Raw genomic sequence first — 47,841 nt, forward strand, 5'->3', positions numbered from 1 at the left:
AACCATGCCAGCCGCAGCGAAGACTATCCCGATGACGCGCATCTGCTGGATCTGGCGATGAGCTGGCTGCCGGATCAGGCGGCGCAGCGGCAGGTGCTGGTGGAGACCCCTCAGGCGCTCTATGGTTTTCCGCAGTTCACCTGAGGAGGAGCAGAGACACCATGGCAGAGCAAACGGCGCGGATCCTGTGCTACGGCGACAGTCTCACATGGGGGCATGACCCCGCCAATGGCGGATTGCGGCACCCGATTGCGGATCTCTGGCCCTCGGTGCTGGCGGCGCAGATCCCCGAGGCGGCGGTGCTGGCCGATGGGGTGAACGGGCGCAGCACCTCGTTTGACGATCACGCCGCGCCCTGCGACCGCAACGCCACCCGCACGCTGCCGGTGGCGCTGGCGGCGCATATGCCGCTTGATCTGGTGGTGATCATGCTGGGCACCAATGACCTCAAGCCCAAACATGGCGCGGTGGCGAGCGGCGCGCAGGCCGGGATGCGGCGGCTCATTCAACTGGTGCGGGGCTTTCCGTTCAAGCCTGCCTCGGCGATGCCGCAGGTGCTGATCGTCGCGCCGCCCTATTGCATTTCGCCCTCGCGCGGGGAGCTCGACAGTCCGATCCGGGTGGAGCAGTCGCATCTCTTCGGCAGCCTCTACGCCGATCTGGCGGAAGAGGAAGGCGTGGCCTTCTTCGATGCAGGGCGGGTGGCGCAGCCCTCGCCGCTCGACGGGGTGCATCTGGATGCGGCCAACACGCGGGCGATCGGCGCGGCACTGGCAGAGCCGGTGCGCGCGCTTCTGGGTCTCTGATTATTCAGCCGGCGCGCGGGCCGACAGCCTCTGCGCCGCCGCCATCATCAGCGGGCCTACGCCCTTGGCATCATCCTCGACGATATCCTCGGTCAGATAATAGCCCTGCGAGCCGTCGCGCATCTTGCCGTCGAAACCGCCAAGGCCCGCCACATGGCAAATGCGGGTGAGGCGGGTGACCCCGCCGCGAGTTTCGAGCCGCGTGCGGAGGAGCGCGTCATAGGCGTGCTCGCCCGCATCGAACCACTCGCCAAGCCCAAGCTCGGTGGCGCGCATCAGCGCATAGGCGAACATCGCCGAGGCAGAGCTTTCCTCGTAGTTCCCCTCAAGCCCCGGCGCGTCGAGCACCTGCGGCCAGAGCCCCGAGCGGCGCTGCTCCATCGCCACCGCCTGCAACAGCTCGACCGTCTTGCGGCTCGGCGCGCTCGCGGGCACCAGCGCACAGATATCGACCATGGCCATCGCCAGCCAGCCCACCGCGCGCGCCCAGACCGAGGCTGATTTGCCGGTTTCGGGATCGGCCCAGCCCTGAACCTTGGCGGCATCATAGCCGTGCACATAAAGCCCGGCGGGCCCGCGCGTCAGCTCGAGCGCGCGGCTCAATTGGGCCAGCGCATCCTGCACCAAGTCGGGACGGTCGCTGCGCAGCCCATATTCGATCTGGAACGGCAGCCCCATATAGAGCCCGTCGAGCCAGACCTGATCGGGGTAGCGCTGCTTGTGCCAGTAGTTGCCTGCCTTGGTCCGCGGATGCTGCGAAAGCTGTTCGGCCAGCAGGTCGGCGGCCTTCATGTAGCGCGGATCGCCGGTCTCGTCGGCGAGGTGAAACAGGCAGCGCCCGGCAAGGATGTGGTCGATGTTGAACTCGTCGATGCGGTAGCCCGCAAGGCTGCCATCCGGGGCGATCTGCGCGTCGGTCAGGCGCTTGAGATGCGCAAACCAGCGCGCCTCGCCGGTGGCCTGATGCAGCAGGGCCAGTCCGCGATAGATGCAGCCATCCTCGTAGCACCAGCTGCCGTCCTTGTAGTGTCGGTAGCGGCTGGCGAAGGCGTCGAAATACTCCAGGGCGGTGGGACAGGTCATGGCAGGGCGGGGCTCCGGTTTAGGACGTCTTCGGTGCTGAGCGGGGCGGGATCGGCGGCAAGGTCGCCGCTGATCTTTGCGTGTTCGGCCAGCACGCCAGCGTGGCGCAGCGGGCGGATGCCATCGGCCATCAGCGGCGGCTCGGGGCGGGCGGCGGCATCATGCGACAGCAGCGTGATGCGTGAGAGGCGGATCGGGCCGATGGGCGCTTCGGGCAGGCCAAGGAACGCGCCGACCGCATGGGCGAGGTTGCGGATCTCCACTTCCTCGGCGGTGATCTCGCCCACATGCGGCGTCAGATGGGTCACGGTGGCGGGCGCGCGGGACTGCACCCAATCGGCGTGGCCATCGTGGTCGCAGTAGTAATGCGCATTGGCCGAAAAGGCGGTGAGCACCCCGTCCATGGTGACATTGCGCATGGCGATACGCTCGATCCGCCCGCCGCGCCCGCGACGCGTCTTGAGGCGCAAGCCGCGGTCCGTGCCGACCATCTCGCAATCGCAGACGGTCACGTCACTCACATCGCCGGACATCTCCGAGCCGATGACGCAGCCGCCGTGGCCGCGCTCCATCAGGCAGTGCTGCACGGTGACGCGGCGGGTGGGGCGCAGGTGGCCCTCCTCGCCCGCATCGCCACGCTTGCCCGCCTTGATCGCGATACAATCGTCGCCGACCGAGAAATGCGTGCCGAGAATGGTGACATCCTCGCACATGTCTGGATCGAAACCGTCGGTGTTGGGGCTGTCGTGCGGGGCCTGAATGCTCAGGCAGGCGGCAAAGAGATCGCGGCAGCCCTGCGGGTGGATCGTCCAGCTTGGCGCGTTGCGGATGGTGAAGCCGATGAGGCGGGTGGCCTCGGCGTCGATCAGATGCAGCCCGCGCGGGCGACGGGCGCCATCGCGGCGCTCTTTGGCCCATGTCCACCAATCGCCCCTGTCGCCGCCGCCGTCGAGCGTGCCGAAGCCTTCGATCGTCAGATTGCGCGTGGCGATGGCATGCAGCGGGGCGCGGAAACAGGGCTCGGGCAGCCCTTCCCACGAGCCGAGCATGGACCCGTCGGGCCTATGCGCGGGCAGGATCGGCCAGCCGCTGCGGTCCGAAGGCGCGGCGAGCGTAGCCCCTGTCGAGAGGTGCAGGATCATGTCCGAGCGCAGCTCAATGGGGCCGCAGAGCCAGCGGCCAGCAGGCACGATCAGCGTGCCGCCCTTGGGCAGTGCGGCGATGGCGCGTGCGAAGGCGGCGGCGTTCTGCGCGGCGGCCTCGGGCGTGTCCGGCAGGCGGTTACGGGCACCGAATTCGGTAACATCCAGTGCGCCGGGGCAGGGCGGGGTGGTGAAGCTCAGGATCTCGCCGTCGCAGTCGAACGTATAGGCGGTGCCCGGCTGCAGCGGGCCCAGCGGCAGCACCACGGTGGCGGCATTGCCTTCCGCGACAGTCTGGCCATCCAGCCGCAGCCGCCAAGGGCGCGCCGGGCTTAGCGTGTAGCGGGCGGGAGGCGGCGCAAGGCACAGCACGGCCATGCGCGGGGTCACCGCGGCGCATCGGATCAGGGACATGGGTCGGGCTTTCGTCTTGGGTCGGAGCGGGCGGCCCCGAGTGATGGGCCGCCCACAGGGAGGAATTTTGGGAGGAATCTTGGTCTTAGTCGAACTGGCTCAGCACGTCGTTGGCCCCCTCGATGATGTATTCGGCGGCTTCCTCGGCGCTGACCATGCCGTAGGAGAACTCTTCGAGCGTATCGACGAAGGTGGCGCGCAGTTCGGGATGCTCGTTGAACGGCGAGACCGCGGGACCTTCGGAGGCCATCATGATCTCATGCGCCTTGAGCAGCTCGGGCTGGATCTCGCCGGCGCCTTCGAGCCGCTCGAGCGCCACCTGCGAGGCGGGCAGGCCGCGGGTCACCCCAAGCGCGTCGATGCCCTCGGGCTCGTTGACGAGACAGTTGAGGATCTCGGCCGCGGCTTCGGGATTGTCCGAGTTCTTCGACACCGCCAGCAGCATCGAGGGCTTGCGATAGACGCCTTGGGTCTTGGCGCCTTCGAAGGTGATCATCGGCACGGCGGTCAATTCCTCGCCCTCGTTCAGCGGGTCGGAGAATTTGAAGTAGGTGCTGTCCCATTCATAAGAGCCAGCGATCTTGCCCTGTGCCCAAGCCTGTTTCTCGTAGAGCTTCACGTTGCCCTCGGCGGCCTCGTCCTGACGCGACTGAATGGCGCCAGTGTCGACCATGCGCTGATAGAAGGTGATGCCCTCGACCAGTTCCTCGGGCGTCCACGCGACGCGGTTGGTTTCCGGATCGACGAGGTCTTTGCCAGTCTTTTGCGTGACGGCGAGCGAGACCAGCAGTTGCGCGCTTTCGGCGACGGCGTTGAACAGGCGATAGTCCTCGCCCTCCTTGTCGCGCAGGGCCTCGGCGGCGCCGAAGAATTCTTCCCATGTGGTCGGCGGGGTGATGCCCGCCTCGGCCAGCGTGGTGGTGTTGAAGAAGAACACGCGGCCCGTGGTCGAGACCGGAATGCCCTGCACGTGGCCCTTGACGGTGACGCCATCAAGATCGGCCTGCGGGTATTGCGACAGGTCCACCCCTTCGAGCGTGGCAAGATCAGCAAAGCCGGTGCCATCGCGCGAGAAGAGCGGCAGCCACGGCCAGTTCACTTGGATCAGGTCGGCCTCGGTGCCGCCCGCCATCTGCGTGGTGAGCTTTTCCAGATAGCCCGAGAAGCCGGTGAACTCGGGCGCGATGGTGTGGCCGTATTTCTCGCCACAGACCTTCAGCGCCTCTTGGGTGGCGACGTGGCGGGACTCGCCGCCCCACCAGCTCATCCGCAGGTCAGCCGCGTGTGCCGACGACAGTGCACAAGGCACCAGTGCGCTGGCGAGCAGCGCCTTTTTGATCGTTGATTTCATTTTGAAAACTCCTCCTCCTAGTTTTCGGTTCAGCCCGCGAGGGGCAGGGAAACATTCGCGCCGCTGGCGCGGTCGAAAATATGGGCGTGGCCAAGGTCGGGCGTCAGGCGGATGCGTTCGTCGGACCGGTCGAGCGCGTCATATTCGGCGGCTCCGGCGACGGTGGTGATCTCCTTGCCCTCGAGCATGGCGTGCAGATAGACCTCGTGCCCCATGAACTCCGCCGAGCGCAGGCGCGCGGTCAGCCCGTTGCCTGCCGAGAGCTTCATATGCTGCGGGCGGATGCCGAGCGCCGCCTCCTGCGGTTTGCTTTGCATCCGGTTCAGCACCGCCTCGTCGAGCGAGATCACCTGCCCGCCAAGGCGGAAGTCGGTGCCCTCGATCTCGCCGTCGATCACGTTCATCTCGGGCGAGCCGATGAAGCCCGCGACGAAAAGATTGGCGGGGCGGTCATACAGCTCCTTGGGGGTGGCGACTTGCATGATGTGGCCGTCCTTCATCACGCAGATGCGGTCGCCCATGGTCATCGCCTCGGTCTGGTCGTGGGTGACATAGACCACCGTGGAGGGGCGGCCTTCGGCCTTCAGGCGCTTGTGCAGGTCGGTGATCCGCACCCGCATCGAGGCGCGCAGCTTGGCGTCGAGGTTCGACAGAGGCTCGTCGAAGAGGAACACCTCGGGCTTTTTGATCAACGCCCGGCCAAGCGCCACGCGCTGCGCCTGACCACCCGACAGTTGCTTCGGCAACCGGTCGAGCAGCGGCTCGATCTCGAGGATGCGGGCGACCTCCTGCACGGCGGCCTCGCGCTCGGCTTTCGGCACATGCGCCAGGCGCAGGCCGAAGGCGAGGTTGGAGCGCACCTTCATATGCGGGTAAAGCGCGTAGTTCTGGAACACCATGGCGATGCGGCGCTTGCCGGGGGGCAGGGCGTTGACGATCCGGTCGCCGATGCGGATCTCGCCGCTGGTCACTTCCTCCAGCCCCGCGATCATCCGCAGCGTGGTGGATTTGGCGCAGCCCGAGGGGCCGACCAGCACCATGAACTCGCCTTCTTCCACATCGAGGTCGATCCCATGCACCGCCTTGAAGGCTCCGCCATAGACCTTTTCGAGCTTGTTGAGTTGCAGACGTGCCATTGGATTATCCTTTCACCCCACCGGCAGAGATGCCTTCGATGAAGTATTTCTGAGCCATGAAGAACACGATGAGCGCGGGCGTGATGGTGAGCACGGACATCGCGAGGATGCGGTTCCATTCGAACGCTTCGGTCGTGTCGATCGAGAGTTTCAGCGCAAGGCTGACCGGGTATTTGTCGACCGAGCTGATGTAGATGAGCGGGCCGAGGAAGTCGTTCATCGTCCACATGAACTGGAACAGGCACACCGAGATCAGGGCCGGGGCCAGCATCGGCACCACGATGAACACCAGCGTCTGCCAGCTGTTCGCGCCGTCGACACGGGCCGCCTCTTCCATGTCGCCGGGGATGGCGCGCAGGAACTGCACCAGCATGAAGACAAAGAAGGCGTCACCGGCAAAGGCAGAGGGCACCCAGAGCGGCAGGAAGCTGTCGAGCCAGCCGAGATCGCGGAACAGCAGGTACTGCGGGATGCGGGTCACCACGTTGGGCAGCAGCAGGATCGCGATGACCGAGCCAAAGAGCAGCTTCTTCAGCGGGAAGTCAAAGCGGGCGAAGCCATAGGCCACCATGGTGCAGCTGATCGCCGTGCCGATCACCTTGGGCAGAATGATCAGGAAGGAGTTCAGGAAGAACCGCCCGAAGGTGTAGGGGGTCGAGGTCTCCCAGCCCTTCACATAGCCCTCGGTGGTGGGTTCTTGCGGGATGAAGCCGGGGTTGGCGAAGATCTCGGCGTTGGTCTTGAAGGACGCGCCCACCAGCCAGATCAGCGGGTAGAGCATCATCAGCCCGACGCCGAAGAGGATGATGTAGCGCACCGCTGCCGAGATCTTGGCGTTGCGGATCTGCCGGGCGTTGGCGGCGCGGGCCTCTGCAAGGCCGTCGGCACCGGCAGAGAGGACATCGGAGGCGTGTGAGATATCGGTCATGTTCAGCTCCGCTTGTCGCCGGCGTAGTAGACCCACTTCTTCGAGGACCAGAAGGCCGCGAGGGTGAGCACCATGATGATCACGAAGAGCACCCAGGCGATGGCCGAGGCATAGCCCATGTCAAAGCGGCGGAAGGCCTCGTCGTAGATATACATCGGCAAGAGGTATGTGGACTTCAGCGGGCCACCTTGGGTGATGATGTAGGGGCCGTTGAACTCTTGGAACGCCTGGACCATCTGCATGATCAGGTTGAAGAAAATCACCGGGGTGATCAGCGGGATGGTGATGAAGATGAAGCAATGCGCCTTGCTGGCCCCGTCGATCTCGGCGGCCTCGTAGAGCGATTTGTCGATCGACTGCAGCGCGGCAAGGAAGATCACCATGGCCGAGCCGAACTGCCAGCAGCGCAGCAGGGTGATGGTGAAAAGCGCGTTCTGGGGATCGCCGAACCAGTTCACCGCCTCGAAGCCGAGGCCGGTCAGCATCATGTTCACTAGCCCTTCGGAGGCGAAGATGTAGCGCCAGAGCACCGCGATGGCGATCGACCCGCCAAGGATCGAGGGCACGTAGAAGGCGGTGCGGAAGAAGTTGATGAACTTCAGCTTGTAGTTGAGGATGTAGGCGATGAAGAGCGCGAAGGCGAGCTTCAGCGGCACCGTGGTGAACACATAGATCAGCGTCACCGTCAGCGAGCGGCGGAATGTCCGGTCTTTGGTGAAGAGATCGATGTAATTCTCCAGTCCCGTCCATCTTGGCGCCGACATGAGGTTGTAGTCGGTGAAGCTGAGATAGAGCGATGCCCCGAAGGGGATCATCGTGAAGACCAGAAGTCCGATGATGTAGGGCGAAAGGTAGCCAAGCCCCAGAGCGCGCTTGCGCGTCATGAGCGGCCTCCTTTGCCGCGGCCCAACGAAACGGCGGCCGACTTCGGCGAAATAAGCATGTGTCCTCCCAAACTGCGCGGAAATCGCCGGTCCCGTAGCGTCAGCTGGCCCTCTCCTCAGGGCTGGCGGGTGACAGGCGGTCCTCCACAGTTGTATGATGAATTACTGGCAGAAGGCGAGGCCGGATTGAATTCACCAGGATGGCGAAAAAGATGGACGAAATCGGAGGTTCAATTCTCGACCGCGTGCCGCCGACGGCGCTGACCCTGACGCTCACCCGCTCGGCGATCCGCATGCAGCATTCGTCGCTGTGGCGGATCGAGAAGGAAAACCCGGTCGAGGATCTGGTGATCGCGCTGGAGGGGCGGGGGGATTACCTCGTAGGCGGCGCGCGGGTCACGCTGGAGCCGGGCGAGGCGATGCTGCTGCGGCGGGGCGAGGGGTTCACCGGCTGGAACGAGGGAGAGGGGCTCTACACCGGGCTGGCGCAGCATTTCACCCTTGGCATCTACGGCGACACCGATCTTGTCGCGCAGATGGATCTGCGGCGGAAGGTACGTCTGTCGCGCTGGGACGAACTGGCGCCGCTTATCCGCAGTTACCGCGAAAGCGCGCCGCCCAATTCGGTGACGCTGATGCAGCATCATCTCTTCATGGTGTTCCTGATCGCCTTCATCGACGACGCCTTCCTTGGCTGGCGCCACGGCGGGGCGGTGCCGCTGGACGGGGCGGCGGCGATTGATCTGGCGGTGATGAAAGCGGCGGCGCAGATCTCGACCGCGCCGCTCGATCCCGAAGTGGCGGCGCAGGCGGTGAAGGACGCGCCCTATAATGCCGATTATTTCCACCGCGCCTTTCGCGACCGTCTGGGCCGCACGCCGCGCCAGTATCAGGAGTACTGCCGGATGGAGCGGGCGATGTCGCTGCTCGAACGCGGCATGAGCCCCTCGCAGGTGGCGGGCGAGATCGGCTACGGCGATCCCTATTACTTCAGCCGGGCGTTCAAGCGGCAGATGGGCATCAGCCCGCGCGGCCACCAGCAGCGGGTGAAGCGCGCGCAGGACGGGCAGGTGATGGGCATGGATGAGGCTGATCAGGCGCGGGCGTTGGAGCAGGGGTAGGCAGAGAAGGGGGGTAGGGAGAGAGGAGCCGGGCGAGAGGCGGCCCGTGGGTTGGCGCTGCAGCGTATGTGGTCTGCTCTTTATCGTGGCCAAGTACGGACGACCTCCGAACATCGTGCGCCAGTGACAAAGCGCCAGCCCGCCGGAACGGGCCGGCGCTCGCCCGGCGGCTTCGCCTTGGTTCCGGGCGGGCTGGCGCTGAGATCAATTTGACTTCAGAGAAAATCGTCCCGGCGCGGGGTGAAGCAGTCGATCAGCCGCCCGGCCTCATGGCACTCGCAGCCGTGCTTGGCGCCCGATGGGATGACGAAACTGTCGCCCGGCTTCACCTCAAAGCTCTCGTCGCCGAGAAAGAAGGTGAAGCGCCCGCTCTCGCAATAGGTGGATTGCACGTGCGGATGGTGATGCAGCGCGCCCTGCGCGCCTTTCTCGAAGCGGAAGGAGACGACCATCAGTTCGGGGCTGTCGGCCAGCACTTGCCGGGCGACGCCGGTATCGGGGAAAACGACGGGAAATGTGCTCATGTTGAGGTCCTTGGGTTCGGGACTCACTGCCCGGTCTTGCGCAGCAGGTTGCGATAGCGCGACTGCGCGCCCTTGAGGTGAAGCCGCATGGCAAGCCGCGCCGCATCCTCGTTGCCGTCGAGAATGGCGCTCACGATGGCCTCATGCTCGGCGTCGATCGCCTTGAGATAGGTGGCGGTTGCGGCGTCGCTGCTGTCGCTGAGCGCATGGCGCGGGATCACGCTGGCCCCGATCATCGACAGGAAATCGCGAAACCGCGGATTATTGGTCGCGTCGGCGATGGCGAGGTGAAGCTCGAAATCTGCCAGCGAGGTCGGCTCTGCGGCGGTGGCCTTGGCGCGCAAGGCCGAGAGCGCCTGCAGGATCTGCTCTTCTTGAGCGGGCGAGCGGCGCAGGGCGGCAAGCCCGGCGGCTTCGACCTCGACCGCGGTGCGCAGCTCGAGCATCTCGATCATCGAAGAGATGCGCACGAAGTCGATGTTCTGAAACGGCAATTCCATCTCGGGCCGCGCGTCGAGCACGAAGACCCCGGCGCCCTGACGCGGCTCGACCAGCCCGTCGTAACGCAGCGAGGCGACGGCCTCGCGCACAACGGTGCGGCTGACGTCGAATTCCTCGGTCAGTTTCGCCTCGCTCGGCAGGCGGCTGCCGGGGGCATATTGTCCGGACTCGATCTGCGCGCGTAGCTGGTCGCGCACCTGTTCCACGAGCGTCTTGCCGCTGCCGCGCGAGGGGCGGGCCGTTTTGACTTTCTGCTCGGTCACGTCGCTGTCTTTCCGGTTGTCTTTGAGGTTCTACATATATGACAGGTTTCTGCGGGCCTGTCCACGGCGGGGCGTCAAAGACGGCGAGGGCGCTGCGTCCGTTTTGGTGTCTGCTGCCGCGCACGCCGCAATATGTGCTGTATCTGCGCCAATTTGGCGCATCCTGGCGTGTGGGCTTCGCCCGCAAACGTGCGACGGATGAGCGGAGATCAGATGTATCCGCTGTCTTGTATGATAACATCTTGAAGGCGAGGCGCAGACGTGCTTCCTTGCGCGCGAGGGGCGCCAGCGGGCCATGCAGCCTGCCGCGCCGGGAGTCCTTTTGGGAGAAAGCCAATGCTGACCGTCGAAACCCGCCACGCCGTCCACCCGACCCAAGCCCGCGACATGTGGACCGAGGAACTGCGCGAGCATTTCCTTGCGCAGGGCATGTTCCGGGAGGGCGAGATCCGTCTCGTCTACACCCACTACGACCGTTTCGTCATGGGCGGTGCGGTGCCCGGCAGCGGCACGCTGACGCTGGACGTGGTAGAGGAAACCAAGACGCCGAACTTCCTCGATCGCCGCGAGATGGGCATCGTCAACATTGGCGAGGCGGGCACCGTCGAGGCGGGCGGGCAGACCTACGAGATGGGCCGCGGCGATGTGCTGTATCTCGGCATGGGCACGGGCGCGGTCAGCTTTTCGGGGGCGGGGCGGTTCTACATCACCTCCTGCCCGGCGCATAAGACCTATCCGTCCAAGCTGATCACCCTCGCCGATTGCGTCGAGGTGACCATGGGCGCGCCGGAAACTTCGAACAAGCGCACCATCAAGCAGTTCATCCATCCGCAGGTGATGGAAAGCTGCCAGTTGATCCTTGGCTATACCTCGCTGGAGGAGGGCTCGGTCTGGAACACCATTCCCAGCCACATCCACGACCGCCGCATGGAGGCCTATCTCTATTGGGGCATGGACGAGGAAAGCCGCGTGCTGCACCTCATGGGCGAGCCCGACGAGACGCGACACCTGTTCATCGCCAATGAAGAAGGCGTGGTGAGCCCAAGCTGGTCGATCCACTCGGGTGCGGGCATCGGCAAATATACCTTCATCTGGGCCATGGCGGGCGACAACGTCGATTACACCGATATGGACTTCATCCAGCCCAAGGACCTGCGCTGATGGCCGGGCTGTTTTCGCTGGAGGGCAAGCGCGCGCTGGTGACCGGCGCCAACACCGGCATCGGTCAGGCCATCGCGGTGGCGCTGGCCGGGCAGGGCGCGTCGGTGGCCTGCGTCGGACGGCGGGCCTGCGACGAGACCGTCACGCTCATCGAGGCGGCGGGCGGCACGGCGGAGGCACTGCTGCTCGACTTCGCCGACCCGATGGCGGCGCGGGATGTGTTCGCGGATGCGGGCTATTCGCTGCTGGTCAACAACGCCGGGATCATCCGCCGCGCCGACAGCACCGATTATTCCGAAGACGACTGGGACGCGGTGGTCGACACCAATATGAAGGCGCTGTTTTTCACCTGTCAGGCTTTCGGGCGCGAGCTTATCGCCAAGGGGCAAGAGGGCGCGGTGGTCAACATCGCCTCGCTGCTGTCGTTTCAGGGTGGCATCCGGGTGCCCGCCTATACCGCGTCGAAACACGGTGTGGCCGGGATCACCAAGATCCTCGCCAACGAATGGGCGCCGCATGGGATCACCGTCAACGCCATTGCGCCGGGTTATATCGCGACGAACAACACCGCCGCGCTGCGCGCCGATCCAGAGCGGTCCGAGGCGATCCTCGCACGCATCCCCGCCGGGCGCTGGGGCGATCCCGAGGACATCGGCGGCACCGCGGCCTATCTGTGCTCGCGCGCGGCGCGCTACGTGACCGGCGCGGTGCTGAACGTGGATGGCGGCTGGCTGGCGCGCTGAACCTATGCTGCGCCTGCGGCACGGGCGGGACCGCCTCCGGCGGGCGTATTTTTAAAGAGAAGAAGCGGGGGCGGTCTGGGTGCGATCCGGGCCGGGTCGCCTTTTCGCTCTTGCGAAATGCGGTTTGGGGACCAGTTTTGTGGGACGAAACGGAAAGGTCCTTCTTATGTCCCGCATTCTTCTTATTGGCGCCACCGGCGGCGTCGGCCATCGGCTTCTTCCGCGGCTTATCGCGGCAGGGCATGAGGTCACCGCGCTGCACCGCAAGCCCGAGCAGGCCACGGAGCTTCGCGCCGCAGGCGCCACGCCGCTGCAGGGCGATCTGATGGCGATGGGCGCGGCAGAGATGACGGCGGCGGCCAAGGGGCATCATGTCATCGTATTCTCCGCCGGGGCTGCGGGCAGCGGGCTCGAGCGAACCGCCGAGATCGACGGGCAGGGGCCGTTGAAGATGATCGCCGCGGCGAAGGCGAGCGGCATCGCCCGGGTCTACCTCGTCTCCGCCATGCCCGAGGCGGGGCGCGGCAAGGATCCGAACCCGAACTTCGAATTTTACATGAAGACCAAGAAGGAGGCGGATGCCGCGCTTGTGGCCAGCGATCTCGACTGGGTGATCCTGCGTCCGGGCACGCTGCTGCACGAAGAGGAGGGCGGCGGCGTGCGGCTGTCGCCCGCGATCCCCTATGGCTCGGTCAAGCGCGGGGCTGTGGCGGCGGTGCTGGCACGGCTGATCGACACGCCGCAGATCCGGCGCGAAATCTTCGAACTGACCGATGGCGAGACGCCCGTGGCGGAGGCGGTGGCGGCGCTAGTCCGCTGAGGGCGGCGGCAGCAGGTCCATCTGCTGGCCGGTCAGCTCGGCGTTCATCATCTGCAGGGTCATATTGTCCGGAACCTGCTCCAGCGCCTCGCCAAGCAGGGCACGTCCCTGTGCTTCGTCGCCCGTGGCGAAGGCGATGCGTATCTGCATGATCCAGGCATCGCTGAGCTGCGGGTCGAGGCGCGTCGCCTCGGCAAAGGCGTTGGCGGCGGCGGGCATATTGCGCATCACCAGCGCCATGCCGCCCATCTGCAGGTGGGTTTCCGGGAAATCGAGGCGGCTGGCCATCGAGGCCTGCCATTCGGCAAAGGCGCTGCGCAGCGCCCGCTCGTAACGCCCCGGCATATGGGCGATTTGCGCATCCAGCATCGATTGTGCGGCGGCCATGCGGACCGACCGCGACGGGTCCGAGAGCGATTGCATGATGCGCGGCGCGCGTTCCATGGCGGGGGCCACGCGCTGCAGCCGCACCGCGGCGCTGCGCACCAGCGGGTCAGGGTCCTGCAGCAGCAACTCCAGCGCCGCCGCCTCGGAGGGATCGCCCGCCTGCTCCAGCAGATAGAGCGCGGTCGCTCGCACGATGCCAGCCATATCGCTGTCCTGCGACAGGCTGCGCAACTCGGGCGCGGCGCGGGCGGGATCGCGGCGGCCATGGGCGAGGATCTGGCCGTAGTGCGGGCCGCGATGAGTGCTGTCGGGGAACCACTCTTTGAGCTTGGCCGCTGCCCAATCGGGGCTTTGATCCTCGTGGCAGGTGGTGCAGGCGTCGGGCGCGCCGGTCTCGGCGCTGAGGTCCGGGCGCGGGATGCGGAAGGAATGATCTGTCCGCCAGTCGTTGCCCATATAGACGCGCTCGGTCATGTGGCAGGTCTTGCACTCCGCGCCTGCCGAGCCCTCGGGATGATGCGTGTGCTCGGGCCCGTCAAAGACCTTGAGGGGCAGCGAGGGGAACTCGGGGTTGCCCGCCGGGCTGTGGCACTGGGTGCAGACGGCGTTGCCCTCGGCGATCAACTCGGCCTCATGCGGCAGGTGGCAATTCGAGCAGCTGACCCCTTCGGCGTACATCTTCGATTGCAGGAACGAGCCGTAGACATAGACCTCGTCGAGGATCTGGCCGTCCGCCTCATAGGCGCCCTCGCGCAGCAGCGAGAGGTTGTAGCTGTCGTGATAGGGCGTGCCGGGCAGCGGGTTGCCCTCGGTGAAGGGCTCGCGGCGGGAGTGGCATGTGGCGCATTGCTCGATCATCTGCGCGGGCTGCGACATGTCGACGGTGAAGCCATAGGCCGGGGGCGGGGCCTCTCGCGTCGTCTCATAGCTCTCGGCCCAGGTGACATGCGCCGAGCCCGGGCCGTGGCAGGCCTCGCAGCCGACGCCGATCTCGACCTGCGTCGAGGCGAAGCTGCGGCTCTGCGGATCATAGCCCGCCTCGAAGCCGGTGGCGTGGCAGGCGGCGCAGCGGCTGTTCCACGTCTTGTAGGGGCCGGTCCAGTGCAGCCCATCATTGGGCGCGTAGTTCTGCTCGGGGTAGAGATGGAACCAGCCGCCTTTCTCGGTGTCCCAGACGACATCGAAACTTTGCAGGCGGCCGGGCTCTGTCTCGAGGATATATTGCTGCAGCGGCTCCACGCCGATCACCGAATGCACGTCATACTCGGTGGTCACCCCATCGCGCTCGGTGACGCTGACATGGGGGGCACCATCGGCCGTGAGGCTGAAGCGCGCCTGCATGTCGCCGAGGGTAAACTCGGTGCCGTCGAAATTGGCGGTGATGTTGTCCGGCGTCGGCGCTGTCCACGCCAGCGCGTGATGCGAGCCTTCCCATGCCGCGCCTGCCGCCTCGTGGCAGGTGATGCAGCGTTCGGACCCGAGATAGTCCTGCGCTGCGGCGGCACCGGCCAGAAGCGTGAGCAGGCACGGGGCCAGCGAGCGGAGAAGGACGGCGCGAAGGAGGGACATCATGGGCGATCCCGAAGTGAAAAATATATGACGGAAAACGACTTGGGCGGCGCAAAGCGTTTGATGTGATCCTTTCGGAGCGTGGTGGGGCCGTCAACCCTTGCGTGCGTGCTGGGCGATCTTAACAGGATCAGTCGAAGGTGAAGAGAAGCTGCCAGTCACCGCCCGCGCCGCTGCGGTCAGCAAGGCGGATCAGCAGATCGCCGCCTTCGGGCATCACCAGCGTGACGGGCGTTCCCGCGTCGCCGCGCGCGAGCAGGGTCGCCGGGCGGACGAAGGCGGCGAGGGCGATATTGCCGGGCGCGTCGAGCGTCAGGGTGACGGCCTCATCGGCGGGCGCGGTGGTGACGAGGTCGAGGATGCCGCCCGCGGCCAAGGTGCCATAAATCAGTCCGGGACGCAGATCGAGGTCGCGCAGCTCCGTCGCGGGCACCGCAGGGCTGCTGAGGGCCGCGGGGTCAGCCCCGGCGAAGGGAGCGAGATAGTCCGCCGCGACCCAGCCCGCGCGCGCGCCGTCGAGGCTCTGGATCTGGCACCAAGGCTCGGGCGCTGTGATGCAACCGAGGTTGCGCAAGAGCGCGCCGGGGTCCAACTCGGCGATCACCGAAGCCTCGGTCGAGGGGCCGCCGCGCATCCGCAGGCTGCTTTGGCTGGTGACATAGACGAGGGCGCTCTGCGGCGTCGATTGCGCCGGCGCCATCTCGGTGAGCAGCAGCAGGACCACCAGCGCGCGCGATAGGAGGGCGGGGGTCATGGCCGCGGCGCCTCCTGCGGCTGGGGTGAGCGGAGCAGGCCGCTTTGCATGATCACGAAGCCGCGCTCGGAGCGGCGGTCAGGGCTGGCGGCGATATCCGAGATCACCAGCGTCAGGCCCGGATGGGCGTAGGTCAGCAGCCGCTCGCGGGTGGCGGAGTTGAGGATCAGCCGGTCGAGGATGCTGGTCTCGGGCTGCAGCGGGCGCTCTGGGTCGGGCTGATGGGTGACGCCGAGCCAGCGCAATTTGCCCGCCTCGGCGGCGCTCAGCACCAGTACGTGCTCGCCGAGGGGGCGGTCGTCGTCGAGCAGGAAGCTTTCGGTCAGCACCTCACGCCCGTCGCGCAGCAGGGTGATGCGCCGGTCGGGCGAGGTGACAAGCGCGGTGGTGATCGGATAGGGCTCGGCCTCGTCCCATTCGTCGGGCCAGTCGGAGGGCCGCTGCCGCACATCAAGCTCGCGCACCGCGCCATCAAGCTCGGCCTGACTGAGCCGCGCCAGCACAAACCCCGGATGAATAAGCTCCCACGGGTCGCTGCTGTGGCCCGAGACGATCACCGGCGTGCCGAGATGGGTGATGCCGAAGAGCAGCTTGGAAAACGCGTAGGGCAGACGCACGCAGCCGTGCGACGCGGGATAGCCCGGCAGGTTGCCCGCGTGCAGCGCGATCCCGTCCCAAGTGAGGCGCTGCATATTGGGCATGGGGGCGTTGTTGTAGATCGACGAATGGTGGTCGACGTCTTTTTGCAAGATGGTGAACACGCCGGTGGGCGTCTCATGGCCCTCCATCCCGGTGGTGCAGGTCGAGACCGCGATGCGCACGCCGTTGCGATAGACATGCACCCTCTGCTCGGGCAGCGAAATGATCACGGCGACCGCCCCCTGCGGCGCGCGTTCGGGATGCCATGTGAACTCGCCGGGCATCATGCGCGCGATCTCCAGCGGCAGTTGGTGGGCGCGGGCGGCGGGGCTGACCGAGAGCGCGGCAAGGCAGAGCAGCCCGCGCCGGGTCAGCAAAGTGGGTGTGTCGGTGCGGATCCCGGGCTGTGGCACGGGGCGGAGGGGGCGAGAGGGCATGCGGGGCAAACAGCTATTTCCGGGCTTGGGAGGGGCGGGGCAGAAGTGCGCGCAGGGCGATCAGCAGGGCGATGTTGAGCAGCGGCGCCAGCGCCGCGAGCCAAGGCCAACTGGGCTGCGGGAAGAGGTCGATCATGCGGTTCCAAGGCAGGCCGAGCGGGATCAGAAAGACGCCGGACAGCGGGTTTCTCTCGACACCCATCAGCCCGAACTGACCGAGCAGAAACAGGGCGAGCGCCGCTGCGTAGGCCAGCAGCATTCCCCAGATCAGCCCGGTCAGCACAGCGCGCATGGCAGGCGTCCTGTCGCCCTACATCGCGCCTTCGTCGGTGGTCGACATGATCTCGCTCGTGCTGCCGTCGGAGAGCGCGAGGCACGACCATTTCGCCCGGTCCGGGCCGACGCCGATCTGCACGAGGATTCCGTCGGCGGTCAGGGAGTTGCCCATCAGGGTGACATCGGTGGTCCCGGCCATCTCGGCCACGTCGCGCAGGCAGGCCGCCTCGGCATCGGTGGCCGGGCGGGTGTTCGGCTCGGCGGGCTCCGATCCACCGCAGGCGGCGAGTGCGGCAAGCGCAGCGAGGCCGAACATGGCACGGGCGGGCGTCGCGAAAATGGTCATGGGTCTCTCCCTATCGTCTGAAAAACGGTCGTCTGAGGGTAACTGGCCCCTGCGTGGTCTCAGGTCGCGCCGCGCAGCAGGCGGACGATGAGGATCAGGATGATCGCACCGATGACACCGGCGATGATCGTCGGGATCAAACCAGCGCCGAAGGAAATGCCCAGCAGCGGGAAGATGAACCCGGCCAGCAAGGCGCCGCCAATGCCAAGAATGATGTTCATTCCCAGCCCGGAGCTGCCGCCCTTCATGATGATGCTGGCGATCCAGCCGATCACCGCACCGATGATCAGCGTGATGATCAGCCCGACCAGCGCATTGCCGCCTTCGGCCATGGCCTCACCGGTGGTTTCCTGCGCCAGCGCGGGTGAGGCCAAGAGCAGGGCGGCGGCGATACTTGGGAAATGTCTCATGAGGTGGTCTCCTCCATGGTGGTGCGCGAAGGCGCCGAGGACAGGGCGCGCGGATGCGCGAGGGAAAGGCCGCTGGCTGTGGTCAGGGCTTCGCGGCGCAGGGTTTCGGCTGCCCAAAGGCCGTTGAAACGCGGCGTCATGCGATGGATCCCCATATCGGTCACCTGCGGCGGATCGGCACGCCAACTGTCCAGAGCCATCCGTGGATGCGCGGGCGAGCCTGCCTGCGTGTGCCGCGAAGGGCCGCGTTGGCGCGCGGTTAAAACACTTGATTCGAAAAACAATTCAGCTCGGATAACGGGAGCAGCGTAGCCGAAACTCGCGGAAGTTTATCATACATTCGAAATATATCTCTAGCGCCTGTGTGGAGTCGCTGCCTCGGCTCTGTCCTGTCGCAGCCCGCTTTGGGGGGAACCTCTGCGCTGCCGCGCCGGTTGGGAAGGCAACCCAGATATGGCCAGATATTCGAAAGGACCGAGATGAGCACCGCGCAGAAAGGCAAACGCCCCCAGTCCAAGACCACGCGGGCCAAGAAGACCCAGACCACCAAGTCTCAGGCCCGCAACACCACACGCAACACCAAGAGCCGCAAATCGCAGCCGAGCGGCGAGGCCAGCAACACCAAGATGGCAGACGCGGGCGCCAATGCGCCGGTCACCACGATGCAGCGCCGCACGCAGGACTATGCGGCGCTGGCGCGGCGTGTGGACGATGAGGCGGTGGTTTTCCGTCCGCGCGACCTTTCCGGTCAGGCGCGGCGTCTGCACGTGCGCAGCACGATCATCGAGGATCATGCCGTGCGCATCGACCAGAAGGCGGCGGGCGCCGAGGAGAAGTTCAACGTGCTGGCGGACAGCTTCTTCTCGTTCTTCCGGGGCACCTCGCTCCTCTTTCATCGCGACATGGCGGGGGATGATGCGCGGATGCCGACCGTGCTGTGCCTTGGCGACGTGCATCCCGACAATTTCGGGGTCATGCCGAATGCCGACAATGTGCCGATCTTCGGTGTGAACGACTTCGACGATGTGATCTACGCGCCGTTCGTGTGGGACCTCAAACGTGGCGCTGTGGGCTTCCTGATCGCGGCGGAAGAGGAAGGCGATCTGGGGCGCAAGAAGCAGCGCAAGATCGCCAAGAAATTCCTCGAGGGCTACCGCGAGGGCATGGAGTTCTTTGCCGAGCACAACACCGAGCAGCAGAGCGAGATGCGCGAGGACAATTGCCCTGACATCATCCGCCCGCTGTTCAAGAAGGTGCGCCGCTCGCGCGAGGATTGGCTTAAGGGCCGTTACCTCGAAGAGACCGGGCTCGGATTTCGCGCCAATGACGAACTGACCCCGGTGTCGAGCCGCCGCGACGAGTTCCAGAAGCTGGTCGACAAGCTGGCCAAGCAAAATGGCATCGAGCCGGGCGGTCGGCATGGTCCGCTGAAGGTGAAGGACGTGGCGATGCGTCACGGGCAGGGCACGGCGTCGCTGGGTCTGCCGCGGTTCTACGTGCTGCTTGAGGGGCCGTCGGAGAATGCCACCGACGACATCATCATCGAATTCAAGAAGGCCCGCCGCTCGGCGCTAGAGGGGCTGGTTCCGGCGCATGACTTCAACGCTGGGGATCAGGGTGACCGTATCGCCCACGGCCAATCGGTGCATCTGGCGCAGGGCGATGTCTTCTACGGTAACGTCGAGATCGAGGGCGAAAGCTTTATGTCGCGCGAGCGCGCGCCGTTCCGCAATGACGCCGATCTCGATGATTTCTCGAAGAAGGAATGGAAGCGCTACGCCCATGCCTGCGGCTACGTGCTGGCGCAGGCGCATGCGCGCTCGGATGATCTGGGACAGCTCGACTATGACATCGAACCGGCGATCCTGCAGGCGATGGAGCCGGGGGACCTGTTCATCGACGACATGCTTTGCTTTGCCGAAGAGGCGGTCGAGCGTCTGCGCCGGGACCATGAGATGTTCCGCCGCGACCTGGAGCTTGGTGCCTTCGAGGTGACCGAGAAGCGCTACCGCTGATCTGAGAGCGGTTGTGGGGGGCGGCTGCCCCCCTGCAGAAACTGCGCCCTCAGACCATCGAGACCAGCGCCGCGCAGACCTTGCTGCGGTCGTAGCGATCGGGCTCGTCGCCGCGCAGGGGCAGGCGGTGGCACGGAATGCCGTGCCTTTGGCTGACCTCGGCGCAGGCGCTCGGGTCTTCGGCGCTGTCACACAGCACATGGGTCATCAGCCGCGTCGCGGGCGTGTCCATCCCGGCATCTGCGCGCAGCGGCGCCAGGATCGCGGCCACGCGGTCGGCGAGGCTCAGCCCGAACGCTTCCGGGTCATGTCCAAGACTGGGGACATAGACCTTGGGCACCTCGCTGGCCGCAATGGTCCGGCCCACGCCTGCGGGCAGCAGGTTGGCGATCACCGAAGAAAACAGGCTGCCGGGCGGATAGCAGATGAGATCGGCGCGGCGGATGAGCTTGCGGTTGCGTTTGGGCAGCGGCACCGAACCGGCGGGCACTTCGCTGCAATGCTCGCTCAGGAAAAGGCGCGCGATCGGCGTGTCGATGGGCGGGGCTTCCTTGCCGCTGATCTCGCGCTGGCCAAATATCTTGCGCCCGTCCACCAGTTCGACGCCAAGGTGCAGGTTGCAATCGACGACCCCGCGCACCGTGCCGCGCACATCCACCATCTTCGACATCAGAAACAGCACCGGCTCGAGCAGCCGCCCATGGCCGAGGTAGCCGCCCGCAAGGATGAGGTTGCCGATGCTGGCGTTGCGATAGTCGAAATCTTCCGGCGCGGCGGCGTGGAATGCGTTCAGGAAATCTTGGATCAGCAGCCCCATCGGCGTGGAGATGGCCTTCAACAGAGGATGCTTGCCCGCGACCAGCGCCGCCACCTCCTGCCGCAACGCCTCGGCGTCGCCGTTCTTGGGCAGGCGGTGGCTGAACAGGCGGAAAATGTCGGGCTGGCCCAGATCGCTCTCGTCGGCCAGCGCCATCAGGCGGCTGCGCAGGTCGCCGACGGCGGGCATGTCAAAGGCCTCGCGTAGCACCTGACTGCTGCCGCCGCTGTCGAACGGGGTGATGAGATGCGCCGAGTTGTAGGTGTAGCTTTTCAGCGCGCGCGAGATCTGGTTGAGCGCGCTGCCCCCGCTGAAGAACAGCAGTCGCGGCCCGAGGTGCGGCGCGCTGAGTGAGCGGGCGACGCGCAAATCGTCCGGCAGCTTGGCGCTGCGCTGTATGCTGACCCTCGTCATCGGAGGCTCGTGCTGCTCGTGCCGTTCATGGGGGTGCCCTCGCTGCCCGTGGCGTTGTCTGCCGGTCTTCTTTTGCCGCAGCCTAACCCGCGGGCGGCGCAGGAGGGAATAGCCGATCCCACAGGCGCGGCCGCGCCGCGGAAGCGCGCTCAGACAAAGATCGCTTGGGCAAATGCAAACATGCGCCGCCCGAGAGGGGCAGCGCATGTCGTGCGTTCGAGGGTGGGGCTGGCGGCTTAGGCGCCGCCGCGCTCGGCGATGGCGGCCAGCGTCGGGCGCAGCCCGTCCAGCGAATAGCCCGCCTTGGCGGTCGCCAGAAGGATGTCATCCGCCGGCTGTTTGCCAGCCTGACCCATGGCCCAGACGGTGGCGCAGCGGGTGCCCGAGCGGCAGTAGGCGAAGACCGGGCCGTCTGCGTTCTCGATCAGTTCGGCCTGCTGGGTGATCAGATCCAGCGTCAGCCCGTCATGGGTGACGGGAAGCACGGCGAACTCCATGCCTGCCGCGGTCACCGCCGCGCCGATGGTCTCGGCCTGCAGTTCGGGCGGCACCTCGCCGTCGGGGCGGTTGCAGATGACCAGTTTGAACCCTGCTTCTGCGAGGGCGGGGACATCCTCCACCGCGATCTGCGGCGAGACGGTGTAGCGGGGGGTGATGCGGTTCAGATCCATGGCTTTGGGATTATTCCGCCGCCACCGGCTTGTCGAGTCTCCTGCGCAGCATCGGCGCCGCGACCATGCCGGTGAGCATCGCTGCCACGAAAATATACAGACCCGTGCCGCCATAGCTCAGCGAGGCGATGGACGGACCCGGGCACAGGCCCGCAAGGCCCCAGCCCACACCGAACAGCAGTGAGCCGATGATCAGCTTGCGGTCGATCTGCGTGCTGGGCTTGGGCGGCAGCGGTGTGCCGAGCGCCGAGATCGTGCGCTTGCGGGCGAAGAGCCATGCCAGCGCCATGGGGATCATTGCGCCGCCCATCACGAAGGCCAGCGTCGGATCCCATGCGCCGAACACGTCGAGCCAGCTCTGCACCTTCGCGGTGTCGGTCATGCCCGAGATGAAAAGACCTGCGCCGAAGAGGCCCCCGGCGACGAGAGCAAAGAAAAGGCGGGCTGCAGAGGAATTGCCCATGTCAGATCACTCCAAGGATGTGGCGGAACAGGACCACGCCGACGCCGCCGGCGAGGATGTAGCAGCAGGTGGCGACGAAGCCGCGCACCGAGAGCCGCGACATGCCGCAGACCCCGTGGCCGGAGGTGCAGCCATTGGCCAGCCGCGTGCCGACGCCGACCAGCAGGCCCGCGGCGACCAGCACCGGAATGTTGTCGCTGATATGGGTGTCGACCGTGCCATAGAGCGGCAGCAGCAGGATCGGCAGCAGGATGACGCCGACGATGAAGCTCAGCTTTTCCCATTTCGTCGAACCGGCGGATCCGTCCACCAGCCCGCCGATGATCCCCGAGGCTCCCATGATGCGGCCGTTGACGAGCAGATAGACCGCCCCGCCGGTGCCGATCAGCAGGCCGCCGATGAGGCCCCAAATCCAATCTGGTTGCATTCGCGCGTTTCCTTGTCGTTCGACCGCCTTGGTGCGGCCCTGCACTGCACAATGTGTCGCGCCTCCGCAGGTCTGCGGAGGCACGCGCCCCGTCCATGAGCGGAAATGAGGCGTCCGGTCAGAGTTTGTTGACCGGGACTTTCAGAAAGACGTCGCCCTTTTCGTCGGCGGGCGGCATCTGCCCGGCGCGCATGTTCACCTGCAGCGACGGGATGATCAGTTTCGGCATCGCCAGCGTGGCGTCGCGGGCGTCGCGCATCTGCACGAAGTCCTCGGCCGATTTGCCGGCACCCACGTGGATGTTCAGCGCCTTTTGCTCGCCCACGGTGGTCTCCCACGCGTATTCGTCGCGACCCGGTGCCTTATAGTCGTGGCCCACAAAGATGCGGGTGTCGTCGGGCAGCGCGAGGATCTTCTGGATCGAGGCGAAGAGCGTCTCGGACGAGCCGCCGGGGAAGTCGCAGCGGGCGGTGCCGAAGTCGGGCATGAACAGCGTGTCGCCAACGAAAGCGGCATCGCCGATCACATAGGTCAGGCAGGCCGGGGTATGGCCCGGCGTGTGCAGCACGTCGCCGCGCAGCTGGCCGATGTGAAAGCTGTCGCCTTCTTCAAAGAGCTTGTCGAACTGCGAGCCGTCGCGCTGGAACTCGGTGCCTTCGTTGAACACTTTGCCGAAGGTGTCCTGCACCACGGTGATGCGCTCGCCGATGCCGATTTTGCCGCCAAGCTCGCGCTGGATGTAGGGCGCGGCGGAAAGGTGGTCGGCGTGGACATGGCTTTCGAGCAGCCATTCGACCTTATAGCCCTTTTCCTTCACGAAGGCGATGATCGCATCGGCGGAACGGGTGTCGGTGCGGCCGGAGGCGTAATCGAAATCCAGCACGCTGTCGACGACCGCACAGGCGGTGCCCGACGGGTCGCGCACGACATAAGAGATGGTGTTGGTGGCCTCGTCGAAAAAGGCGGAAACTTCAGGTGACATCATGGTCTGATCCTCCGATTTGAAATTCATATAGGCAAAGCTGAATATGTATTCAAGGATTCGTTGCGATTGACGCATATCATGGTGACGCTCACGCTTAAGGTGCATGATTCACGCACAGGCGGGGCTGCCGGACTGCCGTGGGACCATTGGCATTTGGCGGCTCTTAGGCACGCATCGCCCACGCCCGCTTTGGGCGGCCTGCCGTGATTATCGTGACGCGCAGCCGGGGTGGGCTCAGGGCTGGGTCTGGGGCTGGGACCAAGGCTGGGACATGGAGGAGAAGGCACATGACCGACACACATCGCATGGACGACAGATTGAAGCGGCGGATCGACGCGATTGACGCCGCGTTGGGCGAGGTTTCCGGGGCCGAACACGCGGCGCTGGTGGCAGAGCTTCAGCGGCTCGCTGAAGAGTTGCATGCGCGTGGCCAGCACATGCCAGCGCATCTGCGCGAGCTTTTGCGCAGCGAGGAAGACGCCGAAATCGAGGCGCGTTTCGACAATATGCCGATCTGACGGGCGGCCCTCGCCGCCCCGCGCTACCGTAAGGCGAGCCCCCCATTTCTTTGCTTGCCGTACCTGCTGGAACCCACTAGCTCGCTGTGATGCCGAGATGGCAGGAGCAACGGGCAGGGGGCGCGGCTGCGCCCGGTCGGGAAGGGCAGGCAGATGGCGGGGATGGACGGCGCGGCGACGCTTGAAGGGATCGACGAGCAGATCGAGGACGGGATCGCTTGGCTTGGTCTTTCGGGCCGGGACGGAAACCGGCTGACCGCATCTCTGTGCGCCGCGCTAGATGACGCGCTTGAACGGGCGGAGGCGGATGCCACTGTGGCCTGCATCGTGCTGCACGGGGCGGATGGCTGCTTTTCCAAGGGCGAGCCGCCGTCCGAGCTGGAGGAGCTCGCCCCGCAGATGCGCGCTATGCCGGGTGCCGCTGAGCTTTGCCTGCGTATCGAGCGTTGCGGCAAGCCGGTGATCGCGGCGCTGCAGGGTGCGGCGCTTGGCACGGGGGCCGAGCTTGCGCTGGCCGCGCATTACCGCGTTGCCTCTCCCGGCACCCGCTTTGGCCTCACCAATCACCTGCTCGGGCTGCCGCCCGCCGCTGGCGCGACGCAGCGCCTTCCGCGGCTGCTCGGTGCCGGACCGGCGCTTGATCTGCTGCTCTGTGGCAAGGCGGTTCTGCTCGACGCGGCGCCGCAGGCGGCGCTGCTCGACCGGCTGGCGCAAGGCCCGCTCGACGAGGAGGTCCGCGCCTTCTGCGCTGAACTGCGCGCCGAGGGGCTGGGTCCGCGCCCGTCCGCCGCAAGGCGCGAGGGGTTTGCCGACCCGGCGGAGTATCAGCGCGCCGTCGCCGCGCGTAGGGCCGAGACCGCCAAAGACCCAAACCCCGCGCGTCGCGAGATCGTCGCCGCTGTGGAAGCGGCTCAGCTTTTGCCTTTCGCCTCCGGTCTTGCCTTCGAAGCGGACGCCTATGAGGACTGCCGCGCCTCCGAAGCGGGGCGCGCGCTGCGGGGCTGCGCCGCTGCCGAGCGCTCGGCTTTCGAGGCTGTGCCGCGCGGCCTAGTGCGCCGCGGACATGTGGCGGTGCTGGGCGACGGGCCGCTTGCGGTGCCCATGGTGCAGGGGCTGCTCGCCGCCGGGGAAGAGGTCGACTGGGGTTGCGATACGCCCGAGGCGCTGCACGCCGGGGTGATCGCGCTGCGCGACCGGTTTGATCCGCAATCCGGCGGTGACGAAGAGACTTCGCCGCTGGAGCGGCTGCGGGTCGGCGCGCCTGCAGAGATGGCCGCTGCGGCGCGGATCGTGCTGCTTGCGGGGCCGGGGCAGCGTGCCGTGCCGATCCCCGAAGATGCCATCCGCGTCATCGCCTATCCCGCGCGGGTGGATGGCATTGGCCTGCGGTTCGCGCCGACGCCGGTCGCGCCCCGGCTGGTCGAGGTCATCGCGGGCCCCGGCGCGCGCGCCGATCGTCTGGCCGAGGTCGAGGCGCTGGCGCTGCGTTTTGGCAAGCTCGCGCTGCGTGTGCAATCCGGTGGCGAGAGCCTCGGCGGACGGCTCTTTGACGTGCTGTGCCGTGCGGCGGATGCGCTGGTCGATCTCGGGCAGAGCCCCGAGGCCATCGACGCGGCCTGCCGGGTCTGGGGCTGGCGGCGCGGTCCTTTCGTGCGGCGCGATCAGATGGGGCTCGACCGGCTCGGCGCGCAGCAGCGCGGGCCGGGCGCGGCAAACTGGGCCAGTGTTCTGGCAGGCGCGGGCCGGCCGGGGCGCAGCGGCGATGCGGGGTTTTACGATTGGGATGCGGCGGGAAAGCCGCATGCCAGCGCGGCGGTAGAGGCGCTTCTGAACGAGAAACGGCCCGCGGCGGATCCCATGCCTGCGGCGCGACTGCGCGCTTTGCTGCTGGCGGCGCTTGCCAATGAAGGCGCGCGTATGCTCGAGACCGGGATGGCGCGCTGCGCCTCGGACATCGACCTCGTGGCGCTGCAGGTGCTGGATATGCCGCGCTGGCGCGGCGGCCCGATGCATGCGGCCTCCGAGCTTGGTGCGGCTGCGCTGCGCAAGGCGCTGGCGGAGATGACGCATCCGGACCGCGAGATCTGGGCGCCGCATCCCGCATGGCAGGCGCTGGCCGCCGCGGGCGGTGATTGGGATGAGGCCGCGGGCGCAGGCGCGCCAGCCGCGGGGCGCTGGCTCAGCCGAGCATAACCCCGATCAGCACCATCACGAGGCCGAAGACCGACAGCAGCAATGCGCCCATGTTGATCGGCACGATCTTGCGCATCACCGCGCGCAGCGCCTCGTCGTCCATCCCGGCGCGTTTCGCGCTCCAGACGCGGAAGATGCACCAGAAAAGGCCAAGAAGCCCCGCGAGAGAGACCGCAGCGCCGGTCCAGATCAGCCATTCCATGCCGCAAATCCCCTGAATGTGATGCGCATTGAGATGCGGCGCCGGGTACTGCATCGCCCCCCGCGCCGCAACCCCTTGATGGGCGCGGGTAGGGGGGGTAGTCAATCGCCCGATACCGGCAGGAGATGATGTGATGCAGGACAATGATTCCGGCGCCTATGGCGTCGCAGCGGGCGAGCTCAAGCAGTTCATCGAGCGTTTCGAACGGCTCGAGATGGAAAAAAAGGAAATCGCCGACCAGCAGAAAGAGGTGATGGCCGAGGCGAAAGGCCGCGGCTATGACACCAAGGTCATGCGCAAGGTCATCGCGCTGCGCAAGCGCGATCAGGACGACATCGCCGAAGAAGAAGCGGTGCTCGAAATGTACAAGGCCGCGCTCGGCATGGCGTAAGCCGCTCTGCCGGGCCCGTCAGGGCTCGGCGCTTCCGCTCTCAAGCCTGCGGAACTGTTTGGTCACCAGATCCTGCGCGACGCCGATATGATAGCCGATCGCGTGGCGGGTGGCGGCCTCGTCGCCGCGGCGCAGGGCGTTCACGATGGGCTCGTGGGTTTCCGCGATCCTATGCGGATCGTCGTACAGCCGCCCGATGACCATGATCGAAAACTCGGTCTCGGCAGCAATCTGTTCAAACACATGTAGGAATTTCGGGTTGCCGCTGCCTGCGCAGAGCAGCCGGTGAAATTCCATGTCCGCCTCGACCTGCGTCAGCATGTCGGCGCCCTGCTGCGCAACCTCGTGCAGCGCGTCGATTTGCGCTGCCAGCCGGTCTATGGTCTCGGAAAGCTCGTGGCGGATGACCCGCATCGCGGCGGCGGTCTCGATGACGATGCGCAGCTCATAAAGGTTGCTCAGCGCCTCGGCGGATGTCTCGCGCACGAAGAATCCGCGATTGGCGTGATAGGTGACCAGACCAGAGTTTTCGAGCAGCCGCGCCGCCTCGCGCACCGGGGCGCGGCTGACGCCCAACTCGCGCGCGACGACGGATTCGGACAGGCGCGCGCCCGGCGCAAGCTGGCCGGTGACGATGGCCTTGGTCAGCAGGGTCGAGACCTGCTGGACCAGTCCTTCGCGGTCGAGCGGCTGAAAGCCGGGTGTTTGTGGAGATTTGGCCATTTTACGCTGCGAGATGCTCTGAGGGTCTGCTGCCCGAATTTTCTCCAGAGTAATTGTCGTTTTGCCGATTGTCGACAATTCACTTGACCGAGATGGGGGCGCTGCCCTTAGTCTGTCTGCAAATGCAGCAGAATGACTCGCCTCTGAGGTGAGCGATCCTAGGGAGCCTCTCATGCCCGATGGCACAACACCCCCCGAGGTGCAGGACCTTCGCCGCGATCTTGCCGCCGCCTACCGGCTGATCGCGCTCGAGGGGATGGACGACGGCATTTACACCCATATCTCGGCGCGGCTGCCCGATGGGCCCGGCGGCGAGAAGCGGTTTTTGCTGAACCCCTTTGGTCTGCGCTTCGACGAGGTGACCGCCGCCAATCTGGTCACGGTGGATGAGACCGGCGCGGTGATCGACGATCCCTATGGCGCTGGGGTCAACGCTGCGGGCTTCACCATTCATTCCGCCGTGCATATGGCGCGCCATGATGCGGTCTGCGTGCTGCACACGCACACCGTGGCGGGCGTTGCGGTCTCGTCGGTCAAGGAAGGGCTGCTCAGCCTCAACCAATGGTCGGCGCAGTTCCACAATCGTATCGCCTATCACGACTATGAGGGCATCGCGCTGGACCTGGCCGAGCGGGAACGCATCGTCGCCGACCTTGGCGAAAAGCAGGTCATGCTGCTGCGCAACCACGGCACGCTGCTGCTGGGCCGTTCGGTGGCCGAGGCGGTCAAACTGGCGCTCAACCTCGAACGCTCTTGCAAGGCGCAGGTTGCCGCGCTCGGCATGGGGCGGACGGCAGATGTGCTGCCCGAGGCCGTGGCAGAGCACACCGCCAGCCAATATCAGCGCGCCTATGACGGCGTCGAAGAGCGCGGCAAACCCGATCCGGAATGGGCCGCGCAACTGCGACGGCTCGACGCTCACGCCCCGGACTACCGGGGCTGAGCCACTGCGCGCCCCGGCAGTAAACGGGGCCTGACTTTCAAAGAAAAGCAGACAATCAAAACCGACAGGGACCATCATGAACAAACTCAGAGCGACCACTTTCCTGATCGCCGCCGCCCTTGCCGCGCCGCTTGCCGCGCAGCAGGAAGGCGGCCGCCTCGACATCGTCGTGCAGCCGGAACCGCCGGGGCTGATGCTCGGCCTCGTGCAGAACGGCCCGACGCAGCTGGTGGCGGGCGACATCTACGAGAGCCTGCTGCGCTACAATTCGGATCTGGAACCGCAGCCGAGCCTTGCCGAAAGCTGGGAAATCTCGGACGACGGTCTGACCTACACATTCAAGCTGCATGACGGCGTCACGTGGCACGACGGCGAGCCCTTCACCGCCGAGGATGTGGTGTTCTCGGCCGATGTCTTCCTGCGCGAGACCCATGCGCGTCTGCGCGCCTCGCTGGCCTATGTGGAGAGCATCACCGCGCCCGACGACACCACCGTGGTGTTCCAGCTGAAAGAGCCCTTTGGCCCGTTCATCAACGCCTTCGAGGTCGGCACCATGCCGATCGTGCCCAAGCACATCTACGAGGGCACCGATTACGCCACCAACGAGATGAACGCGACGCCCATCGGCACCGGCCCGTTCAAGTTCGAGAAATGGGAAAAGGGCAGCTACATCCACCTCGTGAAGAACGAGGACTATTACCTCGAGGGCAAGCCCTACCTCGATGAGGTTTATTACCGCGTGATCCCTGATGCCGCCGCCCGCGCCGTGGCCTTCGAGACCGGCGAAGTGGACGTGCTGCCCGGCGGCTCGGTCGAGAACTGGGACGTGCCGCGCCTGACCGAGATGGAGGGCGTCTGCTCCACCGGCGCTGGCTGGGAATTCTTCGCGCCGCTGGCTTGGATGTGGATGAACAACCGCGAAGGGCCGACCTCTGACGTGCGCTTCCGTCAGGCGGTGATGTACGCCATGGACCGCGAGTTCGTGAAGGACGTGGTGTGGAACGGCTTCGGCAAGGTCGCCACCGGCCCGGTCGCCTCGGCGACCAACTTCTACAGCGACGATGTCACCCAATACACCCACGACCCCGAGAAAGCCGAGGCGCTGCTCGAGGAGATGGGCTATGACGGCGCGCCGGTCCGCATCCTGCCGCTGCCCTATGGCGAGACGTGGCAACGCTGGGCCGAGGCGGTGCGTCAGAACCTGTCCGAGGTCGGCATCAACGCCGAGATCGACAGCACCGACGTGGCGGGCTGGAACGAGAAGACCTCGCAGTGGGACTATGATCTGGCCTTCACCTATCTCTACCAATACGGCGATCCGGCGCTTGGCGTGTCGCGCAACTACACTGCCGACCGGATCAAGAAGGGCAGCCCGTGGAACAACGTCGAGGGCTATGAGAACCCCGAGCTTGACGCCAAATGGGCAGCGGCGGCCACGATGGTCACCCCCGAGGAACGCGCCGCGGCCTACGCCGAGATCCAAAAAGAGATCGTCGACGACGTGCCGGTGGCATGGCTGCAGGAGCTTGAGTTCCCGACCATCTACCGCTGCGACGTCAAGGATCTGGTGACCACCGCGATCGGCATCAACGACGGCACCCGCGACGCCTGGGTCGAAGAGTAATCCTCGCAAAAGGGGCGGGCCCCGGCGGCCCGCCCTCAAACCGCTCCCCGGCAGGATCGCCTGAGGGGGCAGGAACCAACGGGACGACCGCTGTGTCGACGGGGGCCAATGAGCATATTCACAGTCATCCTGTCGCGGGCCTTCAAGGCCTTCGTGACGCTTCTGGCCATCGCGGTCCTGAACTTCTGCCTGCTGCACGCGGCGCCGGGTGATCCGGCGGTGGTGCTGGCGGGCGAGGCCGGGGCCGCCGACGAACAGATGATCGAGCAATTGCGCGAGCGCTTCGGCCTCGACCAGCCGTTCTACGTGCAGCTGGGCAAATACGTCGGCAGCGTGCTGACGCTCGATCTGGGGTATTCCTTCCGCCAAGGCGCGCCCGTGGCCGAGCTGATCGCCGAGCGCCTGCCTGCGACGCTGCTGCTGACGCTGACCGCTTTCGTGATCTCGCTGGTGCTGGGCATCGCCTTCGGCGTTGCCGCCTCGGCCCGCGTGGGCAAAGCCTCCGACAGCCTGCTGACCACGCTGGCGCTGCTGTTCTACGCCACGCCGCTTTACTGGGCGGCGCTGATGGCGGTGCTGGTGTTTTCAGTCTGGCTCGGCTGGCTGCCCGGTTTCGGCTATGAGACCGTTGGCGCGGATTATACCGGCATGGCGCGGGTGATCGACATCGCCAAGCACCTCGTGCTGCCGGCGCTGACGCTGGGCCTCTTCTTTATGGCCGTTTACATGCGCATGACCCGCGCCTCGATGCTCGAGGTGAGCCAGCTCGATTTCGTCAAGACCGCCAAGGCCAAGGGCCTTTCGGGCCCCGCCATCCGCCGCCGCCACATCCTGCGCAACGCGATCCTGCCGGTGGTGACGCTGGCGGGCCTGCAGGCGGGCCAACTGGTGGGCGGCGCGGTGCTGACCGAGACCGTCTTTGCTTGGCCCGGCATCGGGCGGCTGATGTTCGAGAGCCTCGCGGCGCGCGACTACAACACCATCCTCGGCGTCTTCCTCGTGTCGGCGGCCATGGTGATCCTGTTCAACATCGTGACCGACATCGTCTACCGGCTTGTCGATCCGCGCATCGGCGCGCGCGCGTAACGGAGGGCTTTGATCATGTGGAAACGGTTTTCCTCCAATATCGGCGCGATGATCGGCGTGGTGCTTCTGGTGGCGGTGATCGCTATCGCCATCTTCGCCCCGCTGCTGTTCAGCCATGATCCATGGCAGATGGTGCAGCGGCCCTTCCTTGCGCCCTTCACCATGGATGGGCTTCCCCTTGGCACCGACACGCTGGGCCGCGACGTCGCCTCTCAGCTGGCCTATGGCGCGCGGGTGTCGCTGCTGGTGGGCCTTGTGTCGACGCTGGTGGCGCTGCTGATCGGCGTGCCGCTGGGCGCGCTCGCGGGCTTTTATGGCAACTGGGTGGACGAGGGCGCCATGCGCTTCACCGAGTTCTTCCAGACCATCCCCAACTTCGCGCTGGCCATCGTGCTGGTGGCGATCTTCCAGCCCACATTGGCCTCGATCACCATCGCCATCGCCATTGTGTCGTGGCCGCCGGTGGCGCGTCTGGTGCGGGCCGAGGTCATGTCGGTGCGCAAGCGTGAGTTCGTCGACGCCGCGCGGCTGGCGGGCCTGTCGCGCCCGCGTATCCTGATGACGCAGGTTCTGCCCAATACCGTCTCGCCGATCATCGTCATGGCCTCGCTGATGGTCGCCACAGCGATCCTGCTGGAAAGTTCGCTGTCCTTCCTTGGTCTTGGTGATCCCAATGCGATGAGCTGGGGCTATATGATCGGCGCGGCGCGCACGGTGATCCGCAGTGCGTGGTGGCTCAGTTTCTTTCCGGGCATCGCCATCGTCATCACGGTGCTGGCGCTGAACCTCATCGGCGAGGGGCTGAATGACGCCCTCAACCCCCACCTCAGCCGGAAGGGCAAGGCATGAGCGCGCTCTCCATCGAACACCTCAGCATCGGCCTGCCGCAGGGCGCCGACCGGGCCTTCGCGGTCGAGGATATCTCCTTTGCCATCGAGAAGGGCGAGATCCTCTGCGTCGTCGGCGAGAGCGGCTCGGGCAAGTCGATGACCGCCAACGCGCTTATGGGGCTGCTGCCGCCGGGCGTGACGGTGAAGACGGGGCGCGCCATGTTCGAGGCGCGCGACATCCTGCGCCTGCCGGAGCCTGAAAAGCAGGCGCTGCGCGGCGAGCGCATCGCGATGATCTTTCAGGAGCCGATGACAGCGCTCAACCCGTTGATGCGTATTGGCGAGCAGATCGCCGAGGTCTTTGCCGCGCACAACCGCTTCAGCCAGCAGGAACGGCGCGAGAAGGCGCTGAACCTGATCCGCGAGGTCGGCCTGCCGGACCCCGAGAAGATCATTCGTGCCTATCCGTTTCAGCTTTCGGGCGGGCAGCGGCAGCGGGCGATGATCGCCATGGCGCTGGCGCTGGAGCCGAAACTGCTGATCGCCGACGAGCCGACCACGGCGCTTGATGTGACCACGCAGGCGCAGATCCTCAAGTTGATCCTCGATCTGCGCGAGCGGCACGGGATGGCGGTGATGTTCATCACCCACGACTTCGGCGTGGTGGCCGAGATCGCCGATCAGGTGATCGTCATGCGCGAGGGCAAGGTGGTCGAACGTGGCAGCGCCGCCTCGGTTCTCACCGACCCGCAGCACGACTACACCCGCCGCCTGCTTGACGCGATCCCCACCGGCAAGCTGCCGCCCGCCCGCGCCCCGCGCGAGGTTCCGGCGCTCGAGATCAAAGGACTGCGTAAAGTCTATCGCACGGGGGGCGGAATGTTCCGCCCGGTGCGCGAGGTGCGCGCGGTGGATGACGTCTCGCTCACCGTCGGGCGCGGCGAGGTGCTGGGGCTGGTCGGAGAGAGCGGCTCGGGCAAATCGACGCTGGGCCGCACCGCCGTGCGGCTGGTCACGCCGGACGGCGGGCAGGTGCTGGTCGGTGGCACCGATCTGGCGGCCCTGTCGGAGGAAGAGCTTCGCAAGCAGCGCCACAAGGTGCAGATGGTGTTTCAGGATCCCTATGCCTCGCTCAACCCGCGGCAGCGGATCATGGGCGCGCTGACCGACGGGCCAATCACCAAGGGCGTGCCGAAAGCGCAGGCGCAGGCGCGCGCGAAGGAACTGCTCGAGATCGTCGGCCTTGGCGCCGATGCCGCCAGCCGCTTTCCGCATGAGTTCTCGGGCGGCCAGCGCCAGCGTATCGGGATTGCCCGCGCGCTGGCCATGGACCCCGAATTGATCATCGCCGATGAGGCAGTTTCGGCGCTGGACGTCTCTATTCAGGCGCAGGTGCTGGACCTTCTGCGTGATCTGCGCGAGCGTTTCGATCTGTCGATCCTGTTCATCACCCACGATCTGCGGGTGGCGGCGCAACTCTGCGACAGGATCGCCGTGATGCAGAAAGGCAAACTCGTGGAGATCGGAACCGTGCACGACATTTTCCTCAATCCGGCGCAAGCGTACACGCGGCAGCTTCTGGCGGCCGTGCCGGGCGCCGACTGGGCCAGCGAGGGCGCCGCATGAGGGGCGTCATCACCACCAGCGGCGGCGTCGATCTCTGGCCGCACTACAGCGAGATTTTCGCCAAGGACGCGCCCGAGCTGACCGTCATGCGGCGCGAGGATATCACCGATCCGGCGCAGGTGGATTTCGTCTTTACCTTCATCCCGCCCGCCGATGTGTTCGAGGGTATGAGCGGGCTCAAGGCGATCTTCTCGGCAGGGGCGGGCACCGATGCGATCATGGCCTGCCCGTCGCGCCCCGAGAGCGTGCCGGTCTACCGGGTGGAGGACGCCGATCAGGCGCTGCAGATGGCGGGCTTTGCCGCCTTCCACGTGCTCTGGCATCACCGCGACATGGGCCGCTACGTCGCGCAGCAGGCGCAGGGCAAATGGTCGCGCACCGTGACTGGCCTTTCGCCCAGCTACCGCCGTGTCGGCGTGCTGGGCTTTGGCCATATGGGCCGCGCCATCGCCAAAGGGCTGATGGGGCTGGGCTATGCGGTAGCGGGCTATTCGCGCCGCGCGCCCGATCCGGCGGAACCGGGCGTGCAGCATTTCCACGGCGACGGGCTCGATGACTTCCTCGCTCAGACCGACATCCTGATCAACGTGCTGCCGCTGACAAGCACCACACGCGGGATGATCGACGCGGGCTTTTTGCAAAAGCTGCCGCAGGGCGCGGCGCTGGTGCAGATCGGTCGCGGCGGTCAGGTGGTCGAGGACGAGCTGATGGCGGTGCTGGACAGCGGACACCTTTCGGGGGCCTCGCTCGATGTCTTCGAGACCGAGCCGCTGCCGCAGGAGCATCCGCTTTGGGCGCATCCCAAGGTGCTCATCACCCCGCATGTGGCCAGCATCCCCGAGCGGCGCTTCGTCGTGCAGTCGATCCGCGAGCGGCTCTCTTCCCTGTAACCTTCCGAAGGCCCTTCCATGACAGACCCCAACGACCTTTCCGCCCGCAATCTTGCGGCGGCGATCCGCAGTGGCCGGATGCGCGCGCAGGATGTGATCCGCAGCACGCTTGACCGTGTGGCGCGCGAGAACCCGGCGATCAACGCCATCGTGCAGGACTGCGGTGCAGACGCCATGCGCGAGGCCGAGGCGCTGGATGCGCGCATCGCGGCGGGCGAGACGGTGGGGGCGCTCGCGGGTGTGCCGGTGACGGTGAAGGTGATCGCCGATCAGAAGGGCTATGCCACCACCAATGGCACCACGCTGGCCAAGGATCTGATCGCCACCGAGGACGCGGGCTTTCTGCGCAACATGCGGGCGCAGGACGCGATTGTCATCGGGCGCACCAACTGCCCGGCGTTCTCGTATCGCTGGTTCAGTTCGAACAAGCTGCATGGCACCACCAGCAACCCGCACAACCCGGCGCTGACGCCGGGTGGCTCATCCGGCGGGGCCGGGGCGGCGACGGCGGCGGGGCTGGGGCATATCGCCCATGGCACGGATATTGCGGGCTCGATCCGCTACCCGGCCTATGCCTGCGGTGTGCAGGGGCTGCGCCCGACGCCGGGGCGGGTGCCCGCGCAGAACAACACCGGGCCCGACCGCGCCATCGGCCCGCAGTTGATGGCCGTCGCAGGGCCGCTCGCACGGCGGGTGGATGATCTGCGGCTGGGGCTTGAGGCAATGTCCGGCTACGCGCCCGACGACGCGTGGAGCACGCCGATGCCGCTGATCGGGCCGAACCTGCCGCGCCGCGTCGCGCTGGTGAAACGGCCCGGCGGCATCGACACCGATCCGCGCATCATCGCCGATCTCGAACGCGCGGCCGCGATCCTCCGCGCGGCGGGCTGGCAGGTGGATGAGCCGACCGAGGTGCCCGACATCCGCGAGGCGGTGGACGTGCAGATCGACCTTTGGCTGTCGGACGCGCATTCGGACAAGCTGGCGGCGGCGAAGCTCGAGGGCGATCCCGGTGCCATCGCGCTGCTCAGTTTCTACGAGGAACGCGCCAAGGCGATCGACGTGGCCGGGTTCAGCGCGCTGTTCACCCGCCGCTCGCGGCTGATCCGGGCGTGGCGGGCGTTCCTCGTCGATTATCCCATTGTGCTGATGCCGGTCTCGTCGGAACTGCCCTTCGCGCAGGACGAGGACCTGAACGGCCCCGAGGCCATCGCCCGGCTCTGGGAGGCGCAGGTGCCGCAGATCGGCATTCCGGTTCTGGGGCTTCCGGCGGTCTCGATCTGTTCGGGGGTCGAGGCAGGCGTGCCCTGCGGCGTGCAGCTTGTGGCGCCGCCGTGGCGCGAGGATATCTGCCTCGAAGCGGGCGAGGTGCTGGAGGCGGCTTTCGGCCTGCATCCCCCGGCCTGACGGTTCACCATCCGCCATGCAAAAGCGCCGGCCCCGCAAAGGGCCGGCGTTGTCATTTTGCGCGCGGGCCAGCCCCGGGGAGAGCCAGCCCGCGCGGGTCCGGTCACTGTCCGTAGACCAGATCCACCAGCGAGAGAGACACAGCCGGCACATAGGTGACAAGCAGCAGCACGAGCACCAGCACGCCCACGAAGGGCAGGTTGGCGATGGAGGTGCGCCACACGTCGGTGCGCGCGATCGAACAGGAGGTGATCAATACGCTCGCAACCGGCGGCGTCTGCTGGCCAAGGGCGATGTTCAGCGTCAGCAGAATGCCGAACTGGATGGGGTTGATCCCGAGCTCATGCACCAGCGGCATGAAGATCGGCACCGTCAGGATGATCGCCGCCGCGCCATGCAGCACCATGCCCACGAAGAGCAGGAAGAGGTTGATGATCATCAGCACGGCAAACGGGTTTGTGGTGATCTGCGTGATGCCCGCGGCCAGCCGCTGCGGCATCTCGGTCTCGGTCAGGTAGAGGCCCAGCACCGCCGAGGCGGCGACCATCAGCATCACCACCGAGGTTTGCAGCACCCCATCCACCAGCGCCTGATAGAGATGGCGCAGGTCGATCTCGCGGTAGATGAAGACCCCGATGAACAGCGCCGCCACCACTGCCAGCGCCGCGCCCTCGGTCGCCGTCACCACGCCGCCAAAGATGCCGCCGAGGATCACCACCGGCAGGATCAGCGCCCAGGACGCCTCTTTCCCGGTCTCGGCAAGACGGCGTAGCGAGAAGGCCTCGTCGCGCGGCAGATCGTAACGCCGGGCCATGTAGTAGCAGAGCGCCATCAACAGCCCGCCGCCCAGCACGCCGGGCACGATGCCCGCGACGAAGAGCTTGACCACCGAGGTGTCGGACATGGCGCCGTAAAGGATCATCGGGATCGACGGCGGGATGATGATCGCCAGCGAAGCCGAAGACGAGGTGATCGCCGCCGCGAGCCGCGGCTGATAGCCCTTTTCCTTCATCGCCGGGATCAGCACCGACCCGGTCGCGGCCACATCGGCCACGGCGGAGCCGGAGATCTCGGCAAAGAACATCGACACGCCGACGTTGACCATCGCCAGACCGCCGCGCACGAAGCCGATCAGCGCCGAGACGAAGGCGATGAGCCGGGTCGAGATGCCGCCCGTGTTCATCAGCGCGCCTGCGAGGATGAACAGCGGAATGGCGATCAGCGGAAAGCTGGTGGCCCCGTCAAACAGCGACAGCGCGGCGTTGAGAAAGCCAAGTTCGCCGTTGAGCAGGTAGACGCCCAAGAGTGCCGACCCGAGGATCGAGAAGGCGATGGGCATGCCGACGGCGATCAGCACGAACATGAACAGCAGAATGCCGGCTTCGATCATTGCGTGGCCTCCCGGGGCGCGGAATGGGGGGATGGGCGCGGGCCTGTGCCAGTTCGGCCTCGGCGCGGGCGATCTCATGCTCGATCTCGGCGGTGTCCGGATCGACGCCGTCGCGGACCGCTTGCAGACGCTGCGGCAGCGTCAGGAGCCGCCCGACGAACATCAGCGCAAAGCTCACCGGCAGTACGCCCTGCAGCACGGCGCGGGGCACGAAGCGCACGGTGGTCATCACCTCGTCGCCAAAGATCTCGAGGATCGCCCAGCCTGCCCATGTGACGATGGCGCAGATGGTCAGGAACAGCAGCTCGACAATGCCGAAGAGCACGAAACGTCCAAGGCCGGGCAGGCCGAACATCAGCCCGTTGAACCCCATGTGCGAGTTGCGCAGAACCGCCAGCGCGGCCCCGGTGAAGGTGATCCATGCGAGCAGCGCGGCGGCCACTTCGTCGTACCAGATCAGCGACTGGCCGGTGTAGCGGTAAGCGACGCCGAGCAGCACCACGAGGGCCAGCACGACGATCATCGCGATCGTGGCGATCTGCAGGGCGCGATCAAGCCAGCGGATGGAACGGGACAGCACGTTTGCCTCCGTATGAATTTGGGAGAAGGGACGGCGCGGTCAGGGCCGCGCCGCCGGGATGGCTCAGGACCCCGAGCCGTTTGCCAGCGAGAGCGCCGTGTCGATCATCTCTTGCCCGCCATCGACTTCGGCGGCGAACTTTTCGTAGATCGGTTTGGAGGCTTCGACGAAGGCGTCGCGGTCGGTCTTGTTGACCTTGAGGCCACCCTCTTCGAGCTTGCCCACGAGTTCCTCATCCTGCGCCGCGCCGGTCTCGCGCGCCCAGAAGGCGACCTCCTTGGCGGTTTCCTCGATGATCTGCTGCACCTCGGGGTCGAGCTTTTCAAAGGCCTTGATGCCGACCGTCGGATAGGCGGGCGAATAGACGTGGCCCGAGAGCGAGAGATACTCCTGCACCTCGTTGAGCTTGCCGCCGTAGATGTTGGTCATCGGGTTTTCCTGCCCGTCGACCACGCCGGTCTGCAGCGCCACGAACAGCTCCGAGAAGGGCATCGGCGTCGGGTTGGCGCCGTATTCCTTGAACATTGCCACGCGCCAGCTGGAGTTCGGCGTGCGGATCTTCAGCCCCTGAAGATCGGCAGGCGTGGTCACCGGGTGCTTGGAGTTGGTGATCTGCCGAAAGCCGTTCTCCCAGATCGCCAGCGGCTTGTAGCCCTTGGCCTCGGCGGCGGGCAGCAGCACGCTGTCAAACAGCGCCTCGTCGATCTTCGCCAAGTGCGCGCGGTCGGCCACGAGGAAGGGCAGATCGAACAGCGCGTATTCCGGCGCGATCTCTGGCATGGTCGAGCTGGGCAGGGTGATGTGCATCGTGCCAAGCTTGATCTTCTGCAGCATGTCCTTGTCCTTGCCCAGCTGCGAGCTGTCAAAGACCTTCACCACCGCTTTGTCGCCGAGTTTCTCGTTGGCGCGGCGGGCAAATTCCTCGGCGGATTGATCCTGCAGCGAGCCGTCGGCGGCGCTGATCCCAAAGATGATCTCGGTTTGCGCCAGCGCGGGCGCGGCCTGCAGCGTGGCTGCGACGGCTCCGATCAGTGCGATATGCTTGAGTTCCAAGTGTGTCTCCTCCCTGAGTGCTTGGTCCTGTTGGTGGGGGTGGGCTCAGCCGGCCAGAACCTCCGGTTCGGTGAGCGCCGCGATGGCCCCGGCCGCATGCGTGCGGTCCTCCTCCGTGGCCGGCGGCCGGGGCTGCAGCCCGGCCAGCTTCCGGCCGAGAGCGATTGCATTGAAGGTGGCACCGGTGTCGGCGCAGCCCTTGCCCGCGATGTCGAAGGCGGTGCCATGCGCCGGGGTCACGATCGGGAATGGGTAGCCCGCGATCAGCGTCACCCCCCGGTCGAAGCCGATCAGCTTCATCGCGATCTGTCCCTGATCGTGATACATGGTCATCACCGCGTCGAACTCTCCCCCCTTGATGGCCCGCACGAAGACGGTATCCGAGGGCACGGGGCCGGTCACGTTAATCCCTTGGGATTTGGCGATTTCGATGGCCGGGGCGATCACCTCGTCATCCTCATGGCCGAAATTTCCGCCGTCCCCGGCATGGGGGTTGAGCGCCGCGACACCGATGCGCGGGTTCGGAATGCCCGCGGCAGTCATCACGTCGGCGGTGAGTTTCAGGCTGTTGGCCACGCGCTCGGTGGTGATCGTGGCGGCCACCTTGCTCAGCGGGATATGCGAGGTCACCCGGGCGTTCCACACTTCGTCGAGCACGTTGAACTCGCGGCCCGATTGCTCGGCCTCGATCACCGCGTCGACAAAGCCGATCTCGTCCACATAGCTGGAGCGGGCGAGGCGCATGGAATGTTTGTTGAACGGGGTGAAGGCGACCACGCCCGCGATCCCGGCCTTGCCGAGCAGCAGCGCGGTGGCGAAATTCTGCAGCGAGGCGCGGCCCCCGGCGTCCGAGGATTTGCCCGGCGGCACGGTGGCCGGATCGCAATTGTGCAGGTCGAGCAGCAGCGTGCCTTCGGGCAGCGGCTTTGCGAGATCGGCGGTGGAGATCACCGGCAGGTCAACCTTCACTCCGGCGATCTGCGCGCCTTTCGCCAGCAGGCGTGCATCCCCGATGACGATCAGATCGCCAAGGTTCGCCTGCGCATCCGCCACGATCTTCGCAGCCAGTTCAGGCCCGATCCCGGCGGCATCCCCGATCGCCAATGCCACTCGCATATTCGATTCTCCTCCACATGTATTTTGTATATTTTGTGTTCCAATACGGTATCGCGTGGCAAGGAAAATCTTGCTAACCTAGGCGAAACAGTCACTGCGGAGGTGTCATGGACCTGTCTTCAGCTTCGGCCATGCCATTGCAAATCAAGAAGGAATCCCTTCACGATCAGGTCGCGAACCGGATCCGGGACCTGATCATCGAAGGCCATCTCGAGCCGGGAAGCCGGATCGACGAGGTACAACTTCTCGAACAACTGGGGGTGTCACGCACCCCATTTCGCGAGGCGTTGCGCACTTTGGCCGCCGAAGGGCTGATCGTCATCCAGCCCTCGCGCGGGGCAACGGTGCGCAAACTGTCGCCGCAGGATGTGTTCTCGATGCTCGAAGTGCTGGGCCATCTGGAGAAGCTTGCCGGGCAGACCGCCTGCGAACGGGCCAGCGACGAAGAGATCGCCGGAATGCGCGCGCTGCACGAAGAGATGCTGGCGCACTACCGCAAGCGCGATCGGCTGCCGTATTACAAGCTCAATCAGGAGTTTCATTCGCGGCTGGCGGCGCTCTCGGGCAATGAGACGCTGCAGGAAATTCAGCAGAACATTCAGGGGCGGCTCAAACGCATCCGCTTCGTCGGCAACGGCACCGAGACGTTCTGGGCCGATGCGGTGGGCGAGCATGAGGAGATGATCGCCGCCTTGGAAGCGCGCGATGGCGCGCGGCTCGGCGATGTGATGTCGCGCCATCTCACCAACACTTGGGACCGGGTGAAAGAGACGCTCTGAGCCGTCGGGGCGGCTGCGATCCCCAAAACTGCAAAAGGGCCCGGCAGGAGTGCCGGGCCCTTCGTTTGTTGTCCTTAGTTCTTCGGCGGCGGCGGCATGTCGCCACCGGGGCCGCCGGGGCCGCCTTCACCACCCATGGGCGGCGCGGCCATCGTGCTTTTCTCGGCGTCGAAATCGACCGGGATGGTCAGCGTGCCGGTGTAGCCAACGGAAACGCTGCCGCTCATCGCCAGCGTCTGCTGCTCGATCTCGGCATCGGTGTTGTCGCCGAACACGTTGTCGCTGGGGATGGTGATCCGGCCCAGATTGCGCGTGCCGTTGGAATAGCGCGCGTCTTGCTCGTAGATCTTGGCGGCCTCGTCTTCCGGCAGCGCGATCTGCGCGGTCAGCACCGGCTCGGCTCCGCTCACAGCGGCCTCGGGGGACTCGAAGATCTCGAAGTGGATGTGCGGCCAGCGCCCGTCGTAGCAGCCCGGCACGATGGTGGTGAATGTCACCTTGCCCTCGTCATCGGCGACGCCGACGCCGCGCAGATAGTTCGCCTCGGGCGTGTCATAGAGCGAGTAGAGCCCCGTCGTGTCGCAATGCCAGACGTAGATCGCGTGCCCGGCGAGCGGCGTGCAACCGTCGGCATCGACCAAGGTCAGCTCCAGATCCAGTTGCAGACCATCGGCCTCGGCGGTCATCTCGGCAAACGAGGGGCGCAGGTCTTCGCGGATGACGCCTTCTTGGGTCAGCGCGTTGACCACCGATCCATCGCGGCTGTTGCTGCCATCGGCGGGGTAGGGGCCAGCGGTCTCCCACGGCAGTGCCACACATTGTGCCGCCAGCGCAGGCAGGCCGGATGCCGAAGCAAGGCCGACGCCGCCGAGAATGCTGAGGAGTTTGCGGCGGCCGATCATCCGCGGCAGATCGTGAGAGAAGCCGAGGTCGTGGTCATCGTGGTCGTGGCTATGCGTCATTTCTGAAACTTTCGCTTGTTCTTGGTCTTGTCACCTAGAGGTATTCCACGCGCGGGGCGCGGAGTTCCGTCGCAGAAAGTTTTGCGTCTGACGATTTCGTGAGAAGTCACGGTTCAGACGACCGCGCGCCGCTGAGTGGCGCGACAGAGCAGGCGATAGCCGAGCCACCATAAACGCGCCAAATGCGGTTTCCTGCCGCGCCGCCTGCGGGGCGACGCGCCAGCACATGTCTCCTGAAGACGCGCGGTCAGAGGTCTCGCGTGATCCGCAGCGCGTCGTAGATCGCCGCGTGGGTGTTGCGCGCGGCCACGGCATCGCCGATGCGGAACAGGCGGAAGCCGCCGCCGGGATTGCGCTCGACGCTCTGCGCTGTGCCAGTGGAAAGCGCCTCGTAATCGACCTCGCCGAGATTGCGCGACATCGGCTTCAGCGCGAAATAGAGCTCGTCGAGCGGGCGGGTGCCATGGTTGACCACAACCTGATCGACCTGCCGCTCGCGCGTTACATCACCATAGTCCGAGCCCAGAACGGCGCGCAGTTGATTGCCGTCGCGGGCCACCGAGCGCAGCCGCCATGTGACGGTGAAGGTGGTGTCGCGGCTCTGCAGGGCGCGCATGTAGGGCACGAGGTTCATCGCCATGACCTCTGGCGCGAAGGCGCGGTCGGGGGTGACGATCTCGACCCGCGCGCCGGTGGCAGAGATCACATCGGCAGCCTGCAGCCCCGCGTGATCGCCCGCGTCGTCATAGACCAGCACGTTCTGGCCGGGTTTGACGTCGCCCGACAGGATGTCCCATGCCGAGACCACCAGATCGTTGCCGCCGGTCAGCACCTCGGTATGCGGCAGCCCGCCGGTGGCGATGATCACCTCGTCGGGTGCCGTGTTCAGAACGTCAGCTTCATCCGCGAAGGCGTTGAAGCGGAAGGAAACCCCGCGTTTTTCGCATTGCTCGAAACGCCATGCGATGATCGAGGACATCTCGCGCCGCCGCTCCTGCAGCGCGGTGAGGCGGATCTGCCCGCCGGGCTGGTCCGCCGCCTCGAAGACGGTCACCGCGTGGCCGCGCTCGGCGGCGACGCGGGCGGCCTCCATCCCTGCCGGTCCCGCGCCGACGATGGTCACGCGCTTCGGTGTCTCGGCCTTGGCGATGGCGTGGGGCATCTCGATCTCGCGCCCGGTCGAAGGGTTGTGCAGACACAGCGCCATGCCGCCCTGATAGATGCGGTCGAGGCAGTAGTTGGCACCGACGCAGGGGCGGATGTCGTCTTCGCGGCCTTGGGTGAGTTTGCGCACCAGATGCGGGTCGGCCATATGGGCGCGGGTCATGCCGACCATGTCGAGCTTGCCGCTGGCAATGGCGTGGCGCGCGGTGGCGACATCGGGAATTTTGGCGGCATGGAAGGTGGGGAAATTCGTCGCGGCGCGGATCTCTCCGGCAAAGTCGAGATGCGGTGCGCCGGCCATGCCCTGAATGGGGATCAGATCGGTGAGGCCCGGATCGGTGTCGATATGGCCGCGCACCACGTTGAGAAAATCGACAAGCCCCGAATCCTTCAGCTTCTGAGAGATCGCCAAACCCTCCTCGCGGCCAGTGCCGCCGGGCAGGCATTCGTCGCCGGTGTAGCGCACGCCGACGATGAACTCTTCGCCGCAGCGCTTGCGGATGGCGCGCAGCACGTCAAAGCCGAAGCGCAGGCGGTTGTCGAGATCGCCGCCGTAGGGCGCATCGAGATCATTGGTCAGCGGCGACCAGAACTGATCCATCAGGTGGCCGTAGGCTTCAAGCTCAATGCCGTCGAGCCCGGCGGCCTGCATACGCTCTGCGGCCTCGGCGTAATCCTCGATCACCCGCGCGATATCCCAGTCTTCCATCTTCTTGGGGAAGGCGCGATGCGCGGGCTCACGTTCGTATCCGGGCGAGATTACCGGCAGCCAGTCGCCCTTGTCCCAGCGGGTGCGGCGGCCAAGGTGGGTGAGCTGGATCATCACCGCGCAGCCCTCGTCGTGGCATTCCTGCGCCAGCTTGGCCATCCATCCGACGACCTCGTCTTTCCACGCGAGGACGTTGTTGAACACCGGCGGGCTGTCGCGCGAAACCGAGGCCGAGCCCGCGGTCATGGTCAGCGCAACCCCGGCCTTGGCGCGCTCTACATGGTAGGCGCGGTAGCGGTCCTTCGGCATGCCGTCCTCGGGGTAGGCGGGCTCGTGGCTGGTGATCAAGATGCGGTTTTTCAGCGTCAGATGCTTGAGCTGATAGGGCTGCAAAAGCGGATCGTTCGACATGCGTGGTGCCTTCTGCGGATAGGGTGCCTGCGTGCCAGAGTTCCAAAATGTTCATACCTGTCAAGAAATAGTTCACCACTGACCACTGTGAGGCGGGGTAAATCTGGACAGTAGTGCACATTTTGTAGACAAGGGGTGTAGGCAAGGGGGGTACCGACCATCAAGGCGCAGGACATGACCGAGAATTCTTTGACCGACCGCGGCTGGCGCGGATCTCAGGACGTCTGGCTGGACGCGGCCTATGCGGCGCTTGTGGAGAAGGGCGTCGATGCGGTGAAGATTTTGCCGCTGGCCAATGCGCTGCAGCTGTCGCGGACGAGTTTCTACTGGTTCTTCAAGGACCGAAAACAGCTGCTGGGCATGTTGCTCGATCGGTGGGAGGCCAGCACCACCGGCGCGCTGGTGGCGGCCAGCCGCGATTATGCGGCGACCGAGACCGAGGCGATGCTGAATGTCATCAGCACCTTCCTGTCGGATGACCTTTTCGACACCAAGCTCGAGATCGCCGTGCGGGCATGGGCGCAACAGGATCCCCAGGTTCTGGAGCGGCTGCAGCGCGCCGATGCCGAGCGGCTCGCGGCGCTGCGGGAGATGCTGGAGCGCTGGGGGCACGGGGCCGAGGATGCCGACGTGCGGGCGCGGACCATCTATCTCGTGCAGGTCGGCTATATCTCGATGCGGGTGGAAGAGCCGCTGGCGGAACGTCTGGAACGCTTTCCGAGCTACGTGGAAATCTACACCGGAAAGCGCCCGCCGCAGCAGGAGATGGAAAGGTTCATGGCGCGGATTGGCTATCGCGGGGCGGCGTCCCGACCGTCGTGAATGGGGCACCGCGCGCGTTTGGCGCGCGGTGCGTGAGGTGCAGGCTCAGCCCAGAACGCTGGTGATGGCGTCCTTGGTGACCGAGACGATCTTGTCGGCTTCCTCGGTGGTCAGGCAGAGCGGCGGCGCGAAGCCGAGAATGTCGCCCTGCGGCATGGCCCGCGCGATCACGCCGCGTTCGAGCATGGCGGCGACGACTTTGGCGCCCTTGCCCTCGGAGGCATCGAAGAACCTGCGCCCGTCACGCTCGGCCACCAGTTCCACCGCGCAGAGCATGCCCTCGCCGCGCACTTCGCCGACGTTGACGTGTTCGCCCACGGCCTCGCGCATGGTGTTCACCAGATAGGCGCCGGTCTTGGCGGCATTGTCGACCAGCCCCAGCTTGTCGATCAGTTCGAGGTTGGCAATGCCCGCCGCCGCGCCGATCGGGTGGGCCGAATAGGTCCAGCCGTGGCCCAGCACGCCATATTCATCGGTGCCCTGACACAGCACGTCCCACATGCGCTGCCCGACGATCGAGGCCGAAAGCGGGGCGTAAGCCGAAGTGAGGCCCTTGGCCGAGGTGATCAGGTCGGGTTTCACGCCGTGGTGGTCCGAGCCGAACATCGAGCCGAGCCGCCCGAAGCCGGTCACCACCTCGTCGACCACCAGCAGGATGTCGTGCTTGTCGAGCACCTTCTGGATCGCGGGCCAGTAGCCCTCGGGCGGGGGCACAATGCCGCCGGTGCCCAGCACCGGCTCGCCGATGAAGGCGGCGATGGTGTCGGCGCCCTCGCGCTCGATCAGCGCCTCCAGTTCGGCGACGCAATGGGCGGTGAAGTCGGCCTCGGACATGTTCAGGTCGGGGCGGCGGTAATAATAGGGTGCCTCGGTGTGGATCACCTGTGCCAGCGGCAGGTCGAACTTCTTGTGGAAGAGTTCCAGCCCGGTCAGCGAGCCGGTCATCAGCCCCGAGCCATGATAGCCGCGCCAGCGCGAGATGATCTTCTTCTTCTCGGGGCGGCCAAGGATGTTGTTGTAGTACCAGATCAGCTTGATGTTGGTCTCATTGGCGTCCGAGCCGCCGAGGCCGAAGTACACCCGCGCCATATTCTCGGGCGCGCGATCCATGACCATCTTCGACAGGGTGATCGAGGCTTCGGACCCGTGGCCTGCGTAGGCGTGGTAATAGGCCAACTCATGCGCCTGCTTGGCGATGGCCTCGCAGATCTCGGTGCGGCCATAGCCGACGTTGACGCAGTAGAGCCCGGCAAAGCCGTCGAGCAGCTGGTTGCCGTCGCGGTCGGTGATATGCACGCCGCTGCCGCCGGTGACGATGCGCTGCGGGCCTTCGCCGCGCGCGAACTGGCCGAGGTTGGTCGAGGGGTGGAAGAAGCTCTCGCGGTCCCATTTGGCGAGTTGGTCGTTGGTCAGCATGTCATCTCCTTATATGTCCTGTCGGGTTGCCGCAGGGATTGGACGCGCGGGATCAGCCCCAATCGCGGCAGACGTATTTGATGTCGGTGAAGGCCTCGAGGCCCTGACGGGCGCCCTCGCGGCCCAGCCCGGATTGCTTGGTGCCGCCGAAGGGGATCGGCGCGCCGGTGACCTTGGTGCGGTTGACCGCGACCATGCCGAACTGCAGCGCCCGGGTCAGGCGGTAGATGCGGCGCGGGTCTTGGCTGTGGACGTAGGCGACCAGCCCGTATTCGGTGGCGTTGGCGCGGGCGATCACCTCTGCCTCGTCATCAAAGACGGTGAGCGGCGCGACCGGGCCAAAGGTTTCCTCGGACATGATCGCGGCCTCGTCCGGCACGTCGGCCAGCACGGTGGGCTTGTAGAAGAGCTTGCCGAGGTCTTCGTCCACACCGCCGCCGGTGAGCAGCTTTGCGCCCTTGGCGATGGCGTCATCCACATGCGCCTGCTGCTTGTCGATGGCGCGCTCGTGGATCAGCGGCCCGATATCGGGATCATCCATGCCGCGCCCGAGGGTCAGCGCCTCGACCGCCTTGGTGAACTTCGCGCAGAATTCCTCGTAGATGGGCCGCTGGATGTAGAAGCGGTTGGCGCCGAGGCAGTCCTGCCCCGAGGTGGCGAATTTGGCCTTGATCGCCTCGGTCACCGCGCGGTCGATGTCGGCGCTCTTGAAGACGATGAAGGGCGCGTGGCCGCCCAGTTCCATCACCAGCCGCTTCACCGTATCCGCCGACTGGCGGTAGAGCAGGCGGCCCACCTCGGTGGAGCCGGTGAACGAAAGCGCCCGCACCCGTTTGTCCGAGGTCCATTCGCCGACGATCGCGGCGGCATCGCCGACCACGGTGTTGACCACACCTTCAGGGAAACCGGCGCGGCGCGCGAGTTCCGCCAGCGCCAGCGCCGACAGTGGCGTCTCGGCGGAGGGATGGATGACCACGGTGCAACCCGCGGCCAGCGCGGCGGCAGCCTTGCGGGTGATCATCGCCGAGGGGAAATTCCACGGAGTGATCAGCGCCGCCACACCCACCGGCTCGCGCCAAAGCTCCATCTCGGCGTCGGGCAGATGGCTGGTGACGCCTTCGATGTTCGGGCGCAGTGCCTCTTCGGCGTAGAACTGCACGAAGCTGGCGGCGTAATCGATCTCTCCCCGCGCCTCGCTGATCGGCTTGCCCTGCTCGGCGACCATGATGCGCGAGAGATCCTCTTTCGCGTCCATGATCAGCGCGTGCCAGCGGTGCAGGATCGCCGCACGGTCCTGCGGCAGCGTGGTGGCCCAGCCGTCGAAAGCGGTATGGGCGGCGTCCACTGCCTGCCGCGCGCCGCGCGCGTCGCTGATCGCGACCTGCGCCACCAGCGCGCCGGTGGCGGGGTCACGGACCGCGAGGCGGCCTTCGCCGGCAAAATCACCGCTGCCGGGCAGCAGGCCCGGATCGGTAAGTCCGAAAGTCGGTCTGTTCGACAGATCGCTCATGCTTGCGCA

General features: G+C 66.1%; 49 protein-coding genes (1 of these 49 cut by a window edge). 19 read left to right on the forward strand and 30 right to left on the reverse strand.

The window, feature by feature from the left end; all coding sequences use genetic code 11:
* Both ACXAD2_RS24675 and ACXAD2_RS24680 read left to right on the forward strand, forming a co-directional pair.
* Window positions 1–144: the 3' portion of an amidohydrolase family protein gene (locus ACXAD2_RS24675; RefSeq protein ID WP_475176456.1), read on the forward strand. The gene continues 720 nt to the left of window position 1, outside the view; the window shows 144 of its 864 coding nt (coding positions 721–864); its start codon lies beyond the left edge, outside the window; it ends in the stop codon at window positions 142–144.
* Window positions 145–161: 17 nt separating this feature from the next.
* Window positions 162–806 carry an SGNH/GDSL hydrolase family protein gene (locus ACXAD2_RS24680; RefSeq protein ID WP_475176459.1) on the forward strand — a complete coding sequence of 215 codons (645 nt, stop codon included), beginning with the start codon at window positions 162–164 and terminating at the stop codon, window positions 804–806.
* On the opposite strand, the gene ACXAD2_RS24685 is transcribed toward ACXAD2_RS24680, so the two are convergent.
* The 6 genes from ACXAD2_RS24685 to ACXAD2_RS24710 all read right to left on the reverse strand — a co-directional run bounded on the left by ACXAD2_RS24685 (window position 807) and on the right by ACXAD2_RS24710 (window position 7,744).
* The gene (locus tag ACXAD2_RS24685) at window positions 807–1,889 is read right to left on the reverse strand and encodes a glycoside hydrolase family 88/105 protein (protein WP_475176461.1); all 1,083 of its coding nucleotides are present in this window, start codon (window positions 1,887–1,889) and stop codon (window positions 807–809) included.
* On the reverse strand, window positions 1,886–3,445 hold the full coding sequence (gene pglA, locus ACXAD2_RS24690; protein ID WP_475176463.1) for a polygalacturonase PglA: 1,560 nt from the start codon (window positions 3,443–3,445) through the stop codon (window positions 1,886–1,888). Before pglA ends, ACXAD2_RS24685 begins: the two co-directional genes overlap by 4 nt.
* An 85-nt stretch (window positions 3,446–3,530) precedes the next feature.
* On the reverse strand, window positions 3,531–4,796 hold the full coding sequence (locus ACXAD2_RS24695; protein ID WP_475176464.1) for an ABC transporter substrate-binding protein: 1,266 nt from the start codon (window positions 4,794–4,796) through the stop codon (window positions 3,531–3,533).
* Window positions 4,797–4,825: 29 nt separating this feature from the next.
* Complete coding sequence (locus tag ACXAD2_RS24700) at window positions 4,826–5,932, reverse strand: ABC transporter ATP-binding protein (RefSeq protein WP_066109525.1); 1,107 nt, start codon at window positions 5,930–5,932, stop codon at window positions 4,826–4,828.
* A gap of 4 nt (window positions 5,933–5,936) precedes the next feature.
* On the reverse strand, window positions 5,937–6,860 hold the full coding sequence (locus tag ACXAD2_RS24705; protein ID WP_475176468.1) for a carbohydrate ABC transporter permease: 924 nt from the start codon (window positions 6,858–6,860) through the stop codon (window positions 5,937–5,939).
* Window positions 6,861–6,862: 2 nt separating this feature from the next.
* Entirely contained in the window at window positions 6,863–7,744 is an 882-nt protein-coding gene (locus ACXAD2_RS24710; RefSeq protein WP_226622663.1) for a carbohydrate ABC transporter permease, read from the reverse strand.
* Window positions 7,745–7,956: 212 nt separating this feature from the next.
* Between ACXAD2_RS24710 and ACXAD2_RS24715 the strand changes: the two genes are divergently transcribed.
* Window positions 7,957–8,865 carry a helix-turn-helix domain-containing protein gene (locus ACXAD2_RS24715; RefSeq protein WP_475176472.1) on the forward strand — a complete coding sequence of 303 codons (909 nt, stop codon included), beginning with the start codon at window positions 7,957–7,959 and terminating at the stop codon, window positions 8,863–8,865.
* A 215-nt stretch (window positions 8,866–9,080) separates the two neighbouring features.
* Here ACXAD2_RS24715 and ACXAD2_RS24720 read toward each other — a convergent pair whose 3' ends face one another.
* Both ACXAD2_RS24720 and ACXAD2_RS24725 read right to left on the reverse strand, forming a co-directional pair.
* Window positions 9,081–9,389, reverse strand: coding sequence for a cupin domain-containing protein (locus ACXAD2_RS24720; RefSeq protein WP_066110457.1), 309 nt, complete (start codon window positions 9,387–9,389; stop codon window positions 9,081–9,083).
* 23 nt (window positions 9,390–9,412) lie between these two features.
* Window positions 9,413–10,153, reverse strand: a complete 741-nt coding sequence (locus ACXAD2_RS24725) for a FadR/GntR family transcriptional regulator (RefSeq protein WP_475176475.1) — start codon at window positions 10,151–10,153, stop codon at window positions 9,413–9,415.
* Window positions 10,154–10,489: 336 nt separating this feature from the next.
* On the opposite strand from ACXAD2_RS24725, the gene kduI reads away from it, so the two are divergent.
* The 3 genes from kduI (at window position 10,490) to ACXAD2_RS24740 (ending at window position 12,877) form a co-directional block, all read left to right on the forward strand.
* Window positions 10,490–11,314, forward strand: a complete 825-nt coding sequence (gene kduI, locus ACXAD2_RS24730) for a 5-dehydro-4-deoxy-D-glucuronate isomerase (RefSeq protein ID WP_475176478.1) — start codon at window positions 10,490–10,492, stop codon at window positions 11,312–11,314.
* Window positions 11,314–12,057 carry a 2-dehydro-3-deoxy-D-gluconate 5-dehydrogenase KduD gene (kduD, locus tag ACXAD2_RS24735; protein ID WP_475176479.1) on the forward strand — a complete coding sequence of 248 codons (744 nt, stop codon included), beginning with the start codon at window positions 11,314–11,316 and terminating at the stop codon, window positions 12,055–12,057. Before kduI ends, kduD begins: the two co-directional genes overlap by 1 nt.
* Window positions 12,058–12,223: 166 nt before the next feature.
* Window positions 12,224–12,877 carry an SDR family oxidoreductase gene (locus ACXAD2_RS24740; RefSeq protein ID WP_475176480.1) on the forward strand — a complete coding sequence of 218 codons (654 nt, stop codon included), beginning with the start codon at window positions 12,224–12,226 and terminating at the stop codon, window positions 12,875–12,877.
* On the opposite strand, the gene ACXAD2_RS24745 is transcribed toward ACXAD2_RS24740, so the two are convergent.
* From ACXAD2_RS24745 to ACXAD2_RS24775, 7 genes are all read right to left on the reverse strand, one after another.
* Window positions 12,866–14,836: a HEAT repeat domain-containing protein gene (locus ACXAD2_RS24745; RefSeq protein ID WP_475176483.1), complete on the reverse strand. Its 1,971-nt coding sequence runs from the start codon at window positions 14,834–14,836 to the stop codon at window positions 12,866–12,868. The genes ACXAD2_RS24740 and ACXAD2_RS24745 overlap by 12 nt on opposite strands.
* 127 nt (window positions 14,837–14,963) lie before the next feature.
* Complete coding sequence (locus ACXAD2_RS24750) at window positions 14,964–15,587, reverse strand: SH3 domain-containing protein (protein ID WP_475176485.1); 624 nt, start codon at window positions 15,585–15,587, stop codon at window positions 14,964–14,966.
* Window positions 15,584–16,603, reverse strand: a complete 1,020-nt coding sequence (locus ACXAD2_RS24755; protein WP_475176487.1) for a L,D-transpeptidase — start codon at window positions 16,601–16,603, stop codon at window positions 15,584–15,586. Before ACXAD2_RS24755 ends, ACXAD2_RS24750 begins: the two co-directional genes overlap by 4 nt.
* Window positions 16,604–16,676: 73 nt before the next feature.
* Entirely contained in the window at window positions 16,677–16,955 is a 279-nt protein-coding gene (locus ACXAD2_RS24760) for a hypothetical protein (RefSeq protein WP_475176489.1), read from the reverse strand.
* Between the two features lie 18 nt (window positions 16,956–16,973).
* Entirely contained in the window at window positions 16,974–17,285 is a 312-nt protein-coding gene (locus tag ACXAD2_RS24765; protein WP_475176491.1) for a hypothetical protein, read from the reverse strand.
* Between the two features lie 59 nt (window positions 17,286–17,344).
* Window positions 17,345–17,695, reverse strand: a complete 351-nt coding sequence (locus tag ACXAD2_RS24770; protein ID WP_237220227.1) for a GlsB/YeaQ/YmgE family stress response membrane protein — start codon at window positions 17,693–17,695, stop codon at window positions 17,345–17,347.
* Window positions 17,692–17,895, reverse strand: coding sequence for a hypothetical protein (locus ACXAD2_RS24775; RefSeq protein WP_475176493.1), 204 nt, complete (start codon window positions 17,893–17,895; stop codon window positions 17,692–17,694). The genes ACXAD2_RS24770 and ACXAD2_RS24775 overlap by 4 nt, the downstream gene beginning before the upstream one ends.
* A 279-nt stretch (window positions 17,896–18,174) precedes the next feature.
* Between ACXAD2_RS24775 and ACXAD2_RS24780 the strand changes: the two genes are divergently transcribed.
* Window positions 18,175–19,710: a DUF2252 domain-containing protein gene (locus ACXAD2_RS24780; RefSeq protein WP_475176495.1), complete on the forward strand. Its 1,536-nt coding sequence runs from the start codon at window positions 18,175–18,177 to the stop codon at window positions 19,708–19,710.
* A gap of 49 nt (window positions 19,711–19,759) precedes the next feature.
* Here ACXAD2_RS24780 and ACXAD2_RS24785 read toward each other — a convergent pair whose 3' ends face one another.
* The 5 genes from ACXAD2_RS24785 to ACXAD2_RS24805 all read right to left on the reverse strand — a co-directional run bounded on the left by ACXAD2_RS24785 (window position 19,760) and on the right by ACXAD2_RS24805 (window position 23,484).
* Complete coding sequence (locus ACXAD2_RS24785) at window positions 19,760–20,941, reverse strand: GAK system CofD-like protein (RefSeq protein WP_475176496.1); 1,182 nt, start codon at window positions 20,939–20,941, stop codon at window positions 19,760–19,762.
* Between the two features lie 236 nt (window positions 20,942–21,177).
* Complete coding sequence (locus ACXAD2_RS24790) at window positions 21,178–21,612, reverse strand: protein tyrosine phosphatase family protein (protein WP_066109561.1); 435 nt, start codon at window positions 21,610–21,612, stop codon at window positions 21,178–21,180.
* 10 nt (window positions 21,613–21,622) lie between these two features.
* Window positions 21,623–22,075, reverse strand: a complete 453-nt coding sequence (locus ACXAD2_RS24795) for a DUF6691 family protein (protein ID WP_475176499.1) — start codon at window positions 22,073–22,075, stop codon at window positions 21,623–21,625.
* Between the two features lies 1 nt (window position 22,076).
* Window positions 22,077–22,502: a YeeE/YedE family protein gene (locus ACXAD2_RS24800; RefSeq protein ID WP_475176501.1), complete on the reverse strand. Its 426-nt coding sequence runs from the start codon at window positions 22,500–22,502 to the stop codon at window positions 22,077–22,079.
* Window positions 22,503–22,620: 118 nt separating this feature from the next.
* A complete protein-coding gene (locus tag ACXAD2_RS24805) occupies window positions 22,621–23,484 on the reverse strand; it encodes an MBL fold metallo-hydrolase (RefSeq protein ID WP_475178398.1) in 864 nt (287 codons plus the stop codon).
* A gap of 290 nt (window positions 23,485–23,774) precedes the next feature.
* On the opposite strand from ACXAD2_RS24805, the gene ACXAD2_RS24810 reads away from it, so the two are divergent.
* Together ACXAD2_RS24810 and ACXAD2_RS24815 are read left to right on the forward strand one after the other, a co-directional pair.
* Window positions 23,775–24,005: a hypothetical protein gene (locus tag ACXAD2_RS24810; protein WP_475176503.1), complete on the forward strand. Its 231-nt coding sequence runs from the start codon at window positions 23,775–23,777 to the stop codon at window positions 24,003–24,005.
* A 153-nt stretch (window positions 24,006–24,158) separates the two neighbouring features.
* Complete coding sequence (locus tag ACXAD2_RS24815) at window positions 24,159–26,198, forward strand: enoyl-CoA hydratase-related protein (protein ID WP_475176506.1); 2,040 nt, start codon at window positions 24,159–24,161, stop codon at window positions 26,196–26,198.
* Here the strand turns inward: ACXAD2_RS24815 and ACXAD2_RS24820 are convergent.
* Complete coding sequence (locus ACXAD2_RS24820; protein WP_066110463.1) at window positions 26,185–26,400, reverse strand: hypothetical protein; 216 nt, start codon at window positions 26,398–26,400, stop codon at window positions 26,185–26,187. The genes ACXAD2_RS24815 and ACXAD2_RS24820 overlap by 14 nt on opposite strands.
* A 133-nt stretch (window positions 26,401–26,533) precedes the next feature.
* Between ACXAD2_RS24820 and ACXAD2_RS24825 the strand changes: the two genes are divergently transcribed.
* Window positions 26,534–26,791 (forward strand): DUF2312 domain-containing protein, encoded by a 258-nt coding sequence (locus tag ACXAD2_RS24825; protein ID WP_066109573.1) that lies wholly within the window; start codon window positions 26,534–26,536, stop codon window positions 26,789–26,791.
* Between the two features lie 18 nt (window positions 26,792–26,809).
* Here ACXAD2_RS24825 and ACXAD2_RS24830 read toward each other — a convergent pair whose 3' ends face one another.
* The gene (locus ACXAD2_RS24830; RefSeq protein ID WP_475176509.1) at window positions 26,810–27,514 is read right to left on the reverse strand and encodes a GntR family transcriptional regulator; all 705 of its coding nucleotides are present in this window, start codon (window positions 27,512–27,514) and stop codon (window positions 26,810–26,812) included.
* 172 nt (window positions 27,515–27,686) lie between these two features.
* On the opposite strand from ACXAD2_RS24830, the gene ACXAD2_RS24835 reads away from it, so the two are divergent.
* The 7 genes from ACXAD2_RS24835 to ACXAD2_RS24865 all read left to right on the forward strand — a co-directional run bounded on the left by ACXAD2_RS24835 (window position 27,687) and on the right by ACXAD2_RS24865 (window position 35,920).
* Window positions 27,687–28,457: a class II aldolase/adducin family protein gene (locus ACXAD2_RS24835; protein ID WP_475176510.1), complete on the forward strand. Its 771-nt coding sequence runs from the start codon at window positions 27,687–27,689 to the stop codon at window positions 28,455–28,457.
* Between the two features lie 76 nt (window positions 28,458–28,533).
* A complete protein-coding gene (locus tag ACXAD2_RS24840) occupies window positions 28,534–30,081 on the forward strand; it encodes an ABC transporter substrate-binding protein (RefSeq protein ID WP_475176512.1) in 1,548 nt (515 codons plus the stop codon).
* A 108-nt stretch (window positions 30,082–30,189) separates the two neighbouring features.
* Window positions 30,190–31,167, forward strand: a complete 978-nt coding sequence (locus ACXAD2_RS24845) for an ABC transporter permease (protein ID WP_066109588.1) — start codon at window positions 30,190–30,192, stop codon at window positions 31,165–31,167.
* Between the two features lie 15 nt (window positions 31,168–31,182).
* On the forward strand, window positions 31,183–32,016 hold the full coding sequence (locus tag ACXAD2_RS24850; RefSeq protein ID WP_083191368.1) for an ABC transporter permease: 834 nt from the start codon (window positions 31,183–31,185) through the stop codon (window positions 32,014–32,016).
* Window positions 32,013–33,623, forward strand: a complete 1,611-nt coding sequence (locus ACXAD2_RS24855) for an ABC transporter ATP-binding protein (RefSeq protein WP_475176521.1) — start codon at window positions 32,013–32,015, stop codon at window positions 33,621–33,623. The genes ACXAD2_RS24850 and ACXAD2_RS24855 overlap by 4 nt, the downstream gene beginning before the upstream one ends.
* Window positions 33,620–34,513 (forward strand): 2-hydroxyacid dehydrogenase, encoded by an 894-nt coding sequence (locus tag ACXAD2_RS24860; protein ID WP_475176526.1) that lies wholly within the window; start codon window positions 33,620–33,622, stop codon window positions 34,511–34,513. The genes ACXAD2_RS24855 and ACXAD2_RS24860 overlap by 4 nt, the downstream gene beginning before the upstream one ends.
* A gap of 18 nt (window positions 34,514–34,531) precedes the next feature.
* The gene (locus ACXAD2_RS24865) at window positions 34,532–35,920 is read left to right on the forward strand and encodes an amidase family protein (protein ID WP_475176531.1); all 1,389 of its coding nucleotides are present in this window, start codon (window positions 34,532–34,534) and stop codon (window positions 35,918–35,920) included.
* 103 nt (window positions 35,921–36,023) lie between these two features.
* Here the strand turns inward: ACXAD2_RS24865 and ACXAD2_RS24870 are convergent, their stop codons facing one another.
* From ACXAD2_RS24870 to ACXAD2_RS24885, 4 genes are all read right to left on the reverse strand, one after another.
* Window positions 36,024–37,259, reverse strand: coding sequence for a TRAP transporter large permease (locus ACXAD2_RS24870; protein WP_475178401.1), 1,236 nt, complete (start codon window positions 37,257–37,259; stop codon window positions 36,024–36,026).
* A complete protein-coding gene (locus ACXAD2_RS24875) occupies window positions 37,162–37,890 on the reverse strand; it encodes a TRAP transporter small permease (RefSeq protein WP_475176536.1) in 729 nt (242 codons plus the stop codon). The genes ACXAD2_RS24870 and ACXAD2_RS24875 overlap by 98 nt, the downstream gene beginning before the upstream one ends.
* A 63-nt stretch (window positions 37,891–37,953) precedes the next feature.
* A complete protein-coding gene (locus ACXAD2_RS24880) occupies window positions 37,954–38,943 on the reverse strand; it encodes a TRAP transporter substrate-binding protein (protein ID WP_475176538.1) in 990 nt (329 codons plus the stop codon).
* Window positions 38,944–38,988: 45 nt separating this feature from the next.
* Window positions 38,989–40,059 carry a 4-hydroxythreonine-4-phosphate dehydrogenase PdxA gene (locus ACXAD2_RS24885; protein WP_224904904.1) on the reverse strand — a complete coding sequence of 357 codons (1,071 nt, stop codon included), beginning with the start codon at window positions 40,057–40,059 and terminating at the stop codon, window positions 38,989–38,991.
* 107 nt (window positions 40,060–40,166) lie between these two features.
* On the opposite strand from ACXAD2_RS24885, the gene ACXAD2_RS24890 reads away from it, so the two are divergent.
* A complete protein-coding gene (locus ACXAD2_RS24890; protein ID WP_475176545.1) occupies window positions 40,167–40,838 on the forward strand; it encodes a GntR family transcriptional regulator in 672 nt (223 codons plus the stop codon).
* Window positions 40,839–40,912: 74 nt separating this feature from the next.
* On the opposite strand, the gene ACXAD2_RS24895 is transcribed toward ACXAD2_RS24890, so the two are convergent.
* On the reverse strand, window positions 40,913–41,800 hold the full coding sequence (locus tag ACXAD2_RS24895) for a dioxygenase family protein (protein ID WP_475176547.1): 888 nt from the start codon (window positions 41,798–41,800) through the stop codon (window positions 40,913–40,915).
* A gap of 247 nt (window positions 41,801–42,047) precedes the next feature.
* Window positions 42,048–44,084, reverse strand: a complete 2,037-nt coding sequence (gene hpbA / locus ACXAD2_RS24900) for an N-methyl-L-proline N-demethylase HpbA (protein ID WP_475176550.1) — start codon at window positions 44,082–44,084, stop codon at window positions 42,048–42,050.
* Between the two features lie 174 nt (window positions 44,085–44,258).
* Between hpbA and ACXAD2_RS24905 the strand changes: the two genes are divergently transcribed.
* Window positions 44,259–44,906, forward strand: a complete 648-nt coding sequence (locus ACXAD2_RS24905) for a TetR/AcrR family transcriptional regulator (RefSeq protein WP_475176555.1) — start codon at window positions 44,259–44,261, stop codon at window positions 44,904–44,906.
* 45 nt (window positions 44,907–44,951) lie between these two features.
* Here ACXAD2_RS24905 and ACXAD2_RS24910 read toward each other — a convergent pair whose 3' ends face one another.
* Window positions 44,952–46,322 carry an aminotransferase gene (locus ACXAD2_RS24910; RefSeq protein ID WP_475176560.1) on the reverse strand — a complete coding sequence of 457 codons (1,371 nt, stop codon included), beginning with the start codon at window positions 46,320–46,322 and terminating at the stop codon, window positions 44,952–44,954.
* A gap of 52 nt (window positions 46,323–46,374) precedes the next feature.
* Window positions 46,375–47,832, reverse strand: coding sequence for an NAD-dependent succinate-semialdehyde dehydrogenase (locus tag ACXAD2_RS24915; protein WP_475176564.1), 1,458 nt, complete (start codon window positions 47,830–47,832; stop codon window positions 46,375–46,377).
* Window positions 47,833–47,841: the final 9 nt, after the last annotated feature.

This window comes from Salipiger sp. ABN3_019, from assembly GCF_056158605.1.

Coding starts and splice junctions, on each gene's coding strand:
- ACXAD2_RS24820 (WP_066110463.1), bottom strand. CDS start 26,400: ATGGAATGGCTGATCTGGACCGGCGCTGCGGTCTCTCTCGCGGGGCTT.
- ACXAD2_RS24910 (WP_475176560.1), bottom strand. CDS start 46,322: ATGCTGACCAACGACCAACTCGCCAAATGGGACCGCGAGAGCTTCTTC.
- ACXAD2_RS24685 (WP_475176461.1), bottom strand. CDS start 1,889: ATGACCTGTCCCACCGCCCTGGAGTATTTCGACGCCTTCGCCAGCCGC.
- kduD (WP_475176479.1), top strand. CDS start 11,314: ATGGCCGGGCTGTTTTCGCTGGAGGGCAAGCGCGCGCTGGTGACCGGC.
- ACXAD2_RS24780 (WP_475176495.1), top strand. CDS start 18,175: ATGAGCACCGCGCAGAAAGGCAAACGCCCCCAGTCCAAGACCACGCGG.
- ACXAD2_RS24870 (WP_475178401.1), bottom strand. CDS start 37,259: ATGCCCATCGCCTTCTCGATCCTCGGGTCGGCACTCTTGGGCGTCTAC.
- ACXAD2_RS24705 (WP_475176468.1), bottom strand. CDS start 6,860: ATGACCGATATCTCACACGCCTCCGATGTCCTCTCTGCCGGTGCCGAC.
- ACXAD2_RS24795 (WP_475176499.1), bottom strand. CDS start 22,075: ATGGGCAATTCCTCTGCAGCCCGCCTTTTCTTTGCTCTCGTCGCCGGG.
- ACXAD2_RS24750 (WP_475176485.1), bottom strand. CDS start 15,587: ATGACCCCCGCCCTCCTATCGCGCGCGCTGGTGGTCCTGCTGCTGCTC.
- ACXAD2_RS24885 (WP_224904904.1), bottom strand. CDS start 40,059: ATGCGAGTGGCATTGGCGATCGGGGATGCCGCCGGGATCGGGCCTGAA.
- ACXAD2_RS24830 (WP_475176509.1), bottom strand. CDS start 27,514: ATGGCCAAATCTCCACAAACACCCGGCTTTCAGCCGCTCGACCGCGAA.
- ACXAD2_RS24715 (WP_475176472.1), top strand. CDS start 7,957: ATGGACGAAATCGGAGGTTCAATTCTCGACCGCGTGCCGCCGACGGCG.
- ACXAD2_RS24845 (WP_066109588.1), top strand. CDS start 30,190: ATGAGCATATTCACAGTCATCCTGTCGCGGGCCTTCAAGGCCTTCGTG.
- ACXAD2_RS24720 (WP_066110457.1), bottom strand. CDS start 9,389: ATGAGCACATTTCCCGTCGTTTTCCCCGATACCGGCGTCGCCCGGCAA.
- hpbA (WP_475176550.1), bottom strand. CDS start 44,084: ATGTCGAACGATCCGCTTTTGCAGCCCTATCAGCTCAAGCATCTGACG.
- pglA (WP_475176463.1), bottom strand. CDS start 3,445: ATGTCCCTGATCCGATGCGCCGCGGTGACCCCGCGCATGGCCGTGCTG.
- ACXAD2_RS24745 (WP_475176483.1), bottom strand. CDS start 14,836: ATGATGTCCCTCCTTCGCGCCGTCCTTCTCCGCTCGCTGGCCCCGTGC.
- ACXAD2_RS24865 (WP_475176531.1), top strand. CDS start 34,532: ATGACAGACCCCAACGACCTTTCCGCCCGCAATCTTGCGGCGGCGATC.
- ACXAD2_RS24860 (WP_475176526.1), top strand. CDS start 33,620: ATGAGGGGCGTCATCACCACCAGCGGCGGCGTCGATCTCTGGCCGCAC.
- ACXAD2_RS24815 (WP_475176506.1), top strand. CDS start 24,159: ATGGCGGGGATGGACGGCGCGGCGACGCTTGAAGGGATCGACGAGCAG.
- ACXAD2_RS24740 (WP_475176480.1), top strand. CDS start 12,224: ATGTCCCGCATTCTTCTTATTGGCGCCACCGGCGGCGTCGGCCATCGG.
- ACXAD2_RS24915 (WP_475176564.1), bottom strand. CDS start 47,832: ATGAGCGATCTGTCGAACAGACCGACTTTCGGACTTACCGATCCGGGC.
- ACXAD2_RS24835 (WP_475176510.1), top strand. CDS start 27,687: ATGCCCGATGGCACAACACCCCCCGAGGTGCAGGACCTTCGCCGCGAT.
- ACXAD2_RS24840 (WP_475176512.1), top strand. CDS start 28,534: ATGAACAAACTCAGAGCGACCACTTTCCTGATCGCCGCCGCCCTTGCC.
- ACXAD2_RS24700 (WP_066109525.1), bottom strand. CDS start 5,932: ATGGCACGTCTGCAACTCAACAAGCTCGAAAAGGTCTATGGCGGAGCC.
- ACXAD2_RS24895 (WP_475176547.1), bottom strand. CDS start 41,800: ATGACGCATAGCCACGACCACGATGACCACGACCTCGGCTTCTCTCAC.
- ACXAD2_RS24905 (WP_475176555.1), top strand. CDS start 44,259: ATGACCGAGAATTCTTTGACCGACCGCGGCTGGCGCGGATCTCAGGAC.
- ACXAD2_RS24765 (WP_475176491.1), bottom strand. CDS start 17,285: ATGACCATTTTCGCGACGCCCGCCCGTGCCATGTTCGGCCTCGCTGCG.
- kduI (WP_475176478.1), top strand. CDS start 10,490: ATGCTGACCGTCGAAACCCGCCACGCCGTCCACCCGACCCAAGCCCGC.
- ACXAD2_RS24810 (WP_475176503.1), top strand. CDS start 23,775: ATGACCGACACACATCGCATGGACGACAGATTGAAGCGGCGGATCGAC.
- ACXAD2_RS24695 (WP_475176464.1), bottom strand. CDS start 4,796: ATGAAATCAACGATCAAAAAGGCGCTGCTCGCCAGCGCACTGGTGCCT.
- ACXAD2_RS24825 (WP_066109573.1), top strand. CDS start 26,534: ATGCAGGACAATGATTCCGGCGCCTATGGCGTCGCAGCGGGCGAGCTC.
- ACXAD2_RS24785 (WP_475176496.1), bottom strand. CDS start 20,941: ATGACGAGGGTCAGCATACAGCGCAGCGCCAAGCTGCCGGACGATTTG.
- ACXAD2_RS24805 (WP_475178398.1), bottom strand. CDS start 23,484: ATGTCACCTGAAGTTTCCGCCTTTTTCGACGAGGCCACCAACACCATC.
- ACXAD2_RS24800 (WP_475176501.1), bottom strand. CDS start 22,502: ATGCAACCAGATTGGATTTGGGGCCTCATCGGCGGCCTGCTGATCGGC.
- ACXAD2_RS24890 (WP_475176545.1), top strand. CDS start 40,167: ATGGACCTGTCTTCAGCTTCGGCCATGCCATTGCAAATCAAGAAGGAA.
- ACXAD2_RS24680 (WP_475176459.1), top strand. CDS start 162: ATGGCAGAGCAAACGGCGCGGATCCTGTGCTACGGCGACAGTCTCACA.
- ACXAD2_RS24770 (WP_237220227.1), bottom strand. CDS start 17,695: ATGAGACATTTCCCAAGTATCGCCGCCGCCCTGCTCTTGGCCTCACCC.
- ACXAD2_RS24710 (WP_226622663.1), bottom strand. CDS start 7,744: ATGACGCGCAAGCGCGCTCTGGGGCTTGGCTACCTTTCGCCCTACATC.
- ACXAD2_RS24855 (WP_475176521.1), top strand. CDS start 32,013: ATGAGCGCGCTCTCCATCGAACACCTCAGCATCGGCCTGCCGCAGGGC.
- ACXAD2_RS24760 (WP_475176489.1), bottom strand. CDS start 16,955: ATGCGCGCTGTGCTGACCGGGCTGATCTGGGGAATGCTGCTGGCCTAC.
- ACXAD2_RS24790 (WP_066109561.1), bottom strand. CDS start 21,612: ATGGATCTGAACCGCATCACCCCCCGCTACACCGTCTCGCCGCAGATC.
- ACXAD2_RS24850 (WP_083191368.1), top strand. CDS start 31,183: ATGTGGAAACGGTTTTCCTCCAATATCGGCGCGATGATCGGCGTGGTG.
- ACXAD2_RS24775 (WP_475176493.1), bottom strand. CDS start 17,895: ATGGCTCTGGACAGTTGGCGTGCCGATCCGCCGCAGGTGACCGATATG.